This is a genomic window from Mesorhizobium sp. CNPSo 4671, assembly GCF_057784245.1.
Map to the genome: position 1 here is coordinate 1 of NZ_JBWLUW010000026.1, position 43,671 is coordinate 43,671.

The 43,671-nt window shown below is 60.9% G+C and carries 39 protein-coding genes and 10 pseudogenes; 22 read left to right on the top strand and 27 right to left on the bottom strand.

Annotated features, from left to right (window positions below):
* Together AC04SF_RS35195 and AC04SF_RS35200 are read left to right on the top strand one after the other, a co-directional pair.
* Window positions 1-792 (top strand): ABC transporter permease (locus AC04SF_RS35195; RefSeq protein WP_488481526.1); only part of this gene is annotated, 792 nt, incomplete at its 5' end.
* A gap of 16 nt (window positions 793-808) precedes the next feature.
* Window positions 809-2,428 (top strand): ABC transporter ATP-binding protein, encoded by a 1,620-nt coding sequence (locus AC04SF_RS35200; RefSeq protein ID WP_488481560.1) that lies wholly within the window; start codon window positions 809-811, stop codon window positions 2,426-2,428.
* 195 nt (window positions 2,429-2,623) lie between these two features.
* Here AC04SF_RS35200 and AC04SF_RS35205 read toward each other — a convergent pair.
* Together AC04SF_RS35205 and AC04SF_RS35210 are read right to left on the bottom strand one after the other, a co-directional pair.
* A pseudogene (locus AC04SF_RS35205) lies at window positions 2,624-2,847 on the bottom strand (ISNCY family transposase); the annotation flags it as partial.
* Between the two features lie 207 nt (window positions 2,848-3,054).
* Window positions 3,055-3,328 (bottom strand): annotated as a pseudogene (locus AC04SF_RS35210) (transposase); the annotation flags it as partial.
* Between the two features lie 16 nt (window positions 3,329-3,344).
* Here AC04SF_RS35210 and AC04SF_RS35215 point away from each other — a divergent pair.
* Window positions 3,345-3,722 (top strand): annotated as a pseudogene (locus AC04SF_RS35215) (transposase); the annotation flags it as partial.
* A gap of 204 nt (window positions 3,723-3,926) precedes the next feature.
* Here the strand turns inward: AC04SF_RS35215 and AC04SF_RS35220 are convergent.
* Window positions 3,927-4,062 (bottom strand): annotated as a pseudogene (locus AC04SF_RS35220) (ISNCY family transposase); the annotation flags it as partial.
* A gap of 172 nt (window positions 4,063-4,234) precedes the next feature.
* Window positions 4,235-4,828 carry a hypothetical protein gene (locus AC04SF_RS35225; protein WP_488481527.1) on the bottom strand — a complete coding sequence of 198 codons (594 nt, stop codon included), beginning with the start codon at window positions 4,826-4,828 and terminating at the stop codon, window positions 4,235-4,237.
* Window positions 4,829-4,864: 36 nt separating this feature from the next.
* Between AC04SF_RS35225 and AC04SF_RS35230 the strand changes: the two genes are divergently transcribed.
* The gene (locus AC04SF_RS35230) at window positions 4,865-5,134 is read left to right on the top strand and encodes a hypothetical protein (RefSeq protein ID WP_488481528.1); all 270 of its coding nucleotides are present in this window, start codon (window positions 4,865-4,867) and stop codon (window positions 5,132-5,134) included.
* A gap of 379 nt (window positions 5,135-5,513) precedes the next feature.
* On the opposite strand, the gene AC04SF_RS35235 is transcribed toward AC04SF_RS35230, so the two are convergent.
* Window positions 5,514-6,368: a host specificity protein gene (locus AC04SF_RS35235; protein ID WP_488481529.1), complete on the bottom strand. Its 855-nt coding sequence runs from the start codon at window positions 6,366-6,368 to the stop codon at window positions 5,514-5,516.
* 163 nt (window positions 6,369-6,531) lie between these two features.
* On the opposite strand from AC04SF_RS35235, the gene AC04SF_RS35240 reads away from it, so the two are divergent.
* Window positions 6,532-6,930, top strand: coding sequence for a ThiF family adenylyltransferase (locus AC04SF_RS35240; protein WP_488481530.1), 399 nt, complete (start codon window positions 6,532-6,534; stop codon window positions 6,928-6,930).
* A 235-nt stretch (window positions 6,931-7,165) separates the two neighbouring features.
* On the opposite strand, the pseudogene AC04SF_RS35245 reads toward AC04SF_RS35240, so the two are convergent.
* Both AC04SF_RS35245 and AC04SF_RS35250 read right to left on the bottom strand, forming a co-directional pair.
* Window positions 7,166-7,339 (bottom strand): annotated as a pseudogene (locus tag AC04SF_RS35245) (DUF3363 domain-containing protein); the annotation flags it as partial.
* 113 nt (window positions 7,340-7,452) lie between these two features.
* Window positions 7,453-7,910, bottom strand: a pseudogene (locus AC04SF_RS35250) (ArdC-like ssDNA-binding domain-containing protein); the annotation flags it as partial.
* Window positions 7,911-8,572: 662 nt separating this feature from the next.
* Between AC04SF_RS35250 and AC04SF_RS35255 the strand changes: the two are divergent.
* On the top strand, window positions 8,573-8,866 hold the full coding sequence (locus tag AC04SF_RS35255; RefSeq protein WP_488481531.1) for a hypothetical protein: 294 nt from the start codon (window positions 8,573-8,575) through the stop codon (window positions 8,864-8,866).
* A gap of 644 nt (window positions 8,867-9,510) precedes the next feature.
* The gene (locus AC04SF_RS35260) at window positions 9,511-10,515 is read left to right on the top strand and encodes an ATP-grasp domain-containing protein (RefSeq protein WP_488481532.1); all 1,005 of its coding nucleotides are present in this window, start codon (window positions 9,511-9,513) and stop codon (window positions 10,513-10,515) included.
* Window positions 10,516-11,018: 503 nt separating this feature from the next.
* Here AC04SF_RS35260 and ubiM read toward each other — a convergent pair.
* The 9 genes from ubiM to ccoN all read right to left on the bottom strand — a co-directional run bounded on the left by ubiM (window position 11,019) and on the right by ccoN (window position 20,707).
* Window positions 11,019-12,200, bottom strand: a complete 1,182-nt coding sequence (gene ubiM, locus AC04SF_RS35265; protein ID WP_488481533.1) for a 5-demethoxyubiquinol-8 5-hydroxylase UbiM — start codon at window positions 12,198-12,200, stop codon at window positions 11,019-11,021.
* 446 nt (window positions 12,201-12,646) lie between these two features.
* Window positions 12,647-12,796: a cbb3-type cytochrome oxidase assembly protein CcoS gene (gene ccoS, locus AC04SF_RS35270; protein ID WP_488481534.1), complete on the bottom strand. Its 150-nt coding sequence runs from the start codon at window positions 12,794-12,796 to the stop codon at window positions 12,647-12,649.
* Window positions 12,793-15,078, bottom strand: a complete 2,286-nt coding sequence (locus AC04SF_RS35275) for a cation-translocating P-type ATPase (RefSeq protein ID WP_488481535.1) — start codon at window positions 15,076-15,078, stop codon at window positions 12,793-12,795. The genes ccoS and AC04SF_RS35275 overlap by 4 nt, the downstream gene beginning before the upstream one ends.
* Window positions 15,075-15,590 carry a FixH family protein gene (locus AC04SF_RS35280; RefSeq protein WP_488481536.1) on the bottom strand — a complete coding sequence of 172 codons (516 nt, stop codon included), beginning with the start codon at window positions 15,588-15,590 and terminating at the stop codon, window positions 15,075-15,077. The genes AC04SF_RS35275 and AC04SF_RS35280 overlap by 4 nt, the downstream gene beginning before the upstream one ends.
* A complete protein-coding gene (gene ccoG, locus AC04SF_RS35285) occupies window positions 15,587-17,146 on the bottom strand; it encodes a cytochrome c oxidase accessory protein CcoG (protein ID WP_488481537.1) in 1,560 nt (519 codons plus the stop codon). Before ccoG ends, AC04SF_RS35280 begins: the two co-directional genes overlap by 4 nt.
* Window positions 17,147-17,324: 178 nt before the next feature.
* The gene (gene ccoP, locus AC04SF_RS35290) at window positions 17,325-18,188 is read right to left on the bottom strand and encodes a cytochrome-c oxidase, cbb3-type subunit III (protein ID WP_488481538.1); all 864 of its coding nucleotides are present in this window, start codon (window positions 18,186-18,188) and stop codon (window positions 17,325-17,327) included.
* A 2-nt stretch (window positions 18,189-18,190) separates the two neighbouring features.
* Window positions 18,191-18,340, bottom strand: a complete 150-nt coding sequence (locus AC04SF_RS35295) for a cbb3-type cytochrome c oxidase subunit 3 (RefSeq protein WP_488481539.1) — start codon at window positions 18,338-18,340, stop codon at window positions 18,191-18,193.
* A gap of 13 nt (window positions 18,341-18,353) precedes the next feature.
* Complete coding sequence (gene ccoO / locus AC04SF_RS35300; protein ID WP_488481540.1) at window positions 18,354-19,085, bottom strand: cytochrome-c oxidase, cbb3-type subunit II; 732 nt, start codon at window positions 19,083-19,085, stop codon at window positions 18,354-18,356.
* Entirely contained in the window at window positions 19,076-20,707 is a 1,632-nt protein-coding gene (gene ccoN / locus AC04SF_RS35305; RefSeq protein ID WP_488481541.1) for a cytochrome-c oxidase, cbb3-type subunit I, read from the bottom strand. The genes ccoO and ccoN overlap by 10 nt, the downstream gene beginning before the upstream one ends.
* 975 nt (window positions 20,708-21,682) lie before the next feature.
* Here ccoN and AC04SF_RS35310 point away from each other — a divergent pair.
* Window positions 21,683-21,910, top strand: a complete 228-nt coding sequence (locus AC04SF_RS35310; protein WP_488481542.1) for a hypothetical protein — start codon at window positions 21,683-21,685, stop codon at window positions 21,908-21,910.
* Between the two features lie 399 nt (window positions 21,911-22,309).
* On the opposite strand, the gene AC04SF_RS35315 is transcribed toward AC04SF_RS35310, so the two are convergent.
* Window positions 22,310-22,666 carry a hypothetical protein gene (locus tag AC04SF_RS35315; protein WP_488481543.1) on the bottom strand — a complete coding sequence of 119 codons (357 nt, stop codon included), beginning with the start codon at window positions 22,664-22,666 and terminating at the stop codon, window positions 22,310-22,312.
* A 950-nt stretch (window positions 22,667-23,616) separates the two neighbouring features.
* Between AC04SF_RS35315 and AC04SF_RS35320 the strand changes: the two genes are divergently transcribed.
* Complete coding sequence (locus AC04SF_RS35320; RefSeq protein WP_488481544.1) at window positions 23,617-23,907, top strand: hypothetical protein; 291 nt, start codon at window positions 23,617-23,619, stop codon at window positions 23,905-23,907.
* A gap of 140 nt (window positions 23,908-24,047) precedes the next feature.
* On the top strand, window positions 24,048-24,251 hold the full coding sequence (locus AC04SF_RS35325) for a hypothetical protein (protein WP_488481545.1): 204 nt from the start codon (window positions 24,048-24,050) through the stop codon (window positions 24,249-24,251).
* Window positions 24,252-24,315: 64 nt separating this feature from the next.
* On the opposite strand, the gene AC04SF_RS35330 is transcribed toward AC04SF_RS35325, so the two are convergent.
* Window positions 24,316-25,077: a Crp/Fnr family transcriptional regulator gene (locus tag AC04SF_RS35330; RefSeq protein WP_488481546.1), complete on the bottom strand. Its 762-nt coding sequence runs from the start codon at window positions 25,075-25,077 to the stop codon at window positions 24,316-24,318.
* Window positions 25,078-25,248: 171 nt separating this feature from the next.
* Between AC04SF_RS35330 and hemN the strand changes: the two genes are divergently transcribed.
* The gene (hemN, locus tag AC04SF_RS35335; protein WP_488481561.1) at window positions 25,249-26,601 is read left to right on the top strand and encodes an oxygen-independent coproporphyrinogen III oxidase; all 1,353 of its coding nucleotides are present in this window, start codon (window positions 25,249-25,251) and stop codon (window positions 26,599-26,601) included.
* Between the two features lie 190 nt (window positions 26,602-26,791).
* On the opposite strand, the pseudogene AC04SF_RS35340 reads toward hemN, so the two are convergent.
* From AC04SF_RS35340 to panB, 8 genes and pseudogenes are all read right to left on the bottom strand, one after another.
* Window positions 26,792-26,944: pseudogene (locus AC04SF_RS35340) on the bottom strand (cation:dicarboxylate symporter family transporter); the annotation flags it as partial.
* A 120-nt stretch (window positions 26,945-27,064) separates the two neighbouring features.
* Entirely contained in the window at window positions 27,065-28,039 is a 975-nt protein-coding gene (locus tag AC04SF_RS35345) for a hypothetical protein (protein ID WP_488481562.1), read from the bottom strand.
* 217 nt (window positions 28,040-28,256) lie between these two features.
* Window positions 28,257-28,580, bottom strand: a complete 324-nt coding sequence (locus tag AC04SF_RS35350) for a DUF2285 domain-containing protein (RefSeq protein ID WP_488481547.1) — start codon at window positions 28,578-28,580, stop codon at window positions 28,257-28,259.
* 114 nt (window positions 28,581-28,694) lie between these two features.
* Window positions 28,695-29,018: a transcriptional regulator domain-containing protein gene (locus AC04SF_RS35355; RefSeq protein WP_488481548.1), complete on the bottom strand. Its 324-nt coding sequence runs from the start codon at window positions 29,016-29,018 to the stop codon at window positions 28,695-28,697.
* A gap of 58 nt (window positions 29,019-29,076) precedes the next feature.
* Window positions 29,077-29,649 (bottom strand): annotated as a pseudogene (locus tag AC04SF_RS35360) (acyl-homoserine-lactone synthase).
* A gap of 91 nt (window positions 29,650-29,740) precedes the next feature.
* A pseudogene (locus AC04SF_RS35365) lies at window positions 29,741-30,467 on the bottom strand (LuxR family transcriptional regulator).
* 145 nt (window positions 30,468-30,612) lie between these two features.
* A pseudogene (locus AC04SF_RS35370) lies at window positions 30,613-30,705 on the bottom strand (pantoate--beta-alanine ligase); the annotation flags it as partial.
* Window positions 30,706-30,855: 150 nt separating this feature from the next.
* Window positions 30,856-31,716 (bottom strand): 3-methyl-2-oxobutanoate hydroxymethyltransferase, encoded by an 861-nt coding sequence (gene panB / locus AC04SF_RS35375; protein ID WP_488481549.1) that lies wholly within the window; start codon window positions 31,714-31,716, stop codon window positions 30,856-30,858.
* A gap of 174 nt (window positions 31,717-31,890) precedes the next feature.
* Between panB and AC04SF_RS35380 the strand changes: the two genes are divergently transcribed.
* From AC04SF_RS35380 to AC04SF_RS35430, 11 genes are all read left to right on the top strand, one after another.
* The gene (locus AC04SF_RS35380; RefSeq protein WP_488481550.1) at window positions 31,891-32,859 is read left to right on the top strand and encodes an NUDIX hydrolase; all 969 of its coding nucleotides are present in this window, start codon (window positions 31,891-31,893) and stop codon (window positions 32,857-32,859) included.
* 67 nt (window positions 32,860-32,926) lie between these two features.
* Window positions 32,927-33,901 carry a quinolinate synthase NadA gene (gene nadA, locus AC04SF_RS35385; RefSeq protein ID WP_488481563.1) on the top strand — a complete coding sequence of 325 codons (975 nt, stop codon included), beginning with the start codon at window positions 32,927-32,929 and terminating at the stop codon, window positions 33,899-33,901.
* Window positions 33,898-35,439, top strand: a complete 1,542-nt coding sequence (locus tag AC04SF_RS35390) for an L-aspartate oxidase (protein ID WP_488481551.1) — start codon at window positions 33,898-33,900, stop codon at window positions 35,437-35,439. Before nadA ends, AC04SF_RS35390 begins: the two co-directional genes overlap by 4 nt.
* Window positions 35,439-36,293, top strand: a complete 855-nt coding sequence (gene nadC / locus AC04SF_RS35395; RefSeq protein WP_488481552.1) for a carboxylating nicotinate-nucleotide diphosphorylase — start codon at window positions 35,439-35,441, stop codon at window positions 36,291-36,293. Before AC04SF_RS35390 ends, nadC begins: the two co-directional genes overlap by 1 nt.
* Before the next feature lie 152 nt (window positions 36,294-36,445).
* Complete coding sequence (bioB, locus tag AC04SF_RS35400; RefSeq protein WP_488481564.1) at window positions 36,446-37,387, top strand: biotin synthase BioB; 942 nt, start codon at window positions 36,446-36,448, stop codon at window positions 37,385-37,387.
* Complete coding sequence (locus AC04SF_RS35405; RefSeq protein ID WP_488481553.1) at window positions 37,384-38,538, top strand: 8-amino-7-oxononanoate synthase; 1,155 nt, start codon at window positions 37,384-37,386, stop codon at window positions 38,536-38,538. Before bioB ends, AC04SF_RS35405 begins: the two co-directional genes overlap by 4 nt.
* Window positions 38,535-39,170 (top strand): dethiobiotin synthase, encoded by a 636-nt coding sequence (gene bioD, locus AC04SF_RS35410; protein ID WP_488481554.1) that lies wholly within the window; start codon window positions 38,535-38,537, stop codon window positions 39,168-39,170. Before AC04SF_RS35405 ends, bioD begins: the two co-directional genes overlap by 4 nt.
* Window positions 39,171-40,436: an adenosylmethionine--8-amino-7-oxononanoate transaminase gene (locus AC04SF_RS35415; RefSeq protein ID WP_488481555.1), complete on the top strand. Its 1,266-nt coding sequence runs from the start codon at window positions 39,171-39,173 to the stop codon at window positions 40,434-40,436.
* Complete coding sequence (locus AC04SF_RS35420; protein WP_488481556.1) at window positions 40,433-41,416, top strand: beta-ketoacyl-ACP synthase III; 984 nt, start codon at window positions 40,433-40,435, stop codon at window positions 41,414-41,416. The genes AC04SF_RS35415 and AC04SF_RS35420 overlap by 4 nt, the downstream gene beginning before the upstream one ends.
* A gap of 51 nt (window positions 41,417-41,467) precedes the next feature.
* Window positions 41,468-41,920, top strand: coding sequence for an aspartate 1-decarboxylase (gene panD / locus AC04SF_RS35425; protein WP_488481557.1), 453 nt, complete (start codon window positions 41,468-41,470; stop codon window positions 41,918-41,920).
* 1,003 nt (window positions 41,921-42,923) lie between these two features.
* The gene (locus AC04SF_RS35430) at window positions 42,924-43,082 is read left to right on the top strand and encodes a hypothetical protein (RefSeq protein WP_488481558.1); all 159 of its coding nucleotides are present in this window, start codon (window positions 42,924-42,926) and stop codon (window positions 43,080-43,082) included.
* A 334-nt stretch (window positions 43,083-43,416) separates the two neighbouring features.
* Here the strand turns inward: AC04SF_RS35430 and AC04SF_RS35435 are convergent.
* Window positions 43,417-43,671 (bottom strand): TCP-1/cpn60 chaperonin family protein (locus AC04SF_RS35435; protein ID WP_488481559.1); only part of this gene is annotated, 255 nt, incomplete at its 5' end.

The window sequence follows — 43,671 nt, forward strand, 5'->3', positions numbered from 1 at the left end:
AAGCCGATCGATGACCGCAACATCCGCTACCTCGACCGGTCCGATGCCTTTGACGACACCAAGATCGAGAACAAATCGCCCGACGGTCTCGAAGTGACGATGAGCGCGTCGGTCAAGCAGCAATATTTCCTGTTCGGCACCGACAACACAGGCCGCGATCTGCTCTCGCGCACGCTGATGGCCGGGCGCATCTCGCTGGCCATCGGCCTGCTCGCCGGCGTCGTGGCGGTGGTGATCGGGGTGATCTACGGCGCCGCCGCCGGTTTCTCCGGCGGCAGGATCGACGAGGTGATGATGCGCATCGTCGATGTGCTCTACTCCTTGCCGTTCATCTTCTTCGTCATCATGCTGGTGGTGTTCTTCGGCCGCAACTTCGTGCTGATGTTCCTGGCCGTGGGGGCAGTGCTGTGGCTCGACATGGCGCGCATCGTGCGCGGCCAGGCGCTGTCGATCCGCCGCCAGGAATACGTCCAGGCGGCGGAGGCCATGGGCGTCGGCCAGCGCGGCATCCTGTTGCGCCATGTCATCCCCAATCTGCTCGGCCCGGTGGTGATCTACATGACCTTGCTGGTGCCGCAGGTCATCATCCTGGAGAGTTTCCTGTCGTTCCTCGGTCTTGGCGTGCAGGAGCCGATGACCAGCTGGGGCGTGCTGATTTCGGTCGGCGCCAAGAACATCGGCTACGCCAACTGGCTGCTCCTGTTCCCCGCCTTCTTCCTCGTCTCGACGCTGTTTGCGCTGAATTTCGTCGGCGACGGCCTGCGCGACGCGCTTGACCCAAGGGATCGATAAGATGGGGACCGCTGACATAGCCACTCCCGAAACGATCCTCAGCGTCAAGGACCTGCGCGTCCGCTTCCGCACGCTAGACGGCGCGGTCGAAGCGGTGAAGGGCATCAACATCCACGTCAATGCGGGCGAAACCGTCGCCGTGGTTGGTGAGTCCGGCTCCGGCAAGAGCCAGACCATGATGGCGGCGATGAGCCTGCTCGCCTCGAATGGTGAGGCCACGGGCAGCGTCGACTATCGCGGCCGCAACCTGCTGACGCTGAGCAAATCCGACCTGAACAAGGTGCGCGGCGCCAAGATCAGCATGATCTTCCAGGAGCCGATGACCTCGCTCGATCCGCTCTATTCGATCGGCAATCAGCTGATCGAACCGATCCGCCGGCATCGCGGCCTGAATGCCGCCGAAGCACGCGAAGAGGCGCTCAAGCTCTTGCGGCTGGTGCACATTCCCGATCCGGAGCGGCGGATGAAATCCTACCCGCACGAAATGTCCGGCGGCCAGCGCCAGCGGGTGATGATCGCCATGGCGCTGGCCAACGATCCCGACATCCTGATCGCCGACGAGCCGACCACGGCGCTCGACGTGACCATCCAGGCGCAGATCCTGATGCTGCTCGCCGAACTGCAGCGCAAGCTTGCCATGGCCATCGTCTTCATCACCCACGATCTAGGCATCGTCCGGCGCTTCGCCGACCGGGTCTATGTCATGCGCCAGGGCGAGGTGGTCGAGGAAGGCGAGGCGGGAGCGATCTTCGCCAACCCGCAGCACGGCTATACCAAGATGCTGCTGGCGGCCGAGCCGACAGGCACCAAGGCGCCGCCGCCCGCCAATGCGCCCGTGGTGCTCGAAGGCAGGAATGTCGAAGTCACGTTCAAGATTGGCGGCGGATTTCTGGCCGGCGAGCCGCTGATGCTGCGTGCGGTCGATGACATCTCGATCCGGCTGCAGCGCAACCAGACCATCGGCATTGTCGGCGAATCCGGATCGGGTAAATCGACGCTCGGCCGCGCTCTGCTGCGACTGCTGCCGAGCGACGGCTTGATTCGTTTCGGTGATCGCGACATTTCCACCGCCGACCGTCAGCAGATGCGGCCGCTGCGGCGCCAGATGCAACTCGTCTTCCAGGATCCGTTTGGCTCGCTGTCGCCGCGCATGACCGTCGGTCAGGTCATCACCGAAGGGCTGCTGGTGCATGAGCCCAACCTTTCAGGCAAGCAGCGCGACCAGCGCGCGGTCGAGGCCCTGCGCGAGGTCGGCCTCGACCCCAACGCCCGCAACCGTTACCCGCACGAATTTTCCGGCGGCCAGCGGCAGCGCATCGCCATCGCCCGCGCCATAATCCTGAAGCCTAAAATGGTCGTGCTGGATGAGCCGACCTCGGCGCTCGATCGCTCGGTGCAGAAACAGATCGTCGAACTGCTGCGCAAGCTGCAGGCCGACCACGAACTGTCCTATCTCTTCATCAGCCACGATCTCGCCGTGGTGCGCGCCATGGCCGACTACACCTTCGTCATGAAGCAGGGCAAGATCGTCGAGGAGGGACCGACTGAAGAGATATTCAGCAATCCGCAGGCCGCCTACACGCAGACGCTGATGAACGCGGCGATCGATGTGAGGCGGTTCCGGCTGAGCGTATGACCCCGTCTCGGTTCGGGATGACGCTCATTGCGATGGCGTAGCGCATCGTGCCCTGCGCCACAATTGAACGTAATCTTGGGAGGATGCAGAGGTTCTGTGGCAAACTTCAGCCAGGCGCCATGCTATCGGCCGGTGATAGTTCCCGGCCGCCTTAAAGGCGCAGACCACAGAGCGGCCATATGCCTGCAGCACCTCTATCAGATGGTCGTGCTCAGCGATGATCCGCTCGATCAGCGGCCGGTAATGGCGGACTTGGGCCTGCCACAGTTCAAAGGCCGGGCTCGCCATCAGGTCGATTGCTCAGCCGCCTGCTGGAAATAGCCCACGGTGGTGCGTGTGATCCTGAGCAGCTCGCGGTAGTGCTTCACCCGTCTCGGGGCTCTTGCTTCTCTTCGGGATCGGCGCCTTGGGCCCTCCCAGTATGGGAATCCATAGAACGAGGTGGAACAATCTGTCGCGCGTCCTGATCACGATGATGCGATCGGAACAAGCAGCCTGGCGAACTCACCTCGCCCTCGTCCCGCGAAGGACATCCTTCCACCAGCGAGTGGAACCTTGTTGCCTCCGTGCGAACTAAATGGGGGCCGGTCAGACAGCGACCGGCATGATTTCCTTCCTGGTTCAGCGAACTGCGTGCCATCACTCCAGAGGCGATGTCATGATCACAGCCAGCCGGCGGGCGATAGAGACAATGGCTTTCTGCTGACCGCGTCGCTTGGCGACGTTCATCGCCCAGGCTTCTAGCCATGACCATTTTTTCACGCTGGTCAGCAGGGTCTTCGCGGCTTCATAAAGCAGCGTTCGCATCATCCCATCACCGCACAGCGAGATGCGACCGACACGGCGGCTTTCGCGCGACTCATGGAGCACCGGCGTCAGGCCCAAAATCGGCCCGTTCGCCAAACACAGCGATCCGTGTCGCCGGTTGGTCACCGTGCCCGGCATTGGCGTCTTGAAGGCCGTCAGCTTCATCACGGCGGATCCGGCGCGCTTTGTCCGCTCATCGGGTGTCGGTGTCTACTTCGGCCTGACGCCGAGACGGTATCAATCGGGAGAAGTCGATCGTGACGGGTCGGTCTCAAAATGCGGTGACACGCTCACGCGCACCTATCTCTTCGAGGCCGCGGGCACTCTCCTGGCACGGGTCGCCACATGGTCTGCGTTGAAAGCGTGGGGCGCGCGCCTGGCGCGCCGGATAGGCAGCAAGAAAGCCCGTGTGGCCGTCGCCCGCAAACTGGCAGTGATCATGCATCGGATCTGGGTCGACGGCAGCGAATTCCGCTGGTCGAAGGACGGGGGGCGACCGCGTGATCACCAGCTAAGCCATAGCAACCATCCGCCTTTTTGGCGGTGTTATGTCCCTGCCGGGACGATGGCGTCGGTGACCTCGTAGATGGGGAGGCAGCCCTGATTTAAGGTGCTGCGTCGATTACATTGAGGCACCCACGTCCCGAACGCTGACATGCGGCGATAGCTCAGAGCAGCGCGCAGCGCAGCACAGATTCCGCGTCACCAGGCTCAAAAGCTCACGATGCTCGTCCAGCCATTGCGACATGGCTGTCAATTCACAGCCGATTTCACGTCCGGCGAAAAGAATCAAATACACTGGATTGGACGGTGCGTTCTTGGCGCATTGTCGGCTCCGGCGGTGGCAGAAACGCTTTGGAATCAGTGGCTTGATCTCGAAGTGTATCTGAAACCGCCAGGGCCTTGTCCGCCCACTAGGCGCAGATCTCACGCGGGCCCACGCCAAGCGCAGCGTGTGCCGCAACACGCAGTGCCCATCGAGACGACACGGCGTCGTCGTCAATATTCCGGCGGCACCACCGGCGGACGATCCTGATGGTCTAGGAGCCCAACCTGTTCGAGCACCGAGTGAATAAACTGCGGGGCGCCCGCCTCGTGGGGAGACAGCCCATAGAATTCCTGCGCCGCCATCGAGACCAACTGCTCCTGCTGTTCCTGCGGAATCTGCTCTCGGGCTTCCCGCGCTCTTGTGGCGAACTCGGCCGACACTACCTGGGTTTCCAAAAAGCGATCTTGTTGGGTCGGATTTCGGCGCAACTGCTCCAGCTGCGTTGCTGTGTATTCGTCTTCGTTTGGGTGGACGAGAGGTATCAGCTGTTCGACGCGATCTTTCAACCACAGGGCATCGTCCTTGTCGAGACTCAGCTCCTCTTTCTCCACCTGGACCTTCGCCCACGCGCTGTCTTTCAGCCGCACCGCCGGGCCGTTCGACCAGCCGTCCTGCACGATGGTCGTGTCTCCATCGCGTCCGTTGCCGCGGCGTAGCTCGTTCCATGCGTGTCCAGTTCGCGTGGCCGAGATGGTGTGATCGGCGCTCAATTCCATAATTTCCACCTTGCCGCCTGCATTCACGACCGATTCACCGTCGCGCAAATGCGGCGCGTGCGAGACTGCAGCGAGGCGTGCGAAATGATCGCAAAAGCCTCCGCCCAGCGCGCCCGCCAATGCCATCTGGTTGGCGCGATCGAGGCCGCGGTAGGCCACACCTGCGGCTACGACGTTGTGCCCGTGGGACGGCTCGCCATCCGCATGAACGTTGCCGCGTCCGTGCCTGAGGAGGAGGCGAACGTCGTGCACTGTCTGACCGGCGGCGGTGATCCGAGCGGGGCTTCTGACCGGATCGCCAGTCATCATGGCCGCAACGAGGTAGGCGAGTTGCTGTATCTCATGTCGCTGTAGTGACTCACCGCGTCGTTGTTGCAACGTGTTCGGCGACGTTCCCAGAGCGACTCGGGGAGCCATCGCGGCCGGTCCCGATGCCGTCGAAATTAGCGCGGACCACTCGCGATGGCTGTCGCCGTTGACGCTGTGGGGCGTTGAGTGCGCGGCGCCGTCGGCGCTTGAACTATGATAAGGCGAGCCTCCTACTGAAGGCTTTGAACAACAAATTCCCACAAACGATCTCCTTTATGCTGATGAAATTTCAACTCCCCTACAGAGGAGCCCAGGCGACACCGTGAAGCTAACGAATTGGAGCGGCCGGGGGTACTTTCGCGCCCGGCACGCGGGAGAAGAAACATGATAGCCTTCATGCACATTCCCTTTAGTCCATCGAGACTCAGTCGGCCGGTGGTCCACGGAAATTGAGCGCCCGCTCCAAGAACCAAGAAGGATCATCGCCGGACGAGTCTGTCTCGACATATCCTTCGTCTTCATCGCTACTTCGTTCAACGGGATCCTCGCTCTCGGCTTGAAGATACAGCCTGGGCTTGTCTGCCCGCTGCCATTTACCCTCGTTGTTCATTGTCCACTTATCGGACCGTCTAGGGTCAAGTACGAATTGGTTCTCCCCCACGTCAACAAAGCCCATCTGCTCCAGACGGGGCTTCGCCGCATCGTTAGCAGGACGTGACATGATCAAAGGCTTCTTGCCGTCGAGCCGAAGTTGATGTTCGAGCAGAACATCTCCCGCGTTCTCAACGAGCGGGTGCGAAACTCGAAGAGCCACGACCGATGAAATATTTTTTCGGTCCGGAAAGTATTTCTTCTGCCACTCTTCCCCTTTGATGCGGAATCCTGGGTCCATCCTTAGGAGCCCCACGCTCTTATCGCCCAACTGGTAGCTGAAGTACTTCGAACCGGGCTCGTCATCTATGGTCGCACCGACTCTAGCGACAATTGCGGTGCGCTCCGCTTTTGAGGACACGAAGTCTGAGTACTCTTGAGGATTGTCTGCTATGTGCTTGACATCGACGCCATAGAAGTCCTTCAACTCTTGCCTGAACTCATCACTGTCCATGTCGTAGATAGGAGGTTCGGGGGTGAGGGAATACGGCCGTGTCGCCGAAGACGAACTAGTCCCCGCGTCTGCAAGCGATTCCGCAAATCTTTGATGATCTGCTGCCTGCTCCGACTCGTCGGGATGCCCTGCGCTTGTAGGTTGGCTGGATGAACCAGTGATTCTGCTATACATGCGACTCGCTCTCCTATCGACAGATCAGCACTGTAGTCAATATCGGTCTACTTAAGCTTACTAGCAGGGTAAGCGAGCGATCTGACAACAAGCTGACGTACAGAAGATTGCATGGTCGCCACCCCCTATCTCGATCTTGCCCCGGCTTGCGCCGCGTCTTGGTTTGCTCGCCTATGGAGCTGGCGCCGCAGGCTGCTTTGCCGCCGCCAACGTTTTTCGAACCATCGCCGCCCAGTTGACCGGCGCAGAGTTGGATGAGGACATCGACCTCTCGTTGTACAGCTACAACCAAGCCGGCGATGCCGCCCTGATTGACTTCGCTGTCGATCTTGGCGAAACGCACCTCGTTGGGCTGGGCGCGATAGGCCATGGCTCGCTTTGGGCCTTAGCGAGGCTATCCGGTCTCTTGGGTCGCCCGCATGTAATCGATCACGAACCGATCGAACTCTCAAATCTGCAGCGCTGTGTCTTGGCCGGTCGGGCCGAGGTCGGCACGTCCAAGGCGGTGCTCGCAACCACGCACTCCGATCGACCGCTCTCGAGGTCGAGGCGCATCAGATAAAGTGGGCAGAATATGTTGAGCGCCGGGGCGACTGGGTCTTCGACCGAGTGGGTGTGGCGCTTGGCACCGCCGCCGACCGACTCGCTGTCCAATTCGCTCTGCCCCGATGGATCGAAAATGGCTGGACGCAGAAGCACGACCTCGGCATCTCGCTGCACGGTTTCGACGACGACAATGCTGGGCGCTTCTATGACACGCTTGGTCCGCTCCTTTGCCGTCCGATCGTCCATTAAACTCACTCGCTGCGCACGACACCGGTGACGTCCTTGCCCATGTGCCGCTCAAGCACTGGTCGCCATGACACCAGTGTGAATTCTCGCGACTTCTCGATGACAGCGTACTTGCCGCTGGCGAGCTCGACGGATCGGCGCAGCGTGCCTTGTATTTGATCTCCAGACCGCGCTTCGGAATACGGGAGACCGAGCTAATCCGACAGCCGGCCGGCGACACGGTTCAGCTCGCGCTGGCGCAGGATCGAAATCATGTTGGCGCGATAGACGATCCCGTCCTGCTTTTCATGCGCAGGGCCTCGCATTGCGCGACATTGAAGACGGTGAAGCGTTTGAGGAAGGGCACCGCCTGCGGTTCGGTGTCTTCTTCCCTCGCGCGCTCCTTCTCGGTCTTCGGGATGAAGCGATCGGCGTGAACGATGGTGGTGCCGTGTTCGCCCTTGCGAACATTGCCGCCAAGCGAAAGCGCCTGCCGGAAGGTGAGCAGTTCTGGCCGGGATAGCCGCGCTCGATCACCGCGCCCCACAGGATCGGGATGTTGATGCCGGAATAGGTCCGCCCTGTGGCGGCATTCTTCGGCAATCCAAGGAAGGCTTTCACCTTGTCCCAAGGCTTCACCCAAGGCACCGAACCGCGCTCCAGATCGGCGATGATGCGGTCAGTGATTTCCGAGTAGAGGCTGGCCCTCGGGGCCTCGCCCTTCCTGGCCAGCACTTCTCCGCTAGCGCTGCGTTTGCCGTCTCTGCGCATGACTTTTCTCCGCTCGCCAATCTCGCTGCGCCCTTCCCCGGAAAGCGGGGTGAGCGGCGAAAAACGACCGGAAAGGTTGCGGGCCGCCGCGGCGGGCCTAGAAGGGAGAGCCGCCCATACCGCGCCCTCGGGAAGGCCAACCCAAAAGACAGCGCCGCCCAAAGGGCGGCGACCGTCACAGCCCGCAAGGGCTGTCCGCGCCAGGGGGCGAAGCCTTAATGGCCGAGACCGCCTGAGGTACCCGAAGAAAAGTGGGGCTCGGTTTACGAGCACCCGGTGCGCGCCTTCAGGCGCGCGGGCGCCCACCCGCCCATCTCTTGCAAGCAATGCATGCCGAGCTTCATCGAGCGGGAGGCCCGCGCCCTTTGCGGCAGTTGTTTGCCGATCTGAGGGCGGCAAGTGCCCACCGTACAAACGTCATCAGCAATTCGGATTGCAAAATCTACGACACAGAGGAAATGCCGAACCTCAAATGCTTCGACGACTTGTGCGGCTACAGGAGCCGCGCCATAGTGGGGCGTTAGACTAGGGGGGGGATGGCGCCAGCCGAGCGTATCCACAAAATCTTCACGTCGTGCAGGTACGGCCCGGGAGCCTGTAAACATGCGGGAGGCAGGCTGGCATTACTGATGTTTGATACGAGAGGAAGACACGTGCTGAGAATGACACGCGCCGAGCTTCATGAACTGGTCTGGTCGAAGCCGATGACCGAGATTGCAAGGCTGTATGGCGTCAGGGACCAGCATGTAGCGCGGGCCTGCGATGCGTTTGAGATCGCCCGGCCGCGCGCCGGCCATTGGCAAAGGGTAGAGCACGGCAAGTCTGTGGAGACCGCCGCGCTCGACAACGAGAACTATTCTCCGGAGGCGATCATCGTTATCGACCCGTCGGTCGGGAAGTCAGGCCGGCTTCTACGGGGCGACCACGATGACGCAGCTACGAGATGTGCAGCATGATTCATTGAAGGATTGCCGCACCAAAATGGCCTCTTTTTAGAAGATCGGGTTAGAAGATCGGGTCTGCCGAGAGATGCGGCGCGGACGCTATCCGCCGCGGATTTCATCGGTGGCGCCCCAAGCTCGATCCAATGAGCATGCTCGGCCACGAATATCGCCGAGGGTAGTCGAACGGGCTGAAGATGTCGGCCGCTGCTCAAAGGCGGGCAAAGTTGGAACACCGTAGTCTGTGCCACAGGGTGTTCCCGTTCAACGCTGGCGAGGCTTGCCAAGCGAGCGCCGGCATAGACGTCGCGAGGAGCCGCCTTGTTCGTCTTTTTAAGTCATGGGTCGATTGACAAACTTGGCGGCGACGATATTGCTATGTTCGTGGGAGGGGGAAGTCATGTCACAATTGAATGCTCACGAAAAACGTCCATTGGTTACCTTTTTCTTGTCAGCGTACCCAGATAATCTCTATCCGGAAATGGACCTTCCACACTCGCAGAACGATGGCGCAGAGTCCGATCCTCGCACGCTATTCGCGGCTCTGTCCAGAACTCCCCCGACTTCGACGATGACGCCAGGTAAAACGCGTCCGGGCGGGTACAACAGTAATGGCAAATATCTGCCATCCAAGTACATCCCTGCTAAGATGGACAAGCGTGCTGGGAAGTGATCTCGATACGGTTCTCCTCATTGGTTTGACGGAAGACGCGCATGTCACAGCGGTGTGCACGAGGTTGGGCGAACTAGGTGTTCCGACCTTCTTCTTCGATCCAAGTGAAGACGATGGCGTGCCTACACTCAGGTGGCTAAGTCCGGAACGTGCTGTTTTGGAATGGCCCGATGGTCGGGTACTTTCCACACATCAGGTGCGATCAGTTTTTTGTCGCTATGCGTTGGACAGGCTGACTGTTAGTAGGGAACTACCGGACATTGAGCGATTTGCACTGACCGAACGTCTTCAAGCGGCACTTTCGGCCTTCCGATGTTTAGACAGTCGGATTTGGATAAACGATCCGTGGCATGAAGCCCGAGCCGATTGCAAGCTTTACCAAACGCACATTGCCGCACGGCTTGGATTGCAAACGCCGGAGCAGATAGTTTCGGGATCAGTGCAGGATATAATTGAGTTTGCTAAACGCCATCCGTCATTGGTGATCAAGTCAATTTCGGATGCTAGTCTCGCGTTGATAGGGAATGAGTTTTACTTTGAACGTCCAATCCCCTCATCCAATTTTTTGGCACCATATACCCAGGAGCTACGACTCGAAACGTTGCCTACGCTCAAGTTGGACGACACTCCGAGCCTTATTCAGGCTAAAGTTGAAAAGGTTTTCGATGTCCGTGCCATTGTTGTGGACACGAACGTTCTCGCCTACGCGCTTCTTCAAGGCGACGCTGTGAATGTGGACTTTCGGTTAAATGAGATTTCTCGGGTCCAGCCCATAGAGCTTCCGAACGATGTGACTCAAGGCTTGGTCAAGCTCGTGTCGGCAATGCAGCTTCGCTTCGCCGCGTGCGACCTTATCCTTAGTGCCGATGGGGTCTTCACTTTTTTAGAGGCTAACGTCTCAGGGAATTGGTTATTCTGTGAACAAGATGGTGATCTCCGAACAACGAATACCATCGCAAAAGCGCTCCGGTCGGGTGCCTCTAACATTTAGGCGATGTAAATCCTTCCTGCTGCTCGCGCTGAGCCCGTTCAAGGCCGCCCTTGAAACGGTGGCGAAGGTTCTGGTGGGAGACGCTATCTACGCGCCGATCTTCGCTACGCTAGAAGCCGAGATTGCGATGAAGAGGCGAGGCAGATCCAGCTGCCGTACTCACGCTCGCGCATCTGAGGCAGATAAGTTGCTTGGAGGTGCAGCACGTTGCAAAGATTGTTCCGACGGTTCCAACATCGGGTCTACAAAATAGATTAAGGTATTGATTTAGTTAGGGTAGTTTTGATGAACGGGGTTCAACGGGCCCACCAGACCCTCGAGACAGACTGCGGCCGCGTCGAACTGCACGCGAGATCGCGCCACGGGCATGACGCGGACGTACATGCCATTCACGGTCAGCAGCCTTGTAGATTTTTGCTTTAGGTTTCAGCCCTTCAAGGGCGGCGCAGATGGCGTATTTTCGGCAGCGTTTGGAGAGGCCTTACCATTCCCACGCCTCTGTTTCACCGCCTCAGCATGGCCGAAATGCCGTTGCGCACAAAGGGAAAATACTGGGCAAGGCGAAGGGCGGCATGTCTTGCAAGCCGTGCTGCCGCGTGCTCGCCCGAGTACAGTCCGACGAGAAGATTGGTAGCATGATAGAGCGGTGTAGCCGAGAGGCGTAGGCAGCTTTCATACCTGTGGAGCATGCCGGGATCCCCAATGTCACGTCGGTCGTGACGGGCTGCCAGGATTCTACGGGCGAGTTGCTTTTGGCCGCCGAGGCCAATGTTGAAGCCATGCGCAGTCACCGGGTGCATGCCAATGGCAGCGTCGCCGATGAGTGCAGCGCTGTGAGCCCAAAACCTGTGCGCCCACGTCGTGACCAGCGGATAGCAATGGCGTGTGCTGGCCAGGGTCATTTTTCCGAGGCGCCCTCGACAGCGGTCCGTCAATTCCGTCACGAACCGATCGTCGTCGAAAGCAACAAGTCTATCGGCCTCTTTTGAGGGCAATGTGAGAAGCAGCGAGGACAAGCCTTTCATCAGCGGCAACATCGCTATCGTCTGATGGTGATCGAACCATTCGATTGCGACCTGGTTATGGGCACGCTCGTGCCTCACCCGGCAAATCAGCATCGAGCTGCCTAGCCGATTGATATCGGCGGCGATGCCGAGCAGGTCGCGCGTGCGCGACAGACGCGAATCCGCCGCAACCAGAAGCCGAGCCGTCAACCGCCTCCCGTCAGAAAGCTGTACGACCGCTCCTTTGTGGCTGTTTGTTACACCGACGACCGAGTGGCCGCATAGCAGCTGGGCATGATCGTGCAGGCGGATGATCTTGAACAGGGCATCGCGGATCCGACAATTCGGGACGAGAAATCCGAGTGGTTCTGCAGACCCTCTTGGAGGATTGAAACACAGAGCGAAAGGGCTCGATCCGTTGAGCACGCGGGCGCCTTGCACGGGGGATTTGTGCGAAGCGGAGATCGCATCCCAGGCGCCGAGCTCTTGAAGGATCCTGATCGAGGCGTAGGTCAGCGCGATCTCGCGACCATCGAAAGGCGGATTCGCCAGCCTTTCCAGGGCCTGCTGTTCGACGACTGCCACTTTGAGATCGCTCTTTGCCAACGATGCGGCGAAGGAAAGTCCGATCGGCCCGGCTCCGGCCACAATGATGTCGAAACTGTCGACGCAGCCGGCCATCAGCGCGCCGCCATCGCGTCAGCCATCTGCTTTGGATACTGGGGACCGATTACGCCGGGCAGCCGGGAACATGGCTGATAGAACCGGCCCTTGGATACGTCCAGCCAGGGAGATCGGCAGCCAACAAGTGACATTCGCAAGTCGACGGTTCGCTGATGCTGACGACCAAACAGTCTGTTAGACATGGCGTTCTCCCTTGAAAGGTCGGCGACCAAACCACGCCAGTGAGAAGATAGCCTTGATCTGGATCAGCCAGACATGACAAAGCCGGCAACGGCGGGTTTACGGTCGGCTGGTCGCTCGCCAGAGATCTTGCGTCGGTCCGGTCAAGTTATTTTGCGGTAGCTCGTTACCTTTCGGTGCGGCCAGCCTCAGCAGGTTGTTCCACACCGTGCCGGCTCGGCTGACCACCGGCACAATCGTTGGCACAGTGATCTGGGTCAGGATTAGGGCTTGTCGTCCCGGTCGAGAAGGATGCGCACAGCGGCCCCCTGAAGATCCTCGTATTGACCACTCCTCCATGCCCATAGGAAGCCCGACAAACCGAGCGCCCCCAGGAACAGCGCTACCGGAATAAGATAGACGAGCGTGGTCATGGATGGGCCGCTTCGATGACGTCGGCGCGGCCCCTGGCAGGTCCCGTCGCAGGGACCGCCTTCGCAGTCGCCTGAAGCCGCAACGTATTTGCGATCACAATCAGCGAGGAAGCGCTCATTGCGATCGCCGCGATGAGCGGCGTCACATGACCCAGGATGGCGATGGGAACGGCGAATGCGTTGTAGATGATCGCGATCGTGATGTTCTGTCGGATGAGCCGGCCGGCCTTGCGCGATACATCCAGGGCGAGCGGCACTGCCAGCAGGCTTTCGCGCAGGAAGACAAAATCCGCGGCCTGGCGGCCAATGTCGGCCGCGGTCGCCGGAGCCATCGAGACGTGCGCGGCGCCCAGCGCCGGCGTGTCGTTGAGGCCATCGCCCACCATCAGCACCTTGCGGCCGGCGCGGGCCAACGCCTCAATCCTCTCGACCTTTCCTGAGGGCAACAGGGCCGGCACAAAGCTGTCGATGCCGAGGATCCCCGCCGCCTCGGCGCAGGCCCTCGCAGTGTCGCCCGAGAGCATCTCCACCGGGATGCCGGCGCTCTTCAAGCTTTCCACCGCCGCCTTAGCATCGGCTCGAATGGCGTCCTCGAAGGCGAAGCAAGCGACGATCCTGCCATTCCTGGCAAGGACCGTGCCGCCAAGGCCGCCATATTTTCCTTCGCCGCCCGTACGGGCTTTCCAACCTGCCCAGCCGCGCCGGCCGAGGCGCCAGATGTCGCCGTCAGCGAACGCTTCGATGCCCAAGCCCGGCTCTTCCTGCACGCGGTCGAATCCGGCTCGGCTACGAGCGCTTCCGTATGCCGCCAGCGCCTTTGAAAATGGGTGCCGGGAATGAGGAGCCATGTCGGCCGCGATCGCCAGCATAGCCGGATCGATGGATGCAGCGTTGACGAGTCTGGGCAGCCCCAGCGTCAGTGTCCCGGTCTTGTCGAACACCGCCGCGTCGATCGCCGCCAGACGCTCCGTGGCCGAACCGTCCTTGACCATGATGCCGTTCTCGAACAGGCGCCGCGCGGCGACCACCTGAACGATCGGCACGGCGAGGCCGAGCGCGCACGGGCATGTGATGATGAGAACAGCAATGGCGATGGTGATCGCCCTATGCCAGTCGCCGGTTGCCGCCATCCAGCCAAGGAACGTCACGAAGGCGGTCAGGTGAACCACAGGAGCATAGAGCGCCGAAACGCGGTCGGCGATCCGGCGATAATGCGCCCGGCCGCCCTCGGCGGCCTCCATCAGGCGAACCATTTCCGCCAGGAACGAATCCTTTGCGGCGGCCGTCGCCTCGATCGTCAGCGGGCCGGTAAGGTTGAGCACGCCAGCCTGCACGGCTTCGCCTGACGCCACGTTTTTCGGCGTGCTCTCGCCGGAAACCAGCGAGCAGTCAAGATCCGACGCCCCCTGAACGATCTTGCCGTCGACGGGTATCCTTTCGCCGGCTGCGATCAGCAGCAGCATGCCTGGTTCGATCTCGCCAACCGGCAGGTAATCGCGTGCACCATCGCTGCGCAGGACCATGGCGCCACGCGCCGCCAGCTGCGACAGGCCTTTCACGGCGGTCCGGGCACGTTCCCGCATGACATGATCCAGCGTGCGGCCGATCAACAGGAAGAACAGCAGCGACACCGCCGCATCGAAATAGGCGTGATCGCCATGGTTGATCGTCTCATAGAGGCTCATGGCGTAGGCCAGCGACACCCCGACCGCGATAGGCACGTCCATGTTCATGCGGCCGTGGCGCAGCGCGTTCGCCGCGGAGCGAAAGTAGAGACCGCCGGCAAAGGCGAGGGCCGGAATGGCGATTAGCGCCGACAGCCAATGAAACAAATCCCGCGTCGGACCCTCCGCACCGGACCACACCGACACCGACAGCAGCATAATGTTGCCGGCCGCGAAGCCTGCCACCGCGACGGCGCGGATCAACTCCGAAAGCGTTTTGTCCTTCTCGTGAATTTCCGGGTCGAATAGGTGCGCCTGATAGCCGAGCCGACCGAGCACGGCAAAGAATGGCGGGACGCTGTCTCCGTGCCAGCGAATCGACACGCGCTTCGTCGACAGGTTGACGCGAGCGGACTCAACGTTCTCGACCCTGCCGAGCGCAGCCTCGATCGCTTGGATGCAAGCGCCGCAATGGACCGTCGGCACCGACAGCTCGGTCTGGTGAATGTCGCTGCCCAGGGAGCGGCTGGCCAGCTTGATCTCGTCGCTCGACGGCGATGAGGACGCCGGGGCGCCGACCTCCAACGCCATTCCGCCGCCCGGCGCGCAGCAGCTCATTGCAGGCCTCCTTTCGAAACCATGACGCGGCGAACGTCACGAAACGGCGACGTCAGTCCGGCGTCGGCATCGATCTCGAGGATCCAGACGCCATCCTTCGGCGTGTGCCGGGCGGCAAACTCCTGCGTGTTCCCAGGCGCACCGCCGGCCGATGCGACAAGTGTCACGGCTTCGTCCTCGGCTTCGTAAGCCGGGTGGCGGAACAGCATCCTGACGCCATGCAACGGCACCGGTTTGCCCCGGCTGTCGACAAGCCGGTAGCGTATCTCGCCCGAGGCGATGCTTAGCTTGCCTGTCCAGCCTAGTGCGGCTTGTGCCCTTCCCTTCCTCGCTTCCTCGTTTAAATGCTGGCTGGCGACATAGGTGTTCTCAACGACCAACCCGGTCCAACTCTTCCGGGCGAGCGTGGCCAACATAACGTTGACCCCGATCACGACGGTGAAGAAGACAAGAATGGAGATCAGCATATGCCGTCCCGTGAACTCGCGCGGCTTTCGCATTTCGGCGCTCATCTGCTGTTCTCCGGCGCGTTGAAACTGGCGGTGTATTCGGCGGATTCGGAACTCGCCTTATCGACGATCCGAAATTGGAAACTCTGCACCGGCTCCTTGATGCGGTCCGCGGGTTGCCTGACGAAGATCTTGAGCATCTTCAGCCGGTCGGGTTCGACAGCGATCGAGAACGAGCGACTTGGGCGCTGGTCGAGGCCGACGATGCTCATCTCAGCGCCCTCTAGACCTTGTAGCGCGACCTCGATCGTTCTCGGCTGGGCTATCATGTTGAGCAGCTTGACCGTGTAGCCGTTGCGGATCGAGCCGTCCGAGAGTGTCACGAACTGCGGGTTGCGATCATGCAGCACATTCAGCTCAAGCCGCTCGCGCGTCAGCAGAAAATAGGCGAGCACCAGGCCGATGGCCGACAATGCACCGAGATAGACATAGGTGCGCAAACGAAAGATCTTGCCCAGATGAAAATGCGCCAGGCCGTCGACGAAAGCGCCACTCGTTGTTCTTACCAGCGATGGATTGACTGAACTTGTCCCACCCGCGGTCGCCACCGCCATGTTGGCGTTGTAGTCGGCCAGCGTTGCATACGAGATCAGCCCGCGTTCCCGGCCGAGCTTGTCCATGACGCTGTCACAGGCGTCGATGCACATCGCGCAGGTGATGCATTCCAGCTGCTGGCCGTCACGGATGTCGATGCCCATTGGGCAGACGGCGACGCAGGCATTGCAATCGACGCAGTCGCCGACCGATTGCCCGATGGTCGAGGCCTTTTTGGCATGTCTTGAACGCGGCTCGCCGCGCCAGTCATTATACGTCACCGTCAGCGAATTCTCGTCGAGCATGGCGGCCTGGATGCGCGGCCACGGGCACATGTAGGTGCAGACCTGTTCCCGCATCAGCCCGCCGAACGTGTAGGTGGTCGCCGTCAGCACGGCGATGGTCACATAAGCCACCGGTGCCGCGCTGCCATCGAAGACGTTGCCGATCAGCGTCGGCGCATCGGCAAAATAAAAGATCCAGGCGCCGCCGGTGGCTGCCGCTATGACCAGCCAGATGGCATGTTTGGATACACGCAGCACCAGCTTGCGTGCCGTCCATGGCCCGGCGTCGAGCTTGATGCGGGCGTTGCGATCGCCTTCGATCGCGCGCTCTACCACCAGGAACAAGTCGACCCATACGGTCTGCGGACAGGTGTAGCCGCACCAGGCCCGGCCAACCGTGGACGTGATCAGGAACAGGCCGATGCCGGCCATCATCAGGAGGCCGGCGACGTAGTAGAACTCCTGTGGCCAGATTTCGATGAAGAAGAAATAGAAGCGACGGTTGGCAAGATCGAGCAGCACCGCCTGGTCGGGCGCGAACGCGCCGCGATCCCACCGCAGCCACGGCGTCAGGTAATAGATACCGAGCGTGATCGCCATCACCAGCCATTTGAACTGGCGGAAACGGCCAGAGGCGCGTTTCGGAAAGATCTTCTTGCGCGCGGCGTAAAGCGGCTGTCGTGTCTTTGCGGAATTGACCGCTTCGGCTTTCAGCCGTCCTATCTGCTTGTTGTCAAGCACGAGAAGCTCCAGTCACAAGCGACGATTTTGCAGCCGACGCCCACCATGGTTGTGGCCGCCGTGGGGCAAGGTTTGCCGCCATTGCACACAGCATCCCGCCGGTTATCGCAATGGTCGAGGCCCGGCGTGAGCCGGGCCTCGTCGCTTGGCGCGGGGAGGGTCGAGAATAGGCCGCCGCCTATTCTCCGCCGCCAAGCGAATGGACATAGACAGCCAATTCCTTGACCTTGATCTCGCCGAGACGCTCGATCCAGGCCGGCATTACGCCTTGTTTCGGAGTGCGGACCTGGGCGGCGATGGCCGTCTCGCCCGGTCCGTAGAGCCAGATTGCATCGGTCAAATCGGGTGCGCCTAACTCCTTGTCACCCTTTGCATTCTCACCATGACAAGCGGTGCAGTTGTCCGCGAAGACCTTGGCGCCAAGCTCGACCATGCTGGCGTCTTTGACCGGTCCCGACAAGCTCGCCACATAGGCGCTGACTTGAGTGATCTGCTCAGCCGTAATGATGTCGCCAAAAGCGGGCATTTCCGACACGCGCGTATCCGGGTCTGTCGTGAAGCGCACGCCGTGTGAAATCGTCTGCTGGATTTGCTCGACCTTGCCGCCCCACAGCCAATCGTCGTCATTGAGATTGGGAAAACCCTTCGACCCTTGCGCGCCGGAGCCGTGGCACTGCACGCAATTGACCCGGAACGCCGCAAAGCCGGCAGCGACGGCGAATTCGCGCAATGTGTCGTCGGCCGCAATTTCCGAAGCGGTTTTGGACTGTATCGTCGCGATATATTCGGCCTGGGCGGACTCTGCCGCCGCCAGCTCGTTCTTGACCGCGTTGCGGCTGGAAAAGCCCAGAGCGCCCTTGGTGGCGGAGCTCAGCATCGGCCAGGCGGGATACGCGATGGTGTAGCCGATCGCCCATGCGATGGTGACGTAGAAGGTGAACACCCACCAGCGCGGAAGGGGGTTGTTGAGCTCCCTGATGCCGTCCCATTCATGACCGGTGGTCGAGATGCCCGACATATCATCGATATACTGTGTGCTCATGATCAGTCGTCTTTGAAGGGGATGCGCGCGACTTCGTCAGCCTGGCTGAAACCGCCCGGTCGGAGCGCGAAGGCGACGCATCCGGCAAAGAAGAGCACCATGGCGAGCAGGCCCCAGCTGTCGGCGAATTCGCGCGTCAAATTGTAATCCATCGGTTGTTTCTCCTCAGCGGTAGCCAGCGGCCTCGTCGTAGTTCTTGAAATCGACGAGCGTGCCGAGCATCTGCAGATAGGCGACGAGGGCGTCCATCTCGGTCACCTGCTGCAGATTGCCGTCAAAGTCGCCGATCCTGGCTTTCGGGTAGCGGGCCTCAAGGCCCGATGTGTCGGCATTGGGATCAGCCTGTGCCATCAGATCGGCGTTGGCGTGCGAGATCATGTCATCGGTGTATGGGACGCCAACGCGTTTGCTGGCGACGAGCTGCGTAGAAAAGTCCTTCACCTCGATCAGCGTGTCAGCCAGGAAGCCGTAGCGCGGCATGATTGATTCCGGCACGACGGAACGCGGGTCAGTAAGGTGCTGGACGTGCCACGCGTTGGAGTAACGTTCGCCGACACGCGCGAGATCCGGTCCGGTGCGTTTGGACCCCCACTGGAACGGGTGGTCGTACATCGACTCCGCCGCCAGGCTGTAATGGCCGTAGCGCTCCACCTCGTCGCGGAACGGCCTGATCATCTGGCTGTGGCAGAGGTAGCATCCCTCGCGCACGTAGATGTTGCGTCCTGCAAGTTCGAGCGGCGAGTAAGGCCTCATGCCCTCCACCTTCTCGATCGTGTTGTCGAGATAGAAGAGCGGCGCGATCTCGACGATGCCGCCGACGGTCACGACCAGCAGGGATCCGACAAGAAGCAGCGTGGCGTTCTTCTCGATGGTCGCGTGCCTGTCCATCAAGCCCATTTTCTGGCTCCTGATTGCGCAGGCTCGAGGGCGGGCGCGGAGCCCGGCATCGGATCCTCCTCGCGTTGGTAGCCGCGGATGGTCATGCCGATGTTCCAGGCCATGATCAGGGCGCCGGAGAGGTACATGACCCCGCCGATGGCGCGCATGACATAGTAGGGGTGCATGGCGGCCACGGTTTCGGCGAAGGAGTAGACCAGGAAGCCCTGCTCGTCGTATTCGCGCCACATCAAGCCCTGCATGATGCCGGACACCCACATGACAGCGGCGTAGACAACGATGCCAAGCGTCGCCAGCCAGAAGTGCCATGTGACAAGCCGCAGCGAATAGAGCCGCTCGCGGTTCCAGAGCTTGGGCACCATGTAGTAGATCGCGCCGAACGAGATCATGCCGACCCAGCCGAGGGCGCCCGAGTGTACGTGGCCGATGGTCCAGTCGGTGTAATGACTCAGCGAGTTGACCGTCTTGATCGACATGATCGGACCCTCGAAGGTCGACATGCCGTAGAAGGCGACTGCCGCAACCATCATGCGGATGATAGGATCGGTGCGGATCTTGTCCCAGGCGCCCGACAGCGTCATGAGGCCGTTGATCATGCCGCCCCAGGAGGGCATCCATAGCATGATCGAGAACACCATCCCCAGCGTCTGCGCCCAATCGGGCAAGGCGGTGTAGTGAAGATGATGGGGGCCAGCCCAGATGTAGAGGAAGATAAGCGCCCAGAAGTGGATGATCGAAAGGCGGTAGGAATAGACCGGCCGATTCGCCTGCTTGGGTACAAAGTAATACATCATGCCGAGGAAACCGGCGGTCAGGAAGAAGCCGACGGCGTTGTGGCCGTACCACCACTGCGTCAGCGCATCCTGAACGCCGGAAAAGGCCGAGTAGCTCTTCGATCCGAGGAATGACGCCGGCATCGACAGATTGTTGACGACATGCAGCATCGCGATGGTGACGATGAAGGAGAGATAGAACCAGTTGGCGACGTAGATGTGAGGTTCCTTGCGCTTCAAAATGGTGCCAAGGAACAGGATGAGATAGGCGACCCAGACGATAGTCAGCCAGATGTCGACATACCATTCCGGCTCGGCATACTCGCGGCCTTCGGTAATGCCGAGCAGATAGCCGGTCGCGGCCATGACGATGAAGAGCTGATAGCCCCAGAACACGAACCAGGCGAGATTGCCGCCGAAGAGGCGCGCGCGCGAGGTGCGCTGGACCACGTACATGGACGTGCAGAGCAGCGCGTTGCCGCCGAAAGCGAAGATGACGCCGGACGTGTGCAGCGGCCGCAGGCGGCCGAAATTGAACCAGGGCTGGATGTTGAGATCGGGATAAGCAAGCTGCAGCGCGATGATCACGCCGACCAGCATGCCAACGACGCCCCAGAATACCGTCGCGATGGCGCCATAGCGGATCGGACCATCCATATAGGCTGACGGATCGACCGGAACGGCCGGCTCGAAATCCGTGTTGCGTAACAGGATTGCGGTGAAGCCCGTGGCGGCGAAGAACAAAACCCACATGTGCTGGCGAAAAGGTCCGTCCACGCCAAAGCCGGCGGCCACAAGGGCACAAAAGGCAAACAGGCTTAGGAGGACGATCTCTGTGCCGAATTTCATCGCAAGTCCCGATCTGAAAATTTCGGCGGACGCCAAATCCGCAACGCATTGATTGCGCAGTCCCGGCCTGTTTGCCCTGATCCAGATCAGAGCCTCAGGATTTTTGCCTCTAGCAGCTGGCGCTACACTCAAAGTTGGGTATCCGGCTCGGGCAACTCTCTGGCTGCCCTTCCCGGACAATGCGAGTCGAGCCGCCCCTGCAGCGGAAGGGCTCGTTCGCGCCGAGCAAGTCGGCCGACGCGTGATGCTAACTCCCGACCGCCCAGTATGCCGCCGACCGGCCTGCTGTCCCGCTCACCGACGCCGCAAGTATCGAAGTATGGCTTGATGCCCTTCACGCAGGGCTCGGGCCAAACGGAGCCCAACTTGCGTTCGCCGATGAGCAGGTCCTTGTCACTTGGAGCTGCGATTGGGGGCGATGGTTATCTGTGACACCGGAGTTCGGCGAGCTGGCCTGGTCCAACTCTTGCGAGGATCCGTGGGCCTTTCGAACCTTCGATTTTATAACCTCCTCGACGGTGTTATCGAAACAACGGTCGATCCGACCAGAGCTACCATCAGAGCTCGCCCCGCCGGCTGCGATGCTCCGACGCGTCCGCCTTGCCTGTCGGTGATCTCGCGGGATTGGAAGGTTGGGAAGATCGGCTGGTCGGATGTTGACCAAGGCGTCATGCATCCCTAGCACGGGAAAGACAATTCTTGCGCCGGATATACGCCTGTGGTGGGTGGCTCCAGACTGACGAAGCGCCACAATGACCAGGCTCGTGGCCTTCGATCCTGTTTTGCTGAAGACTGCCAGGCCAAAACGCTGCGCAGGCATCCGTGAAACATCGGGATGTCAAAAATTCTCCAAGCCGTCACCCGACAACTTTTTTTAATGACAACCCCTTTCGGCGGGCTCATTTTCGCGTGTCGGCGGGTTTCCTCGTCTCCGCCCTCTGTTTCGTTCAGTATCGCAGCCCTAGGAAGGCCCAGATGATCGATCGTCTCAACCTTAACCCAGCCCTCTATCCTAGTGATTTGGAAAGCCTCAAGTCGGTTTTCGACCAGGTTTGCCAGGAGTGCCAGATCCAGCCAGGGTCACCAGAAGCCGAGAACCTTGCCTCTGATCTCGTTCGACTTTTCCAAGACGGAGTTAGCGACGAGACCTGCCTGCTCAGCGTAGCTCGGATGCGGCATCAGAATTTGCGGCGGGCAGGCTGAGCTACCCCATGTATCGCGCTCGATGAAAGGTCCAAAACGGCTCGTCGCGCGACGGCATACGGTGATCTCCGCGACCTCAGGCGCCGGGAAGAGCGCGACAATCGACCCCGCCTACGATGTGGTCGCGCGGCGACGAGTTAGCCGAGCAGTCGACATCTGTTCGCCGCCGGCCAGCCGACTCCGCGCTACAGGGATTGAAAGCGGTGACGCTACCGTTAGCGCCTACACTTTTCGGGTATTTCGGCGATGCATTCCTCAAGACGCTTCAGGGGCCTTCGCATTGCGAAGTTCATGTCCGGCTTCGAAACGTCGATGGCACCCATAGGTGTGGTCACCATGAGGTCGAGCTCCAGTTCGGCAGTGCACGCAGCGCCTCGGGCCCTAGTACTGGCAGGGCCGTCAAGCGCCGGGCAGCGAACCCTTCGCCGACATCTCGAAAACATCTAGCAGGATCGCCAGCCCCACGCCGCATGCGGTCAGGATGAGCCCCGCCATAAAGATGCGGTTAGCGCGCTCGTAAATGGGTCGGCGCAGCGAACTCATGTCGAGCAGCATGGACAGCGCCCGCATCTGCAACGCGATGCCGACCAGTATCGGCAGAACGGCAACCAGGTCGTAAAATCCCCACGGCATGGGATTGGCAGCCCAATGCGTGACGAAGCCGAGCGAGAAGGCAAGCAAGATCCCTACGACGGTGATGGTACCGTTGCGAAAAATCGTCTCGATCTGCTCTTTCTCCGGATCGTTCTCGTCCAACGGCTTCCCTCCATCAGCCGCAGCAGGTGTATGCGCGGTTATGATTCAGCTCTCGCCAGTCCCTGTAAATCGCCGCCGATTAAGTCAAGACCGAGGACCCAGCGCCTGGCGTCGCTGCCGTCGCTCTCCTCGCCGGCGTCGTCACCCTCTTCGTCCATACCTCTAGCTGGTAGCGCAGTAGGTGCTTGATCGAGAAGCGGTCTTTATGTCCTAGACGAGCGCATTTTTATCAACCGACTTTACGTCGAGCGGGCTAAAAGTCTGCGCCGCCGCCGCGATCTGGAGGTCCACGCTTCTCGGGTGGACCTTTTACGAGACGCTTGGTGCATCGTGCAAATGCTATTTCGCCAGTGCGGCTGCCCGGCCCTTTATCAAGTTGGCATTCGATGCTCGTTCGGTCGTCTTCCCAGGCAAGCGGACGTCCCGGATGTTGACCCAGGGAATCCTATCTCCGCGAGATGGGTGTGAATGTTGGGTAGTCAGAAGCAGATAGATCCTTGCGAGGGGTCGTCGCGCCCGAGGTAGCGCGCAGAAATTTTCGCTATCCACTCCAAGTTTGTGTCCGGGACCAGCGTGGGAGGCTGCTGGTATTGGTCCAGGCGCAGCGGTGCTCATTACAGAGACGCTCCGGCTGCAATGCTCGATATGAAGCGATGAATCCTTGACTGCCGACTTCGGCCGGAGCGGATAAGGCACGAAGCGTGTGGTGGTCAGTAGGCGGTGGGATACACTGGTACCTCTCGACTCTTGACCGGCTAGATGGCGGCAGAGATGGATGGCTTGTGTCGGCGAAATGACCAAAAAGCATTTCTTCGCCGCGTGGGGATGAACACCCGGCGCCCTTCGCTCGACGTCGGCAATGGCCAACACCGCCGCCGACTTTGGCTGCGTCGTGAGCCATCGGCCTTTGGGCCGTCCGAATAAAATGGCCACCGATCACAGGTGAAATAATGACACGCATATCCATCGCCGAAGAACTTGAAAGCGCCGCCAACGGCATCGCCGACATGTCGCGGGCGGATCTGCAGATTACCCTTCGGCGCGCGGCGCTGATGCTCCGGAACGTCGCCGGCGTGCCTCTTGAGCCAGCGACAGACGATGCGTTGAACTCGATTGCCGCCGAAATGAAAGTTACCCGCTCGGATCTCATTGGCATCATCGTTCGCGAGTGGCTGGAAACGAACGCATATCTGCCCGTTCGGATGGTCGATGAGGAAAGCGAAACGGACGGCAGCGCCTAGCCTGTAAATCCTTCTTGCCGGCGTGATCTTGGCTCCCCCAACGGGATGATGCTGGCCTTGCTTTTACCACCCGCCCGAAGTTGTTAGGGTCCGCTCGATTCGGGCGTCAACAGCCCGGATGGCAGAAGAAGGAAATCTCCATGACTTCGAGCGTAGCATTGGTCTGGTATCTGGTAATCGCCGGACCAGGGGGAGGAATGACCGTTCTTCCCAGCACCTTCGACAAGCGCGAACAGTGCACGGCAGCCCTTACCGAATATCAGAAGCAACCAACTCCGGCGGGCTGGTTACTGCAATGCGTGCCGAGCGCCTCGCCTTTCACCGATAGTGGCTCGGCCGATTAGCCATCGCTTAACCCCGTGAGCTTTGGGCAGGTCTCTTGGGGTGCGCGTTGGCTGGCCTCGCCGCTCAAGTCTCGTTCTTCGGGCGGTGGCGCCTCGGCCGCCGCCCGCCGTGGCGCTGTTCCAGGCGGTTCAGGCTGTCTACAATGACACGACGGTTGTTCTCGATCCGGATCACGCCGTCCATTCTCAGTCTGGTCAGCTCACGGCTCACCGTCTCGTCTCTAATTCCAAGGAAATCAGAGATCTCGGCACGCGTCAGCGGCAGATCGAAGCACGCCGACCCGGCCCGGCCCCCACGGGAATCGATATTGCGGGCGATCAAGAGAAGAAAGCTCGCCACCTTCTCGGGTGCCGTCTTGCATCCCAGGGTCACCATCCATTCGCGAGCCTCGTCGAGCTCGTTTAGCGTCTGCTTGAACAGGCGATGCTGGAGCTCGGGTGATTGCTTCATCATTTGTTCGACGGCCGCTCTCGGAAAGGAGCACAGAGAGACAGCTGTTGCCGCTTCCGCATTGATCGCACTTTTCACCTTGAACGGCTGTCCCAGAAAATCCGGCGCGAACTGAAGACCGACTATCTGCTGGCGGCCGTCTGAAAGGATCTTCGTCAGCTTCACAACGCCCGAAAGCAGGTTTGAATAGCTGTCGACGGCCTCGGCGTCACCCATCAGCTCGACCCCAGCTTCGATCCTGTGCCGCGACGACGTCTTGGCGAGCCGAGCCAAGTGATCTGGATGCAGCGCGCCGCAGACGCCGCGGTGCCGTGCCTGGCAAGACAGGCAATAAAAGGGAATGTCGGAACTGCGGATGTCCTGCTGTCCTGTCATTTGATCGCTCTCCCGATCTGATCGCCCTCCCGGTCCCAAGCGCCGGCAGGATAACAATCCACGGTAGAAAAATCGTTGCGGCAGTTTGTCGTTCCGCAGCCTGATCGAAATCAGGGCTTTGGCTCATATTAGCGTCCAGAGTCCCGGCGACGCAAAAAAATGGACCACGACATGCGCCCCGAGCTAGCTCACAAACTTGGCGAGAACGTCCCGCGCTATACCAGTTACCCGAGCGCGCCGCATTTCCATCCGGGCATCGATGCGGTCGTTTACCGCGGCTGGCTGGAGGCGCTAGAAGGCGGTGGCAAGATATCGCTTTACCTGCATATCCCTTATTGCGACAGGCTCTGCTGGTTCTGCGCGTGCCATACCAAACAGACGCGCAACTACGAGCCGGTGGCCGCTTATCTGCGCTCGCTGCATGCGGAGATCGCGACGGTTGGCGGCCTTGTCAGCGGCAAGGGTTGTCGAGTTCGCGCGGTTCATCTGGGCGGCGGTTCGCCGACGATGCTGAAGCCGCAGGATATGGTGACCTTGGGAGCGGTGCTGCGGGACAATTTCGACTTTTTCAACGATGTAAAGATCAGCGTCGAGATCGATCCGAACGATATGGACGAAGGCCGCCTCGACGCGCTTGCCAAAATAGGCATGACGCGGGCGAGCCTCGGCGTGCAGGATTTCGATCCGAGAGTGCAAAAGGCGATCAACCGTGAGCAGAGCTTTTTGCAGACCAAGGCAGTTGTCGATGGCGTTCGCTCCCGCGGAGTGGATTCCGTGAACCTTGATCTGCTCTATGGCCTGCCGCATCAAACCAGGCAGAGCCTGTGTTCCACCGTGGCGCGGGCGCTCACGCTGGAACCGGACAGGATGGCGCTGTTCGGCTACGCTCACGTGCCTTGGTTTAAGAAACATCAGACGATGATCGACGAGGCATGGCTTCCCGGACCGATGGAGCGACTCGCTCAATCGCAACTAGCCGCGCGAGCGATTGTGGACAAGGGGTACGAATCAATTGGGCTCGACCATTTCGCGAGGCCCGGCGATTCGCTGGCTGTAGCGGCACACGCGGGGACTTTGCATCGCAATTTTCAGGGCTATACGGAGGATCGTTGCGAGATCTTAATCGGACTTGGCCCTTCGTCGATCAGCCGGTTTCGCCAAGGCTACGTGCAGAACACGACTTCGACCGGCGAGTACGGCCGCATGATTGGAGACGGCGGGTTGACGGCTGTGCGCGGCATCGTGCTCTCGGACGACGATAGAGTCCGGGGCTGGATAATCGAGCGGCTGATGTGCGATTTCGCCTTTTCAGCGATAGACCTGGTGGAGAGCTTCGGGAAAGCCGGCCAAAAGCTCCTTCTTCAGTCAAGCTCCATTGCCCTTAACGATCCTGCTGGACTGCTTGAGCTGCGAGGCGACAAGTTCGTCGTGCCGGAGGAAAATCGTCCCTTCGTGAGGAGCATTGCGGTGAAGTTTGACAAATATTTCGAAGGCAAAGCCGCCAGGCACTCAGCGGCGGTCTGATTATTTCAGCGCAAGACTGAGCCATCGCGTGTGATGAATTGCCAGGTTGCGGTGGCTCATGGTTATTTTGGTGCAGATACCCAGCTGACTATGTGACGGCTTAGCGCCCTGCCCGAACGGCCTCACGCGAGCTCCGCGAAGGCGCGCCGCCGTGGCCGAGATGATGGTATCCACGGCCTCGACGTCGAGCGAGGCTGAGGCCGGCACCGGGTTGAACGACATTGGACACGACGAGGCCGACCATAAGGGCGAGCGTCCAGCAGGCGAGTAAATAGATCATCGCCTTGCCGGCAACCCGGCCTCCGTTCTGGAGATCGTTACCGGCGATCCCCGTCGCAACGGTTGGAGCGAGGTGGTTCCGACCTTCGCTGGCTTCCATCGCGGCGCTTCGGTCGAGTGGCGCTCGAAACCTACGAGGCACTGGTTTCGGCCTGGGAAAAGCTGTTCCGGGAATCCTTCGAGCTCAGCGAATAACCGGCTCGCCGTGGAAGCGTCGGCGCGAGGGCGGTGAAACGCCGAAGCCGACTTCCATCATCAGCCGCGGCGTGTGTGTCGGCACGGTACCCATGTGGAAGCCGAATGGATCCTCGACGAAGCCAAGCCCCGCCTCTCCAGTAAGCGTCACGGGGCTTTGCTCGCCATAGACGTCCAAAATCTCTTTCGCGGGGTGACCGACGAGAAGCGTCAGCTGGTGCTTGAGCGCGCGCCGCCTGTGGCTGCCGCGGACATAGACATGCGGACCGGTACCTTTGTCGACCGGCAGTAGATAGAAGAAGAACTTCAACATGCGCCAGTCATCGAGGTCGAAGTGATATTTGTTGAGCGATGCCAGGTTTTTGTCGGCGTCGGAGGCCTGGCCGGTGGGGAAGCTCCACCAGACGCGCGTGGTAATCAGTTTTGCCTGGCCGCCGAGATAGTGCGCAGCGATATCCATCAGCAGCGGATCGTTTTGGACGGCGAGTGCCGCCTTGCAGTCGAGGATGCGCTCGAAATAATGGCCGCTCAGCAGGGGACGGCCGAACCGAGCCTCAGCCTCCGCATGCTCCGTCGGTAGGAATTCGAGACGCCGATCGAAATTGCCAAAGCAAGGTGTGCACCGCACGAAAGCTGCGATCGACTCATGGATAGATTTCGGCAAAACGAGTCCGGAAAAAAATCCGTCGGACTGCAGCGCATCGACAACGTCCTGGCGATCGACGTGGATGAACATCGTATCCTGTGCCTTCTGCGACGATCGAACAGGCTTTGCACCACGCCAGTGCATTCGCCGTGCCGGCATGGTGCGGGCGAGCACGAACATGGGCAACCACGCTGGATTTTCGCGAAGATCCGACAGGTAGGTCGGAATGCGTACAGCTATTCGGCGTAGCACGCTGCCGTTTCGCGCGATCGATTCGAGGCTTGCAGCGCCGGCTTTGTGGGTACTCGTAACGGTCATTAGGATCCTCAGGTATGAATGCACTATCAACGAAGCATTGGTCTCGTTGCTTCGTTCCGTATTACCCAAACCCGATTCCCGCAGCGGAAGAACTAACCGCGCTTCAAAGCTTGTGCAACGCACAATTACCTCGCTGGCAAATGCGGACGGGTCCCTGCGCCAGTCGAAATAAGGTTGCGAAGCTGTCGTCATAATTAAATTAGGAACTGCTTAATAACTACATCAGGAACTGCTTATAGCCGCCGCCCATCAGGTGGCGACCACGTTGGATGGCACGACGAACCCGGTCGCGAAGATGACCGCCCGGATGAGCCCAATCTTGTTCGACACGCGCTGACCCGAACAGGGCAATTGCGATCTCCTGATGGGAGGCTCCCGCGAGCGAGCCATCTAACGCCTGCAGCACGACACTCAAACGCCTTCCGCGGGGTTCCGGCGGAAAGTAAGCGGCTGCCAGGCGGCCGCTTGCATCGATATCATTAAGGAACTGAAGGGCGGCGACATGGAACTTCAAGTGGCGCGGCGAAACGATTGCATCCAACGGGTGCGTCTGCAGAGCCCGGCAGTCCTGCCTCAGCAATACTGCTGCACACCGGCTGGGGTCAGCAGGATGTCCTTGCGGCATGACAGCGAAGCAAGATCAAGCGGTTGAAAATCATGGTTGAGCCCAGCCGTCTCCGCCCTGGCGCGCAGGATGCGGGCGCAGTCGCGCGAGTCCCAAAAGACCCTTGCCGAGGCGGCGTCCAATTGTGGGTCGTCCGCGAAAAAGGAGGCTCCAATGGCTGAGGAAAGATGATCCACTCGTCAACTCGACTATCCTGGTATCGGCGGGGGTTCCCTCAATCGTGCCCGGCGGTGCGATTTGGGCGTGCTCGCGCTGGAATAGCGGATTGCGCCGAAGAAATTCCAAGGCCCAGGCAGCCCGGGGCAGTCGACTGGCATAGTGATAGCTTGGTGGCGACGCCAGTCCGGCCAGCATGCACGACCGACCGTCGCTTCCCCGAGCAGACGAGCATTGTTCACGGCCCAGATGGTCGCTATGCCGACTGGCCTAAGACCGGTTGCCACAGGACCGGCCCGCTCAGACGTCCCCTGAGGCGACGGGCTTCGGTTGTGCGATGCGCGACAATGGCCACGTCGCGCGGCGCAGGATCCGCTCCATGCGCGTGTCGGTCACCGTTACTATCTGGGCGAGATGCTTGGCCAAGCCGAACTCGAGCATGCCGGCAAAGAGCTCGTAGGTTGCTTGGGCCAGCCCGCCGGCCGAGTTGGGCGCTGACGCGGGAAGATCGAGCGCAAAACGACTGCTTTCCCATATGTCGGGCGTCGAGGGCACGGCGTCAGCACCCAGCAGCGCTGGGAACGTATCGCGCAACATTGTGGGTCCTGTGCTGGGCAAAAAGACGCACGCAACCGCGAATTCGCCAATCGGATCCCTTGAGAAGCAGATAGACAGGCCTGTAGGCATCAAACGCGTCGATTTCCATTTGGTCTTTGGTCTCAACGTCCCAATCGAGCCTTTCCTTGAACACCCGATACCTCAGTCCGTGCATCTCGTTGAGCTCGCTGGCGAACTCGCCGTAAAGTTCTGGCGTTATCAGCTGCATCATGGTCGCGTCCGTGCGGGATGTACCGCGTCATCGAAGGCAAAGCTGACCGCGAAGCAGCGTGTAGACGTTTACAGCTATCGTGGCCGAGGAATTAGAATCTCGCCTGGCCGGAGGCGGCCAGCCGTACAACGGCCTGGTTGGTCGTTCGAACGCCAAGCTTTGCTTTGGCGTTTTCGAGATGGAAGGTCGCGGTGCGCCTTGAAACGCCGAGGAGCTGGCTGATATCCCAAGCCGACTTGCCGCGCGCCGCCCATTTCCGGCACTCGAACTCCCGTGGGGTGAGCGTCACACCATCCACCACGCGATCGTCGGCGAGCCTAGCTCGGGCATGGATGTGAAAGTTGATGGCCATCAGCTGCAAGGCTTTTTCGTAGCGTGCCAGAGACCGCAAAAGAGTCGGACAAGACTCGTCCGAAGCAAGGGTCAGGGCAGCAAACCGGCCGCGATGATCATGCATGGATATCGTCAGCCCGCCGCGAATGCCAATCTCAGCCGCACTTTCCAGAATTCTTTGCTGCGAAATCGGCAAACACTGCCGACCCCGCTCCACACCCCAATGAAAGGTATCCCAGCCCTGCAGCCCACGCAGGATGACCGGATCAAGGCGGTCATATCGCTGTTGCAGATAATGTGATGCCCAGGAGGACGGATAATTCGAGATCAGTCGAGGGGCCCCCCCCGGACATCGTCGGGTAACTGAAGTAGGCGAAGAGCGGAAAATCGAAGCCCGCAGCAGCGGCCACCATCGCCTCACGGAGATCGACAGCATCAACACTTGCTGACAGTTGCTCGACAAAGTTTTCGAATAGGCGATGCATTGCGCTTTGCATGACCTCCGTATGAATGGTGCCTAATGCCGGACAGAGGCTTGAATTACTCGATCCCGAACCGATTCAGCGCGCGCGATCTTTTCACCATCATCACTGTGATTGCGTCTTGCTTCTGAGCGAAGAAATGGTTTGCGGCGCGACAGCGCTCGGCTGGTGAGAGCAGGACATTGCGCGATGACAGTGCAAGACCGTCGGCTTCGCGGACTCTCGGACAGGCAAGGATGGTAATTGGAAATTCAGATCCCGGGCCATACCAGCGCCTATCTGCAGGAAAGAGCTAGGCGAGAACTGTCGCCATGTCATCAAGGCGCCGCACAGCCCTCTCTGACCTGGGCCCCCGCGGTGAAGCCTGGCACGGTCCTGACAATCGGCAGGCTCATGGCGCTTCTCCGCTTCTTGTGACGCCGGCTTCGGCGCCCGTGGGCGCATCGATAAAGACGTGCTCGGCAGCGGGGAAGTGCCGCTTGCGCACCTCGTCCGCGTAGGCCGCGATCGCGGCGCCGGCCTGATCGCCGATTTCTGCGTAGCGCTTGACGAATTTCGGCCTGAACGAGGAGAACAGGCCGAGCATGTCGTCACTGACCAGGATCTGGCCATCGCAGGCCGGTGAGGCTCCGATGCCGATAGTGGGGATTTCAATCTCGCCGGTGATCAGCCGCGCGAGCTGCTCTGGTATCTTTTCAAGCACAACGCAGAAAGCGCCCGCTTGCGCGACCGATATCGCGTCGCGCCTGATCCGCTCGGCGTCCTCTCCCCTGCCCTGCACGCGGTAGCCGCCGATAGCGTTGACTGCCTGCGGCGTCAGGCTGATATGGGCCATGACAGGAATGCCACGAGCCGTGAGGAAGCGAATAGTAGCAGCCATCGCCTCGCCCCCCTCCAGCTTGATAGCCGCGCAGGCGGTCTCAGCCATCAGGCGAGCCGCGTTGCGGAACGCCTGCTCGGGACTCTCCTCGTAGGAACCGAACGGCAGATCAACGACCATCAGCGCCCGCTTGAGGCCACGGCGCACTGCCTTGGCGTGCATGATCATCATGTCGAGCGTGACGCCGAGTGTGGAAGGCAGGCCGTGCAGGACCATGCCGACGCTGTCGCCGACGAGAACGATGTCGCAATGTCGATCGACCAGCTTCGCAATCGGCGTCGTATAGGCGGTGAGGCAAACGAGCGGGACACCACCCTTACGCGCCCGAATATCGGGCGGTGTAATCGCTTTTGAAATACCAGCTGTGCTCAACGCATGCCTCCTTCCCTAACGTGACCCACCTCAGGTGTCGCGTTTGGAACGTTTTTGTGCAAGTGCGCAGAGCTAAAAACTGACCGTGCAGCTGCGCGGTGTTGACGTGCAGACACGCGCGCTTAAGTTAAATCGATTCAGGCGCTCCGAGCCTGACCAACCACTTTCGCGAACATGGACGATCAGGCAAAAGGAACCACGAAAGACCGAACCACCGTCGAGGCCGACGAAGCCAAAGTGGATCTGATCGCCTTTGTTGTCGCCGTAAGCGACAATGAACCCTGTGTCCTCACCATCGGGCAGGCGAACACACTCCCTTCCGGACCATTTGCGCTTGAGCACCGATCGCTGCAAGCGGGTTTGAGGGGCTGGGTCGAGCAGCAGACCGGTCATCCGCTGGGCTATATTGAGCAGCTCTACACCTTCGCCGATCGGGACCGCGCCGGCGCCGAGCGCCGGCAGCGCGCCATCTCCATCAGCTATCTCGCACTGACCCGCAAGGAACAGGCAGCGGGTTCGGCCAAGTGCGGATGGCGAAGCTGGTATGAATATTTTCCATGGGAAGACCATCGCTACGGCACCCCGCCTGTGGTGCTGGACGTGCTGAGACCGCGCCTGATTGAATGGGCAGACAGCATCGGCGACGCAGCCGTAAGACGTGAACGACGGCGGCGGGTAGCGATTGCCTTCGGGTTAGACGGGCGGCATTGGAACGAGGAACTCACGCTTCAACGCTATGAGTTGGTTTACGAAGCAGGCCTGGTCCAAGAGGCTGGAAGCGGACCCGACGCGACGCTGCCTTCGCTTGTGCCCAGCAAGTCCATGGTGGCCGATCATCGCCGCATCGTGGCGACGGGTATTGCGCGACTACGCTCAAAGATCAAATACCGGCCGGTCGTCTTTGAGCTGATGCCGCAGTATTTCACTCTGCTGCAGCTGCAACGAACCGTCGAAGCGCTCGTCGGCAGGCTGATCAACAAGCCGAACTTTCGTCGCCTGATAGAGCAGCAGGAACTGGTCGAGGAGACCGGCGAGACTTCGGTCGACACGGGCGGGCGCCCGGCAAGACTCTATCGCTTCCGCCACGCGGTCCTCGACGAAACGGCGATGGTCGGCACAAAATTGCCGGTCGCCAAGGGTTGACACGCTTATAGTCAACGTGGATATATACCACTTATAGTCAAATAGATTATAATTGGGAGCGCCGATGATGAGCGGGGCGTTATCTTCGGCGGCGTCTCTGTATCGGCGCGTCTGGCGCGTCATCCCGCCCGGGGAATGGGCGGTTTTCAGCCCGGACATCGAGGCTATTCTGGCGCTGAAACGCGAGCGCAACGCGATCATCCTGGCGCACAATTATCAGACGCCTGAGATCTTCCATTGCGTGGCCGATATCGTCGGCGACAGCTTGGCACTGGCTCGCAAGGCTGTGACGGTCGAGGCGCAAGTCATCGTGCTGGCCGGCGTGCATTTCATGGCCGAAACGGCCAAGCTGCTTAATCCGGACAAGACGGTGCTCATCCCAGATCTAGACGCCGGCTGCTCGCTGGCTGATTCAATCACGGCACAAGACGTACGCTTGATGCGCCAGCGTTATCCCGGCGTGCCGATCGTCACCTATGTCAACACGTCGGCTCAAGTGAAAGCCGAGTCGGATATCTGCTGCACCTCGGGCAACGCCAAGGCGGTCGTCGAATCCCTTGGCGTTGACCGGGTGATTATGTTGCCAGACGAATATCTGGCCCACAATATCGCCGCCCAAACCGACGTTGAGATCATCGCCTGGAAAGGCCATTGCGAAGTGCATGAGCGCTTCACACCGGCCGATATCCGCGAGTTGCGCGAAAACCATCCCGGCGTGACGGTGCTAGCCCATCCTGAATGTCCGCCCGACGTTGTGGCTGAAGCCGATTTTTCGGGCTCGACCGCAGCCATGTCCGACTATGTCGAACGGCAAAAGCCGTCGCGCGTCGTGCTGATGACAGAGTGCTCAATGAGCGACAACGTCGCGGTAGCGCATCCAGAAGTCGACTTCATCCGGCCCTGCAATTTGTGCCCGCACATGAAGCGGATCACGCTCGCCAACATCCGCATGGCGCTTGAGCAGAACCGCCATGTCGTCACGATCGAGCCCAGCATCGCTGGGCGCGCGCGGCTCGCGGTCGAACGGATGCTGGCAATTTGAGCGCCTGTGTCCGCAGCTTCTTTGGGCGACCCATCATCATCGGCGGCGGCATCGCCGGACTGATGACCGCGCTTCAACTAGCGCCGGAGCCGGTGCTTCTTCTGTCCAGGACGCTCCTGGGAGCTGACTCGTCGAGCACCTCGGCTCAGGGGGGACTGGCTGCAAGTTTGGGCCAAGACGACGATCCGGAGCTGCACTTGGCCGATACGCTTGCCGCCGGGGGTGGTCTGTGCGCCCCAGATATGGCGAGCCGCATCCTCCAAGCCGCGCCCAGCGCAATCGAGGGGCTTGCGGGCTTGGGGGTTCCGTTCGACCGTACGCCAAAGGGATCATTGTGTCTCGGCTTGGAGGCCGCTCACAGCCGGCGTCGCATCGTTCATGCGCATGGCGACGGCAGCGGGCGTGAGATCATGCGTGCGCTGATCGCGGCCGTGCGCTCAACTCCCTCGATTGTCGTAGTTGAGGGCGTGGAAGCGCGTCGTCTGGCTGTCAGGGACAATGAGATCCAAGGCGTCTGGGCGAGCTGTTCGTTAGGACCTGTCTTCTTCGGCTCACGCCGGGTCGTGGTTGCCACCGGTGGGATCGGCGGGCTGTTTTTCGATACCACCAATCCTTCGGGAAGTTGCGGACAGGGCTTGGCGCTTGCGGCCCGCGCGGGAGCGGTCCTTGCCGACCTCGAGTTCATCCAGTTCCACCCGACCGCGCTTGATGGCCCCGAACGCCCTATGGCGCTGGTCAGCGAGGCCGTCCGCGGCGAAGGTGCTACCCTGATCGATGAGACAGGTCGACGCTTCCTCGATGGCGTGCCGGGCGCCGAACTCGCGCCACGGGATATCGTTGCACGCGCGGTCTGGAGTCATTTGGCAGATGGTCATCAGGTCTTCCTCGACGCGCGGCAACGGCCTGGGGCGAAATTTGTCCGACACTTCCCCACAATCGCATCTGCCTGTCGTGGATACGGCATCAATCCCGCGCGCGATCTCATTCCTATTCGCCCTGCCCAGCACTATCACATGGGTGGTATCGCCGTGGACGGCTCGGGTAAGACGTCGGTCAAGGGGTTGTGGGCCTGTGGCGAAGCTGCCTCGACCGGACTGCATGGCGCCAACAGGCTGGCCAGCAATTCCTTGACGGAGGCCGTTGTGTGTGCGCGCTGGGTCGCTGAAAGCGTGGCCGGAACGCCTGCTCGCAGAACAAGGCCACTGTTTGCGGGCAGTTACCCGTCACCCGATCCGGCACCCGCGCGTCCTTTCGTGTCGCGCGCACTCGGCATCGTGCGCAACGGCGAAGCCTTGGAGGCGGCCGCACGGGCGCTGTTGCCGCTCGCCGAAAACCAGGACGCGGCATCGGATTCGGCTGCTGTGGGTCTGATGATTGCTATTTCCGCCTTGCGGCGCCGAGAGAGCCGCGGCGCTCATTACCGCGAGGATTTCCCCCATCCTGCGGCTGTTGCACGACGCTCCGAGATCACCCTCGAGGCCGCCTTGGCCGCAGCGCGGGAACTTACACCCTCGCCAACGCTGGAAAGTGCCACCTGATGAGCCTGTCACCACTTCCCGCGATGATGCTCGAGCCGCTGGTACGCTCAGCCCTCCTCGAAGACCTTGGCAGAGGCGGTGACGTGACGACAGACGCGACCGTAGCGGAATATCACCACGCCACAACCGTGCTGGCTGCACGCGAGCACGGTGTTGTCGCCGGGCTCGATCTGGTGAGCCTCGCCTTCAAGTTGATCGACCAAAATATCAAGCTCGATGTGAACCGAGCCGACGGCAGCAGAGTTGCTCAAGGGGAGATAATTGCATCGGTGAGTGGTCCGACCCGGGCCATTCTTACCGCTGAACGCACGGCGCTGAATTTCTTATGCCATTTGAGCGGCATTGCCACGGCAACCGCTTCGATTGTCGCAGCGGTTCGCGAGCACCGCGCCAAGATTACCTGCACCCGCAAGACGACGCCCGGGTTGCGGATGGTCGAAAAATACGCCGTGCGTGCTGGCGGCGGTGCCAATCACCGCTTCGGCCTCGACGACGCCGTCCTGATCAAGGACAACCACATCGCGGTTGCCGGCGGCATCCGCCGCGCCATCAAGTGCGCGAGAAAGAGCATAGGCCATCTCGTCAAGATCGAAGTCGAGGTCGACACGCTGGCCCAGTTGGAAGAAGCCCTCTCGCTCGCCCCAGACGCCGTCCTGCTCGACAACATGCCGATCGATGAGCTTCGCCAGGCTGTGACCATGGTTGCCGGCCGGGCGATCACGGAGGCGTCGGGCCGGATCACCGCTTCGACCGCGCCCGTCATCGCGGCCACTGGCGTCGACCTGATGTCCATCGGTTGGCTGACCCATAGCGCGCCGATTCTCGACATCGGACTGGACTATTACTCGCCGTGATCGCCACCAACCGGTCGGGCATCGATAGTAAATCGAAGCGGTATCAATCGGACGAAGAAGCTTCGGCAAGTGAAGAGCCAGGAAACAGGACGGATATGCACGACACTAATCCGACTTACACGACGCCGCGGACGCAATGCGCTGATGGCGGGATGTGGACCCTGGAGAAGGCTCGGGGACTTCACGACGCACCTTTCAACAATCTGCTCTTCCTCGCGCAGACCGTTCACCGCCAGAATTTCGATCCGAACAAAGTTCAGCTCAGCCGGCTTCTTAGCATCAAGACAGGCGGTTGCCCGGAAGATTGCGGCTATTGCAGCCAATCGGCGCATCACGAAACCGGCCTGAAAGCCTCGAAGCTGATGGAACTGGAGCGCGTCATCGCAGAGGCGACCAAGGCGCTTGACGCCGGCGCCACCCGCTATTGCATGGGTGCGGCCTGGCGCAATCCGAAGCCGCGCGACATGGATGCGGTGGTGGCCATGGTCGAAGGCGTCAAGGCGCTCGGCATGGAAACGTGCATGACGCTTGGCATGCTCGATCGTGAGCAGGCCATTAGACTGAAGCAGGCAGGGCTGGACTACTATAACCACAACATAGATACCTCGGAACGCTACTACGGCGAGGTGATCAGCACACGAAGCTTTGCCGATCGGCTTGAGACACTTGAGAACGTGCGCCAATCCGGCATCAAGGTCTGCTGTGGCGGCATCGTCGGCATGGGTGAGGAGCCGATGGACCGCATCGACATGCTCGTCACTCTTGCCAACCTGCCGGAGCATCCCGAAAGCGTTCCGATCAACATGCTTATCCCGATCGACGGCACCCCGCTTGCCCACGCCAGGCCGATCGAACCTATCGAATTCGTGCGCGTCATCGCGCTGGCCCGCATCATGATGCCGAAATCGCATGTCCGCCTTTCCGCCGGCCGCACTGCCATGACTGACGAGATGCAGGCGCTGTGCTTTTTTGCCGGTGCCAACTCGATCTTCGTCGGCGACACGCTGCTCACCGCCGACAATCCAGGCGAGGACAAAGATACGCTGCTGTTGCGGCGTCTCGGCATCGAGCCGATGGAATTTGAGGCGCAATGAACGGGGCACCGCTGGCCCGCTACGAGGCAACCCTGCAGGGGCTGGCGCGCAGGGGCCGGCTGCGGCAGCTTGCGCCGCGCGCCGGTCTCGACTTCTCGTCGAACGACTATCTGGGGCTTGCGGGCAGCAAGAGGCTCGGCGACGCGGTCGCGGCCGCCATTGCCCGCGGCACACCGGTGGGCGCCACAGGATCGCGGCTGCTGCGCGGCAACGCGCCCGAGCATGAGGAACTAGAGGCAGAGGCGGCAACGTTCTTCGGGGCCGAACGCGCGCTGTTCTTCGGCGGTGGCTACATCGCCAACTTTGCACTGCTAACCGCGCTGCCGCAGAAGGGCGACCTTTTGGTCCTCGATGAGCTTGCCCATGCCAGCATGCATGAGGGGGCGCAGGCCGGACGCGCCGAGTTCCAGCTGGCAGCGCATAACGATGTCGATGCCTTCGATGCTGCTATCACCCGCTGGCGCGCAGACGGCGGCGTCGGGCGCGCCTGGATCGCGGTCGAGAGCCTCTACAGCATGGATGGCGACTATGCGCCCCTAGAAAGTCTGGTCGCGCTGGCAGATCGGCGCGAGGCTTTCATCCTCGTCGACGAAGCCCATGCCACCGGCGTCTGGGGACCGGACGGTCGGGGGCTGGCCGCGGCATTCGAGGGCCGTGACAACATCGTCGCGCTCCACACATGCGGCAAGGCCCTCGGCGCGTCCGGTGCGCTGGTCACAGCGCCGCGAACGCTGTGCGACTACATCATCAATCGGTGCCGGCCATTCATCTACGCCACCGCGCCATCGCCGCTGATGGCAGTCGCGGTCCGCGAAGCGCTCGCCATGCTGTCGGACGAGCCTGTGCGCCGTATTCAGTTGCAGGAACGCGTTGCCTTCGCGGGCCGCCAACTGGCCGACCGCTGCGGCGTGAAGCCCAGCGGGTCGCAGATCCAGCCCTTTGTCATTGGGGATAACAGGCGCACCATGGCGGTGGCGGCGGCACTGCAGGCGCGCGGCTTCGACATACGCGGCATTCGTCCGCCGACTGTGGCAGAGGGCACATCGCGGCTGCGCATTTCGCTGACGCTCAACGTCAATAAGCCGGACATTTGCGCCATGGTCGAGGCGCTCGCCGAGGTGTTGGCCCAAACACGGCCGGGGGCGATATGACCCAACGCATCGTCATCGCCGGAACGGACACCGGAATTGGCAAGACCGTGTTTGCGGCCGGGCTCGCCGGCCAGCTCGACGGCTTCTATTGGAAACCGGTGCAATCGGGGCTCGACGACGAGACTGACAGTGAGGTCGTTGTACGGCTTGCCGGCCTGCCGTCGGAGCGCGTGCTGCCGGAAGCCTACAGGTTACGAAGCCCGCTGTCGCCGCATCGTTCGGCCGAGATCGACGGTGTCGCGATCAAGGCTGCCGATCTTACCTTTCCGGTCCTGCCGACGCCGCTGGTTATCGAGGGCGCGGGTGGGCTTATGGTGCCACTCAACCGGCGCACAAGCTTCATTGACATCTTCGCTGAGTGGAAGCTGCCGGTCATTTTGTGTGCCCGCACCACACTCGGCACGATCAATCACACCCTGCTGTCGATCGAGGCGCTGCGGGTCCGCTCAATCCCGCTCCTCGGCGTCGCCTTCATCGGCGATGAAATGGCCGATACGCAAAGAACAATCGTGGAGCTGGGCGGCGTGCGGCAGCTTGGCAGGCTGCCACACCTTGATCCCCTGACGAGTGAGACGCTGAGGGATGCGATGGTTGCCGGCTTCGACCTTGCCTCGATGACCGGAGGCGAATGAATGTCGCAGTCCCGTGTGTGGCATCCTTTCACCCAGCATGCGCTCGAGCCGGCGATCCCTGAAATCGTCTTGACCGAAGGCGCCTACCTCCACAAGGCCGACGGCACGCGCATCCTGGATGCCATTTCCTCTTGGTGGGTCGTCACGCATGGCCACCGCCATCCCCGCATCATGAAGGCGATCGAGACGACTGCGGCGAGCCTCGACCAGATCATCTTCGCCGGCTTCACCCACGAGCCGGCGGAGCGCCTGGCCAAGGCCCTTGTCGGCCTCGCTCCCTCCGGTCTCGACTGGGTGTTCTATTCCGACAGCGGCTCGACCTCAGTCGAAGTCGCACTGAAGATGGCGCTTGGCTATTTCGGCAACATCGGGGCACCGCGCTCGCGCATCGTCGTCATGGAACACAGCTATCATGGCGACACCATCGGCACGATGAGCGTTGGCGCCCGCGGCGTGTTCAACGCCGCCTACGAGCCTTTGCTGTTCGAGGTTGACACCATTCCCTTCCCGGCCGCGGGACGCGAACAAGAGACGCTGGATCGGTTCGAGGCCGTTGCCCGCGACCGGCGGGCCGCCGCGCTGATCGTCGAGCCGCTGGTGCTTGGCGCCGGCGGTATGCTGATGTATCCCGCCTGGGTTCTGACCGAACTGAAGAAGATTGCCGAAGCCTCCGGCACGCTGTTGATCGCCGACGAAGTGATGACCGGCTGGGGTCGCACCGGAACCATGTTCGCCTGCGAGCAGGCCGCGATCTCTCCGGATATCCTGTGCACCTCGAAGGGCTTGACCGGCGGTGCCATCCCGCTAGCCGCCACGCTCGCCACCGATGCCATCTTCCAGGCCCATTATTCCGAAGACCGTAAGAAAACCTTCTTTCATTCGAGCTCCTACACCGCCAATCCGATTGCCTGCGCGGCCGCACTCGCCAATGTCGAGATCTGGCGCGACGAGCCGGTAGCCGAGCGGGTCGCGGCCCTGAGTGCAAAGCAGGCCGCCGGGCTTCAACGCTTTCGCGACAATGCCAACTTCACCGACAGCCGGGCGACCGGGACGATCACGGCTCTCGATCTGCGCACCGACTCCGCCGGCTATCTGGCCGAGATCGGGCCAAAACTGCGCGCTTTTTTCCTCGATCGCGGCCTGCTCGTGCGTCCGCTTGGCAATGTCCTCTATCTTCTGCCGCCCTATTGCATCACCAGCGAGGAACTGGACGGTCTCTATGACGCCATCGAGGAGGCCAGCGAACGCTTCGGTTCGGGGCCATGAGCCGATCGTCGCGCATTCTCGGGTTCGGCCATCATGCGCCGGCGCGCAAGGTCGAGAATCAGGAGATCGAAGATCGTCTCGGGCTCGAGCCAGGCTGGATCGAGCGGCGCACCGGAATTCGTTCGCGCTTCTGGGCGACAGATGAAGACACGCTGTCCGGCCTTGCCACGCAGGCTGGCGAGATGGCGCTGGCGAACGCCGGGATCGACCGTAGCGACATTGGTCTGCTGTTGCTCGCCACTTCGACGCCCGACCATCTCCTGCCGCCAAGCGCGCCCCTGGTCGCGCACAAGCTCGGCCTTGGCCGCGCAGGCGCGGTCGATCTGACCGGCGCCTGCGCCGGCTTCATCTATGCGCTGATGTTCGCGGACGGCTTCACCCGCCTACACGGCAAGGCGAGCCTTGTCATTGCCGCCAACATCCTCAGCCGTCGCATCAATCCGGCCGAGCGCGCAAGCTCGGTTCTTTTCGCCGATGCCGCCGGCGCCGTGGTGATTGGTCCGTGCGGGGATGCCGATCGGGGGATTCTCGGCGCTTCCGTGGATTCGGATGGCTCGCGCTACGGGCTGATCCAGATCCCGGCGGGTGGAAGCAATATCCCGTTCCGTGGCGGCCTGGATCTCGGGCAAACCCTCATGACGATGACCGACGGCCGCGAAGTGTTCGCTAAGGCGGTCGAGATGATGACTGATTGCTCGATCAGCGCGCTTGCCGCTGCCGGAGCCCAACCAGAAGATGTCGGCAGGTTCGTGCCACATCAGGCCAATGTTCGTATTTTCGATGCGGTCGGGCGAAACCTTGGCATTGCTGATCATGCGACGGTCAAGACGATCGCCGAGTACGGCAACTCTTCCGCCGCGACGATTCCCCTTTCTCTGTCGCTCGCCCATCAAACGGAGCCGTTTCGGCCGGGCGAGAAAATCCTGCTGGCGGCAGCGGGTGCGGGTCTCAGCGGCGGCGCACTCGTCGTTGGAATTTAGCCAGGCACGAGTTGCTGACGGGTCATTCACGATGGATAGGACAACGGATCAATGCGAAAACTAGTCGCCGGCAAGCTACACGGCATCCACGTCACCGAAGCAAACCTCAACTACCACGGTTCGATAACGCTCGACCCTGACCACTGCGAAGAAGCCGGGATCCTGCCCATGGAATTCGTGGAGATATGGAACAAGAATTCCGGCGCGCGGATCTCGACCTATGTCATTCTGGGCGAGCGCGGCTCACGTTGCTGTATCCTCAACGGTGCGGCTGCCCGCACCTGCCAGCCGGACGACCAGATCATTGTCTGCAACTCCATCTACCTGGACGAAGCGCACATTACGTCGCTGAAGCCGCGGATCGTTACGTTCGACCAGGACAACAACATACTCGACCGCCTAAGCTACTCCGTCGATCTCGATGCCGATGGCCGTTACAGTTTCTCGATCCTTGACGAGGCGGGTGAGGCTTTGGCCATCCCTGCCCTGGTCTCTGGAGAGTGACTTGGCCTCCACATGTGTGCAGGCCTCTCCCCCGTTGCAACTTACTCGGCGCTAACGAGAGTATCTAAACCTGCCCGAGCCGCTGACCCTCCGGTTTCGAAAGAACGAGTCCGGTGGCCTTTCGATACGGCGGGCTTTCGCGAGATCGCAAATATGGGCAGCCGAAAGGCCGCAAGCAGCATTGAAATGGCCCTTCGCGCCGGGGCCAGCGATTCACCAGCTATCCGACGTCTCCCCAAATTCGGCGAAGATATCAGATTTCGTCAATCGGTGGCTTGCTGGGAAGGCCGAGCCTGGCTCGTTGGCCATCGGCGAAATTCTCAGCGGGACACTGTGTGCTGAACCGATGAACCGTCAGTTCTCCGCCCTCAACAATATGAACGGCCCATCCCCCACTGCAGCGTTTGACGCGCACGTCGTTAGGTTCGCCAGCCACCATCGCTGCCCTCATTTTCGTCGCCCTGGACCAAGACTGGAAATCGTCCCCAGCACCTTGAAAAACATGGGACCTTACGTAACGTCAAGCGCGGATTTTCTGACAGCTCGCGCGATATGGATTCGTCGGCGACACGTGCTCAGGGCCGGACCCTCCGAGCCCGCCGCACCTTACATTCGGATCGATTTAGATGGCCCGATTTTGCGCGTTAATGCTGCCTTAATTATCCACAGCTAATGTCAGCGGGAACGCGTATTCAGTTCGAGTACCACTGCAAAAAGCCCGCCACTCTCCCGTCTAGAGTGGCGGGCTTTTTCCGCTGAGAGACGCTGGCGCTGTCGGTGCGGATGCTGCCCCAGCACGATCGCGGTTTACAGGATCCATAAGTCGTCAAGCCGCGCGGCCCGTCACGACAGCCCTTTTGCTGCCGCGGATCAGCCTGTTCTGTTTTCAAGGGGCGACGCGCAGAGTAAGCCAAAACAGCGATGTCATACGCCCTTCGAGAGAGCCCTTTTGCGAACAGTACCGCATGACAACCTGATCCGGGAAAGACGCCGCGACGCTCTGATGGTGGAAATTCTGGCGAAGCCCAAGGTCCTATTTGCAAAGCACACGGTGTTGCTTGCCGGGCTGGCTGACATTCTTGCAGACCAGCGGCTTATGCGGCTCAGAAGAAGAGGGCGTAACACTGGCAACCGTGATGCGCGCCTGTTTGATGTCTTGTGACCTGCTGCACGGCGCAGTTCGAGCCTTTCTGGCTCCTATGGCACAACCGGAAACACGCTGGTTTCGATCGGTTGCTGCTGCAGACGTGGGGGGCTTTGTCAAAGAGTAGTTGGCATCAAGTGGTCCCGGAATAATCACCGTGCGGTCATCGCTGCGCGCGCAGCCACTGCGCAACGGCAAAGCCAGCCCAGCAAAAAAGGGCGGTGTCCGTTTAAACATAGTACAACCCTTGGCGGGCATACCCCGGCTTGAAAGCCGCCGAAACCGGCGCAATGGGCGCGAAGAAAGGGCGGCATTTTTGCCGCCCCTCCGTGATCGTCGAGTTGCGTGGACCTTAGAAGTCCATGCCGCCCATGCCGCCCATGCCACCGCCGCCCATGCCACCGCCGCCCATGCCGCCAGGCATGCCGCCGCCAGCCGACTCCTTCTTCGGAGCCTCCGCGATCATGGCTTCGGTGGTGACGAGCAGGCCGGCGACCGAGGCCGCGTCCTGGAGAGCGGTGCGCACGACCTTGACCGGGTCGACGATGCCCATGGCGATCATGTCGCCATACTCGCCGGTCTGGGCGTTGTAACCGAAGGTCGCGCC

Excerpts from the sequence above, each read along its gene's own strand:
- ccoS (WP_488481534.1), bottom strand. The coding sequence starts at position 12,796 with ATGACCACGCTCGTCTATCTTATTCCGGTAGCGCTGTTCCTGGGGGCG.
- ccoN (WP_488481541.1), bottom strand. The coding sequence starts at position 20,707 with ATGAAATTCGGCACAGAGATCGTCCTCCTAAGCCTGTTTGCCTTTTGT.
- hemN (WP_488481561.1), top strand. The coding sequence starts at position 25,249 with ATGCGCCCCGAGCTAGCTCACAAACTTGGCGAGAACGTCCCGCGCTAT.
- AC04SF_RS35230 (WP_488481528.1), top strand. The coding sequence starts at position 4,865 with ATGATCGCAAAAGCCTCCGCCCAGCGCGCCCGCCAATGCCATCTGGTT.
- AC04SF_RS35310 (WP_488481542.1), top strand. The coding sequence starts at position 21,683 with ATGATCGATCGTCTCAACCTTAACCCAGCCCTCTATCCTAGTGATTTG.
- AC04SF_RS35320 (WP_488481544.1), top strand. The coding sequence starts at position 23,617 with ATGACACGCATATCCATCGCCGAAGAACTTGAAAGCGCCGCCAACGGC.
- bioD (WP_488481554.1), top strand. The coding sequence starts at position 38,535 with ATGACCCAACGCATCGTCATCGCCGGAACGGACACCGGAATTGGCAAG.
- AC04SF_RS35280 (WP_488481536.1), bottom strand. The coding sequence starts at position 15,590 with ATGAGCGCCGAAATGCGAAAGCCGCGCGAGTTCACGGGACGGCATATG.
- ubiM (WP_488481533.1), bottom strand. The coding sequence starts at position 12,200 with ATGGCCGGCTGCGTCGACAGTTTCGACATCATTGTGGCCGGAGCCGGG.
- ccoO (WP_488481540.1), bottom strand. The coding sequence starts at position 19,085 with ATGGGCTTGATGGACAGGCACGCGACCATCGAGAAGAACGCCACGCTG.
- AC04SF_RS35325 (WP_488481545.1), top strand. The coding sequence starts at position 24,048 with ATGACTTCGAGCGTAGCATTGGTCTGGTATCTGGTAATCGCCGGACCA.
- AC04SF_RS35430 (WP_488481558.1), top strand. The coding sequence starts at position 42,924 with ATGGTGGAAATTCTGGCGAAGCCCAAGGTCCTATTTGCAAAGCACACG.
- AC04SF_RS35275 (WP_488481535.1), bottom strand. The coding sequence starts at position 15,078 with ATGAGCTGCTGCGCGCCGGGCGGCGGAATGGCGTTGGAGGTCGGCGCC.
- AC04SF_RS35380 (WP_488481550.1), top strand. The coding sequence starts at position 31,891 with ATGGACGATCAGGCAAAAGGAACCACGAAAGACCGAACCACCGTCGAG.
- panD (WP_488481557.1), top strand. The coding sequence starts at position 41,468 with ATGCGAAAACTAGTCGCCGGCAAGCTACACGGCATCCACGTCACCGAA.
- AC04SF_RS35295 (WP_488481539.1), bottom strand. The coding sequence starts at position 18,340 with ATGGATTACAATTTGACGCGCGAATTCGCCGACAGCTGGGGCCTGCTC.
- ccoP (WP_488481538.1), bottom strand. The coding sequence starts at position 18,188 with ATGAGCACACAGTATATCGATGATATGTCGGGCATCTCGACCACCGGT.
- AC04SF_RS35355 (WP_488481548.1), bottom strand. The coding sequence starts at position 29,018 with ATGCTGGCCGGACTGGCGTCGCCACCAAGCTATCACTATGCCAGTCGA.
- AC04SF_RS35330 (WP_488481546.1), bottom strand. The coding sequence starts at position 25,077 with ATGACAGGACAGCAGGACATCCGCAGTTCCGACATTCCCTTTTATTGC.
- AC04SF_RS35420 (WP_488481556.1), top strand. The coding sequence starts at position 40,433 with ATGAGCCGATCGTCGCGCATTCTCGGGTTCGGCCATCATGCGCCGGCG.
- nadC (WP_488481552.1), top strand. The coding sequence starts at position 35,439 with ATGAGCCTGTCACCACTTCCCGCGATGATGCTCGAGCCGCTGGTACGC.
- AC04SF_RS35255 (WP_488481531.1), top strand. The coding sequence starts at position 8,573 with ATGACACGCGCCGAGCTTCATGAACTGGTCTGGTCGAAGCCGATGACC.
- AC04SF_RS35235 (WP_488481529.1), bottom strand. The coding sequence starts at position 6,368 with ATGTATAGCAGAATCACTGGTTCATCCAGCCAACCTACAAGCGCAGGG.
- AC04SF_RS35345 (WP_488481562.1), bottom strand. The coding sequence starts at position 28,039 with ATGACCGTTACGAGTACCCACAAAGCCGGCGCTGCAAGCCTCGAATCG.
- AC04SF_RS35405 (WP_488481553.1), top strand. The coding sequence starts at position 37,384 with ATGAACGGGGCACCGCTGGCCCGCTACGAGGCAACCCTGCAGGGGCTG.
- bioB (WP_488481564.1), top strand. The coding sequence starts at position 36,446 with ATGTGGACCCTGGAGAAGGCTCGGGGACTTCACGACGCACCTTTCAAC.
- AC04SF_RS35415 (WP_488481555.1), top strand. The coding sequence starts at position 39,171 with ATGTCGCAGTCCCGTGTGTGGCATCCTTTCACCCAGCATGCGCTCGAG.
- nadA (WP_488481563.1), top strand. The coding sequence starts at position 32,927 with ATGAGCGGGGCGTTATCTTCGGCGGCGTCTCTGTATCGGCGCGTCTGG.